General features: G+C 54.2%; 51 protein-coding genes, 1 tRNA gene and 3 rRNA genes (2 of these 55 only partly in view). 18 read left to right on the top strand and 37 right to left on the bottom strand.

Annotation, left to right across the window (positions count from 1 at the left end):
* Together AC0XWG_RS05350 and AC0XWG_RS05345 are read right to left on the bottom strand one after the other, a co-directional pair.
* Positions 1-176 carry the 5' portion of a YjcB family protein gene (locus tag AC0XWG_RS05350; protein WP_028017927.1) on the bottom strand. The gene continues 106 nt to the left of window position 1, outside the view, so 176 of the gene's 282 nt are visible here — the first part of the coding sequence; its start codon is at positions 174-176; the stop codon falls past the left edge of the window.
* A 274-nt stretch (positions 177-450) separates the two neighbouring features.
* Entirely contained in the window at positions 451-747 is a 297-nt protein-coding gene (locus AC0XWG_RS05345) for a hypothetical protein (RefSeq protein ID WP_164989116.1), read from the bottom strand.
* Here AC0XWG_RS05345 and AC0XWG_RS05340 point away from each other — a divergent pair.
* A complete protein-coding gene (locus tag AC0XWG_RS05340) occupies positions 667-2070 on the top strand; it encodes a sensor domain-containing diguanylate cyclase (protein ID WP_108089415.1) in 1404 nt (467 codons plus the stop codon). The genes AC0XWG_RS05345 and AC0XWG_RS05340 overlap by 81 nt on opposite strands.
* A gap of 340 nt (positions 2071-2410) precedes the next feature.
* Entirely contained in the window at positions 2411-3976 is a 1566-nt protein-coding gene (locus tag AC0XWG_RS05335; RefSeq protein WP_028017925.1) for an EAL domain-containing protein, read from the top strand.
* A gap of 6 nt (positions 3977-3982) precedes the next feature.
* On the opposite strand, the gene soxS is transcribed toward AC0XWG_RS05335, so the two are convergent.
* A complete protein-coding gene (gene soxS, locus AC0XWG_RS05330) occupies positions 3983-4309 on the bottom strand; it encodes a superoxide response transcriptional regulator SoxS (protein WP_013095071.1) in 327 nt (108 codons plus the stop codon).
* 98 nt (positions 4310-4407) lie between these two features.
* Between soxS and soxR the strand changes: the two genes are divergently transcribed.
* The 4 genes from soxR to AC0XWG_RS05310 all read left to right on the top strand — a co-directional run bounded on the left by soxR (position 4408) and on the right by AC0XWG_RS05310 (position 9245).
* The gene (gene soxR, locus AC0XWG_RS05325) at positions 4408-4866 is read left to right on the top strand and encodes a redox-sensitive transcriptional activator SoxR (RefSeq protein WP_023331806.1); all 459 of its coding nucleotides are present in this window, start codon (positions 4408-4410) and stop codon (positions 4864-4866) included.
* Between the two features lie 266 nt (positions 4867-5132).
* Positions 5133-5804: a glutathione S-transferase family protein gene (locus AC0XWG_RS05320; protein ID WP_108089408.1), complete on the top strand. Its 672-nt coding sequence runs from the start codon at positions 5133-5135 to the stop codon at positions 5802-5804.
* A 294-nt stretch (positions 5805-6098) separates the two neighbouring features.
* Complete coding sequence (ghxP, locus tag AC0XWG_RS05315) at positions 6099-7448, top strand: guanine/hypoxanthine transporter GhxP (protein WP_028017923.1); 1350 nt, start codon at positions 6099-6101, stop codon at positions 7446-7448.
* 150 nt (positions 7449-7598) lie between these two features.
* A complete protein-coding gene (locus tag AC0XWG_RS05310; protein WP_028017922.1) occupies positions 7599-9245 on the top strand; it encodes a Na+/H+ antiporter in 1647 nt (548 codons plus the stop codon).
* 74 nt (positions 9246-9319) lie between these two features.
* Here AC0XWG_RS05310 and AC0XWG_RS05305 read toward each other — a convergent pair whose 3' ends face one another.
* The gene (locus AC0XWG_RS05305) at positions 9320-10207 is read right to left on the bottom strand and encodes a LysR family transcriptional regulator (protein ID WP_128348321.1); all 888 of its coding nucleotides are present in this window, start codon (positions 10205-10207) and stop codon (positions 9320-9322) included.
* A gap of 101 nt (positions 10208-10308) precedes the next feature.
* On the opposite strand from AC0XWG_RS05305, the gene AC0XWG_RS05300 reads away from it, so the two are divergent.
* Positions 10309-10719 (top strand): CidA/LrgA family protein, encoded by a 411-nt coding sequence (locus AC0XWG_RS05300; protein WP_128348320.1) that lies wholly within the window; start codon positions 10309-10311, stop codon positions 10717-10719.
* Positions 10712-11401 carry an LrgB family protein gene (locus AC0XWG_RS05295; protein WP_014830302.1) on the top strand — a complete coding sequence of 230 codons (690 nt, stop codon included), beginning with the start codon at positions 10712-10714 and terminating at the stop codon, positions 11399-11401. Before AC0XWG_RS05300 ends, AC0XWG_RS05295 begins: the two co-directional genes overlap by 8 nt.
* 33 nt (positions 11402-11434) lie before the next feature.
* Here the strand turns inward: AC0XWG_RS05295 and actP are convergent, their stop codons facing one another.
* The 3 genes from actP to acs form a co-directional block, all read right to left on the bottom strand.
* Positions 11435-13084, bottom strand: a complete 1650-nt coding sequence (gene actP / locus AC0XWG_RS05290; RefSeq protein WP_028017919.1) for a cation/acetate symporter ActP — start codon at positions 13082-13084, stop codon at positions 11435-11437.
* Positions 13081-13395: a DUF485 domain-containing protein gene (locus AC0XWG_RS05285; protein WP_128348319.1), complete on the bottom strand. Its 315-nt coding sequence runs from the start codon at positions 13393-13395 to the stop codon at positions 13081-13083. Before AC0XWG_RS05285 ends, actP begins: the two co-directional genes overlap by 4 nt.
* 78 nt (positions 13396-13473) lie before the next feature.
* Positions 13474-15432: an acetate--CoA ligase gene (gene acs / locus AC0XWG_RS05280; protein WP_028017917.1), complete on the bottom strand. Its 1959-nt coding sequence runs from the start codon at positions 15430-15432 to the stop codon at positions 13474-13476.
* Between the two features lie 423 nt (positions 15433-15855).
* Here acs and gltP point away from each other — a divergent pair, with 423 nt between their 5' ends.
* Entirely contained in the window at positions 15856-17169 is a 1314-nt protein-coding gene (gene gltP / locus AC0XWG_RS05275) for a glutamate/aspartate:proton symporter GltP (RefSeq protein ID WP_014830305.1), read from the top strand.
* Between the two features lie 37 nt (positions 17170-17206).
* Here the strand turns inward: gltP and AC0XWG_RS05270 are convergent, their stop codons facing one another.
* The 4 genes from AC0XWG_RS05270 to fdhF form a co-directional block, all read right to left on the bottom strand.
* Positions 17207-17881, bottom strand: a complete 675-nt coding sequence (locus tag AC0XWG_RS05270; RefSeq protein ID WP_028017916.1) for a tetratricopeptide repeat protein — start codon at positions 17879-17881, stop codon at positions 17207-17209.
* Between the two features lie 121 nt (positions 17882-18002).
* Positions 18003-18155 carry a Hok/Gef family protein gene (locus AC0XWG_RS05265; RefSeq protein WP_028017915.1) on the bottom strand — a complete coding sequence of 51 codons (153 nt, stop codon included), beginning with the start codon at positions 18153-18155 and terminating at the stop codon, positions 18003-18005.
* 100 nt (positions 18156-18255) lie between these two features.
* Positions 18256-19625 (bottom strand): IS3-like element ISKpn8 family transposase gene (locus tag AC0XWG_RS05260; protein WP_085949440.1). Its coding sequence is split into 2 segments (ribosomal slippage): positions 18256-19145 and positions 19145-19625, totalling 1371 coding nucleotides; the frame shifts between segments, so codons are not numbered across the junction.
* Positions 19626-19922: 297 nt separating this feature from the next.
* Complete coding sequence (gene fdhF, locus AC0XWG_RS05255; protein WP_080351377.1) at positions 19923-22070, bottom strand: formate dehydrogenase subunit alpha; 2148 nt, start codon at positions 22068-22070, stop codon at positions 19923-19925.
* 256 nt (positions 22071-22326) lie between these two features.
* Between fdhF and AC0XWG_RS05250 the strand changes: the two genes are divergently transcribed.
* Positions 22327-23058 carry a response regulator gene (locus AC0XWG_RS05250; protein ID WP_028017912.1) on the top strand — a complete coding sequence of 244 codons (732 nt, stop codon included), beginning with the start codon at positions 22327-22329 and terminating at the stop codon, positions 23056-23058.
* On the opposite strand, the gene AC0XWG_RS05245 is transcribed toward AC0XWG_RS05250, so the two are convergent.
* The 6 genes from AC0XWG_RS05245 to AC0XWG_RS05220 are packed head-to-tail and all read right to left on the bottom strand — an operon-like array spanning position 23055 to position 29150.
* Positions 23055-24059, bottom strand: a complete 1005-nt coding sequence (locus AC0XWG_RS05245) for a carbohydrate kinase family protein (protein ID WP_028017911.1) — start codon at positions 24057-24059, stop codon at positions 23055-23057. The genes AC0XWG_RS05250 and AC0XWG_RS05245 overlap by 4 nt on opposite strands.
* Positions 24059-24919, bottom strand: a complete 861-nt coding sequence (locus AC0XWG_RS05240) for a ketose 1,6-bisphosphate aldolase (RefSeq protein ID WP_128348316.1) — start codon at positions 24917-24919, stop codon at positions 24059-24061. The genes AC0XWG_RS05245 and AC0XWG_RS05240 overlap by 1 nt, the downstream gene beginning before the upstream one ends.
* 10 nt (positions 24920-24929) lie before the next feature.
* Entirely contained in the window at positions 24930-25616 is a 687-nt protein-coding gene (locus AC0XWG_RS05235) for a D-lyxose/D-mannose isomerase (protein WP_108089419.1), read from the bottom strand.
* A 49-nt stretch (positions 25617-25665) separates the two neighbouring features.
* Positions 25666-26607, bottom strand: coding sequence for an ABC transporter substrate-binding protein (locus AC0XWG_RS05230; RefSeq protein WP_049007723.1), 942 nt, complete (start codon positions 26605-26607; stop codon positions 25666-25668).
* Positions 26608-26637: 30 nt separating this feature from the next.
* On the bottom strand, positions 26638-27633 hold the full coding sequence (locus tag AC0XWG_RS05225; protein ID WP_049007722.1) for an ABC transporter permease subunit: 996 nt from the start codon (positions 27631-27633) through the stop codon (positions 26638-26640).
* Positions 27630-29150: a sugar ABC transporter ATP-binding protein gene (locus AC0XWG_RS05220; RefSeq protein WP_475680437.1), complete on the bottom strand. Its 1521-nt coding sequence runs from the start codon at positions 29148-29150 to the stop codon at positions 27630-27632. The genes AC0XWG_RS05225 and AC0XWG_RS05220 overlap by 4 nt, the downstream gene beginning before the upstream one ends.
* A gap of 125 nt (positions 29151-29275) precedes the next feature.
* Between AC0XWG_RS05220 and AC0XWG_RS05215 the strand changes: the two genes are divergently transcribed.
* Positions 29276-31558 (top strand): hybrid sensor histidine kinase/response regulator, encoded by a 2283-nt coding sequence (locus tag AC0XWG_RS05215; protein WP_128348314.1) that lies wholly within the window; start codon positions 29276-29278, stop codon positions 31556-31558.
* 69 nt (positions 31559-31627) lie between these two features.
* A complete protein-coding gene (gene yjdP, locus AC0XWG_RS05210) occupies positions 31628-31951 on the top strand; it encodes a DDRRRQL repeat protein YjdP (RefSeq protein WP_028017904.1) in 324 nt (107 codons plus the stop codon).
* A gap of 45 nt (positions 31952-31996) precedes the next feature.
* On the opposite strand, the gene phnP is transcribed toward yjdP, so the two are convergent.
* From phnP to AC0XWG_RS05130, 16 genes are all read right to left on the bottom strand, one after another.
* A complete protein-coding gene (phnP, locus tag AC0XWG_RS05205) occupies positions 31997-32755 on the bottom strand; it encodes a phosphonate metabolism protein PhnP (RefSeq protein WP_049007718.1) in 759 nt (252 codons plus the stop codon).
* A 9-nt stretch (positions 32756-32764) separates the two neighbouring features.
* A complete protein-coding gene (gene phnO / locus AC0XWG_RS05200) occupies positions 32765-33199 on the bottom strand; it encodes an aminoalkylphosphonate N-acetyltransferase (protein WP_049007717.1) in 435 nt (144 codons plus the stop codon).
* Positions 33192-33743: a ribose 1,5-bisphosphokinase gene (gene phnN, locus AC0XWG_RS05195; protein WP_028017901.1), complete on the bottom strand. Its 552-nt coding sequence runs from the start codon at positions 33741-33743 to the stop codon at positions 33192-33194. The genes phnO and phnN overlap by 8 nt, the downstream gene beginning before the upstream one ends.
* On the bottom strand, positions 33740-34876 hold the full coding sequence (gene phnM, locus AC0XWG_RS05190; protein WP_028017900.1) for an alpha-D-ribose 1-methylphosphonate 5-triphosphate diphosphatase: 1137 nt from the start codon (positions 34874-34876) through the stop codon (positions 33740-33742). The genes phnN and phnM overlap by 4 nt, the downstream gene beginning before the upstream one ends.
* Positions 34873-35553 carry a phosphonate C-P lyase system protein PhnL gene (phnL, locus tag AC0XWG_RS05185; protein ID WP_049007715.1) on the bottom strand — a complete coding sequence of 227 codons (681 nt, stop codon included), beginning with the start codon at positions 35551-35553 and terminating at the stop codon, positions 34873-34875. Before phnL ends, phnM begins: the two co-directional genes overlap by 4 nt.
* A gap of 107 nt (positions 35554-35660) precedes the next feature.
* Positions 35661-36416 carry a phosphonate C-P lyase system protein PhnK gene (phnK, locus tag AC0XWG_RS05180; protein WP_006177354.1) on the bottom strand — a complete coding sequence of 252 codons (756 nt, stop codon included), beginning with the start codon at positions 36414-36416 and terminating at the stop codon, positions 35661-35663.
* Positions 36413-37258 (bottom strand): alpha-D-ribose 1-methylphosphonate 5-phosphate C-P-lyase PhnJ, encoded by an 846-nt coding sequence (gene phnJ / locus AC0XWG_RS05175; protein ID WP_128348313.1) that lies wholly within the window; start codon positions 37256-37258, stop codon positions 36413-36415. Before phnJ ends, phnK begins: the two co-directional genes overlap by 4 nt.
* The gene (locus AC0XWG_RS05170; RefSeq protein WP_028017897.1) at positions 37251-38315 is read right to left on the bottom strand and encodes a carbon-phosphorus lyase complex subunit; all 1065 of its coding nucleotides are present in this window, start codon (positions 38313-38315) and stop codon (positions 37251-37253) included. Before AC0XWG_RS05170 ends, phnJ begins: the two co-directional genes overlap by 8 nt.
* The gene (gene phnH / locus AC0XWG_RS05165; protein ID WP_128348312.1) at positions 38315-38899 is read right to left on the bottom strand and encodes a phosphonate C-P lyase system protein PhnH; all 585 of its coding nucleotides are present in this window, start codon (positions 38897-38899) and stop codon (positions 38315-38317) included. The genes AC0XWG_RS05170 and phnH overlap by 1 nt, the downstream gene beginning before the upstream one ends.
* On the bottom strand, positions 38896-39348 hold the full coding sequence (gene phnG / locus AC0XWG_RS05160) for a phosphonate C-P lyase system protein PhnG (RefSeq protein ID WP_108089425.1): 453 nt from the start codon (positions 39346-39348) through the stop codon (positions 38896-38898). The genes phnH and phnG overlap by 4 nt, the downstream gene beginning before the upstream one ends.
* Positions 39349-40074 (bottom strand): phosphonate metabolism transcriptional regulator PhnF, encoded by a 726-nt coding sequence (gene phnF / locus AC0XWG_RS05155; protein ID WP_049007709.1) that lies wholly within the window; start codon positions 40072-40074, stop codon positions 39349-39351.
* Positions 40075-40094: 20 nt separating this feature from the next.
* Positions 40095-40874 (bottom strand): phosphonate ABC transporter, permease protein PhnE, encoded by a 780-nt coding sequence (phnE, locus tag AC0XWG_RS05150; RefSeq protein WP_028017893.1) that lies wholly within the window; start codon positions 40872-40874, stop codon positions 40095-40097.
* A 53-nt stretch (positions 40875-40927) separates the two neighbouring features.
* On the bottom strand, positions 40928-41944 hold the full coding sequence (phnD, locus tag AC0XWG_RS05145; RefSeq protein WP_108089427.1) for a phosphonate ABC transporter substrate-binding protein: 1017 nt from the start codon (positions 41942-41944) through the stop codon (positions 40928-40930).
* Positions 41945-41968: 24 nt separating this feature from the next.
* Positions 41969-42757, bottom strand: coding sequence for a phosphonate ABC transporter ATP-binding protein (gene phnC / locus AC0XWG_RS05140; protein WP_128348311.1), 789 nt, complete (start codon positions 42755-42757; stop codon positions 41969-41971).
* 136 nt (positions 42758-42893) lie between these two features.
* Positions 42894-43331 (bottom strand): VOC family metalloprotein YjdN, encoded by a 438-nt coding sequence (gene yjdN, locus AC0XWG_RS05135; RefSeq protein ID WP_049007707.1) that lies wholly within the window; start codon positions 43329-43331, stop codon positions 42894-42896.
* Positions 43332-43411: 80 nt separating this feature from the next.
* Entirely contained in the window at positions 43412-43747 is a 336-nt protein-coding gene (locus AC0XWG_RS05130) for a zinc ribbon domain-containing protein YjdM (RefSeq protein WP_028017889.1), read from the bottom strand.
* 595 nt (positions 43748-44342) lie between these two features.
* Between AC0XWG_RS05130 and crfC the strand changes: the two genes are divergently transcribed.
* The gene (gene crfC / locus AC0XWG_RS05125; RefSeq protein ID WP_128348310.1) at positions 44343-46697 is read left to right on the top strand and encodes a clamp-binding protein CrfC; all 2355 of its coding nucleotides are present in this window, start codon (positions 44343-44345) and stop codon (positions 46695-46697) included.
* On the top strand, positions 46694-47569 hold the full coding sequence (locus AC0XWG_RS05120) for a diguanylate cyclase regulator RdcB family protein (RefSeq protein ID WP_028017887.1): 876 nt from the start codon (positions 46694-46696) through the stop codon (positions 47567-47569). Before crfC ends, AC0XWG_RS05120 begins: the two co-directional genes overlap by 4 nt.
* Before the next feature lie 58 nt (positions 47570-47627).
* Here AC0XWG_RS05120 and kdgT read toward each other — a convergent pair whose 3' ends face one another.
* Positions 47628-48620 carry a 2-keto-3-deoxygluconate transporter gene (gene kdgT, locus AC0XWG_RS05115; protein WP_049007705.1) on the bottom strand — a complete coding sequence of 331 codons (993 nt, stop codon included), beginning with the start codon at positions 48618-48620 and terminating at the stop codon, positions 47628-47630.
* 649 nt (positions 48621-49269) lie between these two features.
* On the opposite strand from kdgT, the gene proP reads away from it, so the two are divergent.
* Complete coding sequence (proP, locus tag AC0XWG_RS05110; protein WP_028017885.1) at positions 49270-50772, top strand: glycine betaine/L-proline transporter ProP; 1503 nt, start codon at positions 49270-49272, stop codon at positions 50770-50772.
* Positions 50773-50806: 34 nt separating this feature from the next.
* Here proP and AC0XWG_RS05105 read toward each other — a convergent pair whose 3' ends face one another.
* On the bottom strand, positions 50807-51760 hold the full coding sequence (locus AC0XWG_RS05105) for a nickel/cobalt transporter (protein WP_128348308.1): 954 nt from the start codon (positions 51758-51760) through the stop codon (positions 50807-50809).
* 498 nt (positions 51761-52258) lie between these two features.
* Here AC0XWG_RS05105 and AC0XWG_RS05100 point away from each other — a divergent pair.
* From AC0XWG_RS05100 to rrf, 3 genes are all read left to right on the top strand, one after another.
* Positions 52259-53798: ribosomal RNA gene (locus tag AC0XWG_RS05100) — 16S ribosomal RNA — on the top strand.
* 208 nt (positions 53799-54006) lie between these two features.
* Positions 54007-56911, top strand: a 23S ribosomal RNA gene (locus AC0XWG_RS05095).
* Between the two features lie 70 nt (positions 56912-56981).
* A 5S ribosomal RNA gene (rrf, locus tag AC0XWG_RS05090) occupies positions 56982-57097 on the top strand.
* The 16S, 23S and 5S rRNA genes sit together here, the layout of an rRNA operon.
* 223 nt (positions 57098-57320) lie before the next feature.
* Here the strand turns inward: rrf and AC0XWG_RS05085 are convergent.
* Together AC0XWG_RS05085 and AC0XWG_RS05080 are read right to left on the bottom strand one after the other, a co-directional pair.
* A tRNA-Phe gene (locus AC0XWG_RS05085) sits at positions 57321-57396 on the bottom strand.
* 127 nt (positions 57397-57523) lie between these two features.
* Positions 57524-57671, bottom strand: partial view of a transcriptional regulator gene (locus tag AC0XWG_RS05080; RefSeq protein WP_028016412.1) — the 3' end only. Its footprint extends 428 nt past the window's final position; the window shows 148 of its 576 coding nt (coding positions 429-576); the start codon falls outside the window, past its right edge; the stop codon is at positions 57524-57526.

The raw sequence follows: 57671 nt of genomic DNA, 5'->3' as shown, positions 1-57671 counted from the left end.
AGCAGGCCCGTTGCAAACCAGCAGGCAGCACCCAGCCCAAGCAGGGTGCTGATGATAGCAAGGCCAGCGTAATCAGACTTACGAAACTGAATGTTCAGCGTACTGGCTAAAAACATCAATACCGCACTCAACAACGGCCAGCGTAAGAGAACCATGCTGGTAGTAATGGTTGCCATAAAACCCATCCTCTACAAAACAGACTCACTGAATGAAACAGTGTTTTTAATTACATAAGATATGTGAACTATATCACGTTTGATGATTTATTCGCCAGTGTCAGGATGATGAAAATTGAAGGATTCATAGCTGTATGAAATGGATAGGTATCAGATAGAAAATATATCTTTGCTGGCTAAGAAACCCTTTTCCCCTACTCTTCATAATGAATTCATCGAGATAGCAAAACCTCTGCAAGACGGCGCCTGTTGTACAACGTTTACAGCAATAAACCTATAGATTATGCTTGAGTGGACATATTAATTTACTCGCAGCTAACCTTTCAGGTTTTTGAATTTTATTATTATTTTTATTTCTTTGTCCGTTTTTAATTACACACAACAGTCGTTTCATTTCGTTGTGCTGATTTTCAGCCTCCAGCTCTGGCTGACCGGTTTTTGAACCTGAAGACAGTTGCGTCCGGTTTATCGCGTGATAATCGGCAAAAAGATGAAAAAAAAACGATGTGAGATTGTTAATGACAGCATGCAGGCTTTGCATGCGCTGGCTAAGTTGATGCCCCAGCTTCACACTCAGTGCTCACTGGCAGAAATGCTGGAGACGATCAATCGCTCGCTTGGGGCGAGCCTGGCCTGGGTAAGCGTTAATGATAATGACGGGCTGCACCGTGTCGTCTGCGCGGGTGAGGTGGCCTGCCACTCTTTTGAAGCCGCCGATTTTCTGGCAGGTACCCTGCTCCAGCGGCATCACCGATCATGGCGGGTGATCTACTGGAAAGAGAATATTGGCCGCGCCTTATTTCCTCCGCAGCACCCAGGCTATACGCAATTGCAAAGCGGGGTGTTATGCAAACTTTCAACCCATGACTGGCATTGCAGGGGATATTTTTTTTTAGCATTCGATGAGAAATTGTATTCTCTGCCGATCCTGAAAAATATCGTCGTGGTGCTGGTCGAAAAATTAAAAGACTATTTTGAGGAAATTATTGCCCGCGAGAAAACTGCACAGGAAATGCAGCGTGTCGTGACACAATATAAGACTCTGTTTGAACGGGCGCCGGTTTTAATGAACTCTTTCGACAAATTTAACCGCTGCGTATTGTGGAATGCCGAGTGCGAAAAAGTATTTGGCTGGACGATGGCGGAGATCGGGGCTCATGCCGATCCACTCTCGCTGTTTTATCCAGACCCTGAAGAGCGGCGTCGGGTAAGAGAGTCGGTAAATGTCTCTCCACTCAAGGACATGTATGAGTGGCATCCGCTACGTAAAGACGGTACGAAGTTGACCGTATTGTGGTCAAACATTCTGTTGCCAGACAACTCTATCCTGAATATTGGGCTCGACATTACCGAGCGGAAGAAAGCAGAACAGCAGCTGGAAGTGAAAGCCACTATCGACGATCTCACCGGCTGTTTTAACCGTTCGGCGATTTTGCAGCAGCTGGAACTCGCGCAATCCGCAAATGCCAGGCGGGAGCCTAACAGCCATTTTTCTGTTCTGATGTTTGACCTGGATTTTTTCAAACAAATCAATGATGAGTGGGGACACCAGGTAGGTGATGCGGCGCTTCTTCACTTTTGTGATTGTATCCGTGAGTTAGCCCCTTCAGATTCTGCATTAGGGCGCGTGGGAGGGGAGGAGTTTTTGCTTCTGCTGGCGCAAACTCATTGTCATGACGCGGCGCAACTGTCCGCCAGGCTGCATACCACGCTGAAAACCAAACCGCTGAGGGTTGGAGAGAAAAAACTGGAGCTGTCGTTTAGTGCAGGAGTCGTGGAGGTGTGCGGGGATCAGTTCGATACATCGGCATTGCTGACACGAGCGGATAAAGCATTATATGACGCCAAGCGTACGGGACGGGGAAAAACGGTAGTGGCAGCTGGCTATTTATAAATCAGCGAACAAAATACACCCGAAAAAATAGCATGAAATTTCATTAAGAAGTTGTGCTTTTTTCATGCTGTCCAAAGTTTGGCTTAATCAACGATCCTCTGTTGTGTTATCTTCGCACCATCCCTTACGGGATGGGTAAATATTTTCCTTAATTGAAACGGAACGAATACTTACAGTTTAGCTTACGGGAAAATATTATCGTCATAACGAAATTTAAGATTTTTAATACTAAAAGTCAGTTGCTAACTTCGCATGATTCATGCAACGTAATCACCTGTTTAGCAAAGCATCCGGCCTTCATTACTACAGGCGTACAACATGCAGGGATATAGGGCGGGAAATGAATCGTAGCGCGCGGCGCAAGATGCTCAGGGTGGTAGGGATCATCATGGTAGTTATGCTACCGGTGATGCTTGCGCTATGGTTTGCCCAGCTAAGAGCCGTATCGGAAACAAGTGCTCAGCTACGTACCTTTGCAGAACTGGCTTTAGACAAAACAGAACTGGTTATTCAACAGGTTGAACTGGCCCGGGACGAGGCGGTAAAATACCAGGGCGAACTTTGTACGCCGGGACATCGTCAATATATGCTGAACGTTGTTCGTGGCCGTCTGTTTGTCGCCGATTTAATTTATGCCGAAGGTCAGAATTTTCTTTGTTCGACCGTTTTTACACCGGAACACCCCTACTCAATTTCCGTCGCCAATTACACGCGTAAACCGGATGTCGCTATCTATTATTATCGCGATACCCCATTTTATACTGGCTATAAAATGACATATATGCAGCGTGGGAATTATGTGGTGGTGGTCAATCCGCTTTCGTACAGCGAAGTGATGTCAAACGATCATTCCCTTTCATGGGGAGTGTACGACACGATAACCAATGCATTCTTTTCCGTTAGCCAAAAAGCCAATGTTTCTTTATTAAATTCGATGATTCGGGATAAGGAATCGGTATTTCAAAAAGATAACCGTTTTTATACCGTCGTAAAATCGCCAAAAAGACCGATTGCGGCTATTGTGTCAACATCGAATAAACGCTTTTATGAAACGCTTTATCATCAGGCGACATTGACGCTGCCACTGGGGATGATCTGCAGCATTATTATTTTGCTGGTATGGTCGCGTACCCATCGTGAACTCAATTCCCCTGGGCGCTTGCTGCAACGGGCGCTGAACAAACGCCAGCTTTGCCTGCACTATCAGCCGATCATTGATATCAAGAACAATCAGTGTGTGGGGGCTGAGGCGTTGTTACGCTGGCCTGGTTTTAACGGACAGGTAATGAGCCCGGCAGAGTTTATTCCGCTGGCTGAAAAAGAGGGAATGAGCGAGCGGATAACGGATTATGTTGTTGAGGAGGTGTTCAGCGATCTGGGCCATTTTCTGGCCGCACATCCGCACCTCTATATCTCGATTAACCTGTCGGCCACGGATTTCCACTCCTCGCGGCTGATCGCCATGATTTCTGACAAGGCCCGCCACTATGACGTGCGTGCCCAGCAAATCAAGATTGAGGTGACGGAACGCGGGTTTATTGATGTGCCAAAAACCACACCGGTGATTCAGGCTTTCCGTCAGGCAGGTTATGAAGTCGCAATTGATGATTTCGGGACGGGTTACTCTAACCTGCATAACCTCTATTCGCTGAACGTTGATATCCTCAAAATCGACAAATCCTTTATCGACACCTTAACGACCAACAGCACCAGTCACTTGATCGCCGAGCATATTATTGAGATGGCACAAAGCCTGCGCCTGAAAACCATTGCGGAAGGGGTAGAGACGGCAGAGCAGGTCGGTTGGTTGTTGAAGCGCGGTGTTCAGTTCTGTCAGGGATGGCACTTCGCGAAAGCGATGCCGCCCCAGGAGTTTATGACCTGGCAGCAGCAACCTTTGCATTGATAGTGATTAATTCAACTGGTGGCGATAATCGCTCGGCGTACGGTCAAATTCGCGACGGAACACGCGGGAAAAGGTTTGTTGCGACACATAACCAAGATCCATCGCGATATCAAAAATGGGCCGCTGCGTTGAGCGTAGCGCCTGGGCTGCCAGCAGCAGTCTGCGCTGACGAATGTACTCACCCAACGTCTGATGCATAACCGTCCGGAACATCCTCTGTAAATACCATTTCGAATAGCCCGATTTTTTAGCGACCACATCAATGTTCAACGGTTGGTCGATATGTTCATCAATCCATTCAATAAGTGTCTGAATAATCTGCTGATGTGACATACGGTTGCCCCTCTGTAGATACAACTTTCCTGGTTGATTCGTCGTTTTCTCTGCGGGGGAGTATAATTCCTCAAGTTAACTTGAGGTAAAGAGGTTTTATGGAAAAGAGACTGCCGCGAATTAAAGCGCTGTTAACTCCAGGTGAAGTGGCAAAGCGAAGCGGTGTTGCAGTATCGGCGCTCCACTTCTATGAAAGCAAAGGGTTAATCAAGAGTATCCGTAACGGTGGAAACCAGCGCCGCTATACCCGCGACGTGCTTCGCTATGTGGCGATTATCAAAATTGCGCAGAGAATCGGAATTCCCCTGGCCACTATTGGCGAGGCATTTGGCGTGCTGCCGGAAGGTCACACGCTGAGCCCGAAAGAGTGGAAGGAGCTTTCGTCCCAGTGGCGTGAAGAGCTGGACAGGCGTATCCATACGCTGGTCGCGCTGCGTGACGAGCTGGATGGCTGCATTGGTTGCGGCTGTTTGTCCCGGAGCGATTGTCCGTTGCGTAACCCGGGCGACAGGCTGGGTGAACAGGGAACGGGGGCGCGGTTGCTGGAAGAGGATTAATAAAGAACTAAAGCGCCACATAAGGGCGCTTTAGTTTTTCCCGGTCTTTGTCTTTCTCTCTATCCCGCTGGTTCACGGGAGGGTTTCCCCCGACATCAGCACCCCTCATGTCGAGCTGGTTGGGGAGGTTCCGGATTGTGCTGACACTTTAATTCTATGCAAGCCCCGTCATTTCGCCAGCCACGTCGGTTGTTTTTTAGCCGAATTTTTTTCGCGGTGTTGTTCGATTTTCTATAGTTAAAAAGTATGAATAACAGGAGACAACCATGCTTACGGTACATCACCTTAACCAGTCGCGCTCACATCGTGTGATCTGGGCGCTGGAAGAACTCGCCCTGCCTTATGAGATCATTCACTACCAGCGCGAAAAGAACATGCTGGCTCCTGAGTCCCTCAAAAAAGTGCACCCGTTGGGCAAATCGCCGGTCGTCGAAGATAATGGCCTGATTCTGGCGGAGTCAGGCGCCATTCTGGAGTATTTGCAGGAAACGTACGATCCCGGCTCTCGGTTGAAACCCTTGGATCCCGCTCATAAGGTGCAATACCGCTTCTGGCTGCATTATGCCGAAGGGTCGCTGATGCCGCTGTTACTCATGAGGCTGGTGTTTAACAGCCTCGGTAAACCCCCTGTGCCGTTTGGTATCCGAACGCTGGGCAAAGCGCTGGGACAGGGAGTGCAAAAAGCCTATCTTAACCGCCAGCTGGAAACCCATGCGCGCTTTATTGAGTCGCATCTTGCTAAAAACAGCTGGTTTGCCGGGGATTCGCTCAGCATGGCCGACATCCAGATGAGTTTCCCGATTTTTGCCCTGCTGGCGCGCGGTGGCATCAATAATCTGCCGCATATTCAGGCATGGAAGAAAAAGGTTGAGAACAGCCCCGGGTGGAAAAGAACGCTGGAACAAGGTGGGCCGTTATCTATCCCGGGGGACGATTGAAATGTAAACAAATTGCGCATAAACGATAACGTTTGCGCATCCTCTGTTTATTTCTTCAGCGTCATAAGTGAATTTTAGCGAAAAACGACAAAGTTCAGTTGAAAAGGGCGGTGATTAGGCTAGATAATCGTTTGCCTTAATTTGACCACCCGTTTGTAAGCGCGGAGCTAAACGTTTGCTTTTTATGTGACGCCCTTTCGTCACCAACGCAACTCAAGGATTTGACGTTTAGCTGGCAGTGGCGTCTCCACCACGCTTACGGACTTTCTAAAAAACTCTCAGGGGATGTTTTCTATGTCTACGCCATCTGCGCGTACTGGCGGTTCACTTGACGCCATGTTTAAAATTTCGGCTCGCGGCAGCACCGTGCGCCAGGAAGTCGTTGCCGGTCTGACAACGTTCCTGGCGATGGTTTACTCCGTCATTGTTGTGCCGGGCATGCTGGGCAAAGCGGGCTTCCCGCCTGCAGCTGTCTTTGTTGCTACCTGCCTTGTGGCCGGTGTGGGCTCCATCGTGATGGGCCTGTGGGCGAACCTGCCGCTGGCAATTGGTTGCGCTATCTCTCTGACGGCGTTTACCGCATTCAGTCTGGTGCTGGGTCAACACATCAGCGTACCGGTTGCGTTGGGTGCCGTGTTCCTGATGGGTGTGCTGTTTACCGTTATTTCAGCGACCGGCATCCGTAGCTGGATTTTGCGCAACCTGCCGCACGGCGTAGCGCACGGTACGGGTATCGGTATCGGCCTGTTCCTGCTGCTGATTGCCGCCAACGGCGTCGGTCTGGTCATCAAGAACCCGCTGGACGGTCTGCCGGTTGCGCTCGGCCACTTCGCGAGCTTCCCGGTGATTATGTCTTTGATTGGCCTGGCGGTGATTATCGGTCTGGAAAAACTGAAAGTCCCGGGCGGTATTCTGCTGACCATTATCGGGGTTTCTATTGTCGGCCTGATTTTCGATCCTAACGTCCACTTCTCCGGGATTTTCGCCATGCCGTCGCTGAGCGATGACAAAGGCAACTCCCTGATTGGTAGCCTGGATATCGTCGGCGCGCTGAACCCGGTGATCCTGCCAAGCGTGCTGGCGCTGGTGATGACTGCCGTATTTGATGCAACCGGTACTATCCGCGCGGTAGCGGGACAAGCGAATCTGCTGGATAAAGACGGTCAGATTATTGATGGTGGAAAAGCGCTGACGACCGACTCCCTGAGCAGCGTCTTCTCTGGTCTGGTGGGTGCGGCGCCGGCTGCAGTATACATCGAGTCCGCAGCGGGTACGGCGGCAGGCGGTAAAACCGGCCTGACGGCGATCACCGTCGGCGTGCTGTTCCTGCTGATCCTGTTCCTTTCTCCGCTCTCTTATCTGGTTCCGGCGTATGCGACCGCACCAGCGCTGATGTACGTTGGTTTGCTGATGCTGAGCAACGTGGCAAAAATCGACTTTGCTGACTTTGTGGATGCGATGTCCGGCCTCATCACCGCAGTATTTATCGTACTGACCTGTAACATCGTGACCGGCATTATGATCGGTTTTGCATCGCTGGTGATTGGTCGTCTGGTCTCTGGCGAGTGGCGCAAACTGAACATCGGCACGGTGGTGATCGCCGTTGCGCTGGTGGCGTTCTACGCGGGCGGTTGGGCAATCTAAGTTGTCCTTTGATGCGAAAACGGGTGGCTCAGGCCGCCCGTTTTTATTTTCAGGACTCATCCTGTTGCCTTTTGCGTTACTCTGGGGAAGATAGAATAAAAGGCACGACGCCTTCCGGAGTACATAAGCAACACAGCAAACAGGGAACGCATGGAAATCTTCTTCACAATACTCATCATGACCCTTGTGGTCTCGCTATCTGGGGTAGTTACACGCGTACTGCCCTTTCAGGTCCCTCTTCCATTAATGCAAATTGCCATCGGCGCGCTGCTGGCGTGGCCGACGTTTGGCCTGCACGTGGAGTTCGATCCCGAACTGTTCCTCGTGCTGTTTATCCCACCACTGCTGTTTGCAGATGGGTGGAAAACCCCCACGCGCGAATTCCTTGAGCACGGGCGAGAGATTTTCGGTCTGGCGCTGGCGCTGGTGGTGGTCACCGTGGTTGGGATTGGTTTTCTGATTTACTGGGCGGTGCCGGGTATCCCGTTAATTCCCGCTTTTGCGCTGGCCGCCGTCCTGTCACCAACCGATGCTGTGGCACTTTCTGGCATTGTGGGTGAGGGCCGAATTCCGAAGAAAATTATGGGCATTCTACAGGGTGAGGCGCTGATGAATGACGCCTCCGGCCTGGTCGCCCTGAAGTTTGCGGTGGCGGTTGCGATGGGCACGATGGTCTTTACCGTCGGCGGTGCGACGCTGGAATTCTTCAAGGTGGCGATTGGCGGTATTCTCGCAGGCTTCGTGGTGAGCTGGCTGTACGGACGTTCGCTGCGATTCCTCAGCCGTTGGGGCGGCGATGAGCCCGCAACGCAAATCGTGCTGCTGTTCCTTCTGCCTTTTGCCTCTTATCTGATTGCCGAACATATCGGCGTGTCAGGCATTCTGGCGGCGGTGGCGGCAGGCATGACCATCACCCGTTCCGGCGTGATGCGTCGCGCACCGTTGGCTATGCGTCTGCGTGCGAACAGCACCTGGGCAATGCTGGAATTTGTCTTTAACGGCATGGTGTTCCTGCTCCTGGGCCTGCAATTGCCAGGCATTATGGAGTCCTCGCTGGTGGCGGCCGAGGCCGATCCGAACGTTGAAGTCTGGATGCTGTTTACCGATATCGTGCTGATCTACCTGGCGTTGATGCTGGTGCGTTTCGGTTGGCTGTGGACGATGAAAAAGTTCAGCGTGCGTTTCCTGACGAAAAAACCGATGGAGTTCGGCTCGTGGACCACGCGTGAACTGCTGATTGCCTCCTTCGCAGGGGTACGCGGGGCGATTACCCTCGCCGGTGTGCTCTCTATTCCATTGCTGCTACCGACGGGCGATGTCTTCCCGGCGCGCTATGAGCTGGTGTTCCTGGCGGCAGGTGTGATTCTGTTCTCGCTGTTTGTTGGCGTGGTGATGTTGCCTATTTTGCTGCAGCACATTGACGCCGGTGACTCGACCCAGCAGCACAAGGAAGAGCGCATTGCCCGTGCGGCGACTGCCGAAGTGGCGATTGTGGCAATCCAGAAAATGGAAGAACGTCTGGCTGCCGATGCAGAAGAGAACATCGACAATCAGCTGCTGACGGAAGTCAGTTCCCGCGTGATTGGTAACCTGCGTCGCCGTGCCGATGGGCGTAACGATGTGGAAAGTTCGCTGCAGGAGGAGAACCTCGAACGCCGGTTCCGTCTGGCGGCGCTGCGTTCAGAGCGTGCTGAATTGTACCATCTGCGCGCCACGCGCCAGATCAGTAACGAAACGCTGCAAAAGCTGCTGCACGATCTGGATCTGCTGGAAGCGCTGTTGATAGAGAATCAGTAACGCGCTTTTGCCCGGTGGCGCTACGCTTACCGGGCCTACGTGCTCGATCGGTTCCCTCTCCCTGTGGGAGAGGGTTAGGGTGAGGGGATCCAAAACCCCTCACAGCACTCCAGCCACGCCTGGGCGCTGTGCGACAAATACACCCCTTCGCGCCAGATCATCCCCAGCTGCCAGTGTAGGTTGCTCTCCAGCGGGATCCAGCGCAGCGTATTTTTATCCAGACGCTCGCAAATCGGTTGTGGCAGGATGGCAATCCCCACGCCTGCCTGCACCATCGCGGCCAGGAAATCCCACTGACCACTGCGAACCGCAATGCGCGGCTTCACGTTGTGTTGATTAAATAACGTCATCAACTGGCGGCTGAGCGCAAAGTCTTCGTTGTAAATCAGCAGCGGATGTTCGCCGAGAAGCTCGGGTTTCACCGAGTCTCTCTTCAGCCAGTCGCCGGAGCGGGGAACCAGTACGCACAGTGGATGGCTGAAGAGTGGCAGTGTCGCCAGGCCACTCTCTTCCTCAACGGGGAGGGCGGTCATCGCCACGTCCAGCTCGCCGTTGATAACCGCCTGCTGGACGGTTAACCCGCCAAACTCTGAAATCTTTAGCTCTACGCCGGGATAGCGCTGACGAAAAAGGCTAATCGGCCCGGCCATCATCATCCCTACCATCGGCGGAATGCCGAGACGAAGCACACCTTTCGTCATATGATTGATATCGTCCAGCTCCGCTTCCAGCTGGCGGAACTCCGCCAGGATTGCCAGCCCACGCTCAAAGACGACGCGCCCGGTATCGGTCAGTAACAGCTTGCGCCCGTCGCGGATCAGCAAAGTGCAGTTCAGTTCATCTTCGAGGTTTTTCAGCATCTTGCTGATTGTGGGTTGGGTAACAAACAACTTCTCCGCTGCGCGGGTAAAACTTTGCTGACGAACCACTTCGACAAAATAGCGCAGCGTTCTTATGTCCATGATTATTCCTCGAAACTATACCTTTGATGATTTTAATTCATTTCTGTCCATACCGTGCGCTCACTATACTGGCGCCTCGTCTCATTTTTGAGGAAACCCCCATGGCCATGGCGTTAAGCCGTGTTACGCCTGCCGTTGTGCAACGACTCCAGGTACCGGTTCAGGTACTGCTCTACGCGGGACTGTTTGTTTTTGCCGAATATCTTGTCGGCTGGTTGCATCTGCCGTTGCCAGCCAACCTGGTGGGGATGATGCTGATGCTTACGCTCATCCTTTGTCGCGTCATTCCCCTCAATTGGGTACGGGCTGGTGCGCGCTGGCTGCTGGCGGAGATGCTGCTGTTCTTTGTCCCTGCCGTGGTGGCGGTGGTGAACTATGCGCAACTGCTGATGGTGGATGGCTGGCGCATCTTTGCGGTCATCGCGCTGAGTACGCTGATGGTGCTGGGGGCGACCGCCTGGGTGGTGGATAAAGTGTATCGCTTTGAAATCAGCAGGCACAAACATGACTAACTTTCAGATAAGCGTCTTGTGCCTGATTGCGACGCTGGTGATCTACTTTGCTAACAAGCGGCTGTATCGCCGTTTTCACGCCCTGCCGCTGATGCCGCTGGTTTTCACGCCGATCCTGCTGGTGTTGATGCTGGTCTTCGGTCATATCTCCTGGCAGAACTACATTGGCGAATCCCACTGGCTACTGTGGCTGCTGGGGCCGGCGACTATCGCCTTTGCCGTCCCGGTGTATGACAACCTGGCGATTATCAAACGCCACTGGATGTCACTCAGTGCAGGCGTGATCACCGCCACGGTGGTGGCGGTCTGTAGCTCGGTCTGGCTGGCGCGGCTGTTTACGCTGCCCGATGAAATTCAGCGCAGCCTGGCGGTACGTTCGGTGACGACACCATTTGCGCTGGCCGCGGCCAAACCGCTTGGCGGACAGCCGGATCTGGTGGCGCTGTTTGTTGTTGTCACTGGCGTCTTCGGCATGGCGGTGGGCGATATGCTGTTTCTGCGGCTGTCTATTCGGGAAGGGATGGCGAAAGGCGCGGGCTTTGGCGCGGCGTCGCACGGTGCGGGCACGGCACGTTCCTATGAGTTGGGTCAGCAGGAGGGCGTGGTGGCGAGCCTGGTGATGATGCTCTCAGGTGTGGTTATGGTACTGATTGCGCCGCTGGTGGCGTGGGTGATGTTTTAAATTCCCCGGCCAGAGTGACCGGGGAGGAAAGGCTTAGTGCGCGCGACCCTGCTCAACGCCAAGACCGGTTTGCGAACGAATAAACTGGGCGCGGAATTTCTCGCGTTCCAGGTTACCCTCCGGCGAATTGTCGGTGGCCGAGAAGAACCAGATACCGATAAACGCCACGGCAATAGAGAACAGCGCCGGGTATTCATACGGGAAGATAGCTTTCTCGTGACCGAGTATCTGCACCCAAATGGTTGGGCCCAGAATCATCAGGATCACCGCCGTCAGCAGTCCCAGCCAACCACCAATCATCGCCCCACGGGTGGTCAGTTTTGACCAGTACATGGAGAGCAGGATGATAGGGAAATTGCAGCTTGCCGCGATCGAAAAGGCCAGCCCCACCATAAAGGCGATGTTCTGCTTCTCAAAGAGAATACCCAGCAGAATAGCGACCACACCCAGCACCAGCACGGTGATCTTGGAAACCTTCAGCTCATCACGTTCGCTCGCGCCTTTACGGAAGACGTTGGCGTAGAGGTCGTGTGACACTGCAGATGCACCTGCCAGCGTTAAGCCTGCAACCACCGCAAGAATGGTGGCGAAGGCCACGGCGGAGATAAAGCCGAGGAACAGATTACCGCCCACCGCGTCGGCCAGATGCACCGCCGCCATGTTGTTACCACCAATCAGCGCACCTGCCGCATCTTTAAACACCGGGTTTGCCCCCACCAGCATGATGGCACCAAAGCCGATGATAAAGGTCAGGATATAGAAGTAACCCATGAAACCGGTGGCGTAGAAAACGCTCTTACGTGCTTCGCGTGCATCGCTCACGGTGAAGAAACGCATCAGGATGTGCGGCAACCCTGCAGTACCGAACATCAGACCCAGACCGAGCGAAAGGGCTGAAATCGGGTCTTTCACCAGACCGCCCGGGCTCATGATGGCTTCACCTTTCGGGTGGACCGCCATCGCTTCGGTAAACAGGTTATTGAAGCTGAACCCAACGTGTTTCATCACCATGAAGGCCATAAAGCTGGCGCCGAACAGCAGCAGTACGGCTTTGATGATCTGCACCCAGGTCGTTGCCAGCATGCCGCCGAACAGGACGTACATCACCATCAGGACGCCAACCAGCACCACTGCGACGTGGTAGTTCAGGCCGAACAGGAGTTCGATCAACTTACCCGCGCCGACCATCTGCGCAATCAGGTACAGCGCAACCACCACCAGCGAGCCACAGGCTGAGAGGGTGCGAATCGGCCCCTGTTTCAGGCGATAAGATGCAACGTCTGCAAAGGTGTAGCGTCCCAGGTTACGCAGGCGTTCAGCGATCAGGAACAGAATGATTGGCCAGCCGACCAGGAAGCCGAGCGAGTAGATCAGGCCGTCATAGCCGGAGGTATACACCAGCGCGGAGATCCCGAGGAACGAGGCCGCAGACATAAAGTCGCCGGCAATTGCCAGCCCATTCTGGAAACCGGTAATGTTGCCGCCCGCTGTGTAGTAATCGTTACGGGAGCGCACGCGTTTCGACGCCCAGTACGTGATGTACAGCGTCAGCAGGACGAAAATCAGGAACATCACAATCGCCTGCCAGTTGGTTGGCTGGCGCTGTACCTCACCGGTAATGGCATCCGCCGCGTGGGCGGCAATGGGAAGTGTGGCGGCTAGCGCCGTCAGGACTCGCTTCATGATGCTTTTACCTCTTGCAGTACCGCTTTATTAAGACGATCGAATTCACCGTTCGCGCGCCAGACGTACACGCCTGTCAGCACAAATGAAATCACAATCACGCCAATGCCAATGGGGATCCCGCGCGTGACGCTGGTCCCCTCGTGTAGCGGGGTGCCGAGCCAGTGTGGGGCAAAGGCGATAAGCAGAATAAAGCCGACGTAGATAATCAGCATGATGATGGAAAGGAAGAAGGCAAACCGTTGCCGTTTATCGACGAGCTCCCTGTAGTGCGCACTATTCTCTATCTGCTGACAAATATCGTTATTCATCACAGAGTCTCCAGAAGTATTGGTAGGGGAGGTTTTATTGTTCCCTCTCCCTTGCGGGAGAGGGTTAGGGTGAGGGGGTTACGAAGGCATTGCGATGGCCTGCTTCTCTTCGAGCAGTTTGTCCACCACGCCAGGATCCGCGAGCGTTGAGGTATCACCGAGATTGCTGGTGTCCCCGGCCGCGATTTTGCGCAGAATACGGCGCATAATTTTGCCTGAACGGGTTTTCGGCAGCGAGTCGGTCCAGTGCAGAACATCCGGTGTGGCAAGCGGGCCAATCTCTTTACGTACCCAGTTGCGCACTTCGGCATACAGCTCTGGCGACGGCTCTTCACCGTGGTTCAGGGTGACATAGGCGTAAATCGCCTGGCCTTTGATGTTATGCGGGATACCTACCACGGCGGCTTCAGCAATCTTCGGATGAGACACCAGTGCAGATTCAATCTCGGCGGTGCCCAGACGGTGGCCGGAGACGTTCAGCACATCGTCCACGCGCCCGGTTATCCAGTAGTAACCATCTTCATCGCGACGCGCGCCATCGCCACTGAAATACATGTTTTTAAAGGTGGAGAAATAGGTCTGCTCGAAGCGTTCGTGATCGCCGAATAACGTGCGCGCCTGACCTGGCCAGGAGTCAGTGATCACCAGGTTGCCTTCGGTTGCCCCTTCAAGCGGATGACCTTCGTTATCCACCAGTGCAGGCTGTACACCGAAGAATGGGTTCGTTGCAGAACCCGCTTTCAGTTGGGTCGCACCCGGCATTGGGGTGATCATAAAGCCGCCGGTCTCGGTCTGCCACCAGGTGTCCATCACCGGGCATTTCTCGTTACCGATCTTCTTCCAGTACCACTCCCAGGCTTCCGGGTTGATAGGCTCACCCACAGAACCAAGAATACGCAGGGAAGAGCGGTCAGTACCTTCGATGGCTTTATCGCCTTCTGCCATCAGCGCACGGATCGCCGTTGGCGCAGTATAGAGAATGTTGACCTTGTGTTTGTCGACCACCTGACACATACGCGCTGGCGTCGGCCAGTTTGGTACACCTTCAAACATCAGCGTAGTGGCACCGCAGGCCAGTGGGCCGTACAACAGGTAGCTGTGTCCGGTGACCCAACCCACATCAGCAGTACACCAGTAAATGTCACCCGGGTGATAGTCGAAGACGTATTTGAAAGTGGTGGCCGCATAGACCAGATAGCCGCCAGTGGTGTGCAGCACACCTTTCGGCTTGCCGGTCGAACCGGAGGTGTAAAGGATGAACAGCGGATCTTCCGCATTCATCTCTTGCGGCTGATGCTGGTCGCTCGCTTTTTCAATCAAATCGCTCCACCACAGGTCGCGACCTTCTTTCCAGTCGATCTTACCGCCGGTACGCTTGAGCACCACAACGTTGCTGACGCTTTTCACGTTCGGGTTTTTCAACGCTTCGTCGACGTTTTTCTTCAGCGGAATACTGCGACCAGCGCGCACGCCTTCATCGGCGGTGATCACCAGTTTAGAATTTGAATCGACAATACGACCGGCAACCGCTTCTGGCGAGAAGCCGCCGAAGATGACGGAGTGGATCGCACCGATGCGCGCGCATGCCAGCATGGCAACCGCCGCTTCGGGTACCATCGGCATATAAATAGCCACGACATCGCCTTTTTTAATGCCCTTTTCCAGCAGGACGTTGGCGAAACGGCACACGTCGCGGTGCAGTTCTTTGTACGTAATGTGTTTGCTCTGTGAGGCATCATCGCCTTCCCAGATGATTGCCGTCTCGTTCCCGCGCTCGGCAAGGTGACGGTCAAGGCAGTTCGCCGCCAGGTTCAGCGTGCCATCTTCATACCATTTTATGGAGACGTTGCCTGGCGCAAAGGAGGTGTTTTTCACCTTCTGATAAGGTTTGATCCAGTCAAGGATATGACCCTGTTCACCCCAGAAGATGTCCGGGCTGTTGATAGATTGCTGATATTTCTCGTGGTACTGCTCCGGGGTGATCAGGCAACGGTCCGCAATGTTTGCGGGAATGTCATGTTTGTGTATTTGGCTCATGGCTTTTTTTCTCCTTGTAAGATGTTAATAATATGTCGCAAAAACGTTAATTGTAGGGGCTTTACAAGCTTTGTTTATTATTTGGGCGGCAGATCACGCATTGTTTGAATAGTATGAAAAATGAGCGAATGAAACTTTGAAGAAAAATAATTTAGCGAGCCGATTATTCACAAATTAACATAAAAAAGCGTTTTTATAACAAAAGGTTATTTATCGGGATTGTCACAAACTCGCGTCATAGCAACTTTTTGTAGTGAAACGCATCGTTCTTTAAGGCTTGCGCAACATACCGTGCAAATGATACTCATACGCCGCGTTAAAAAATCCCATAAACCAACGCAACACAATTCATACCCTTTCAGTATGGCTCCATATTCATGCAGTTTGAGTGATCAGGGAGCTTCATTGAGGAAGTCAGTTTCTATGAAAAACGTTAAAGTCAGCCTGGCCTGGCAAATTTTGCTAGCCCTTGTGCTGGGCATCTTGCTGGGCAGTTACCTCCATTATCACAGTGACAGTCGCGAATGGCTGATTGCGAACCTGCTCTCGCCAGCAGGTGATATCTTTATTCATCTGATCAAGATGATTGTGGTACCGATTGTGATTTCGACGCTGGTGGTCGGTATTGCGGGCGTCGGCGATGCGAAACAGTTAGGCCGTATCGGGGCGAAAACCATTATCTATTTCGAAGTGATCACGACGATTGCCATTATCCTGGGCATTACGATGGCGAATGTGTTCCAGCCAGGCTCCGGGATTGATATGTCGCAACTCGCGACGGTGGATATTTCGAAATACCAAAGCACAACTGCTGATGTGCAGAGCCATGCGCATGGCCTGATGGGCACAATCCTGTCGCTGGTTCCGACCAACATCGTGGCGTCTATGGCGAAGGGTGAGATGCTGCCTATCATCTTCTTCTCGGTGCTGTTTGGTCTGGGTCTCTCTTCCCTGCCTGCGACACACCGTGAACCATTGGTGACGGTGTTCCGCTCAATCTCTGAAACCATGTTCAAAGTGACTCACATGGTGATGCGCTATGCGCCGGTTGGGGTGTTTGCACTTATTGCTGTGACCGTAGCGAATTTCGGTTTCGCCTCCCTGTGGCCGCTGGCGAAGCTGGTGATTCTGGTGCACTTCGCCATCCTGTTCTTTGCGCTGGTGGTGCTGGGCATCGTGGCGCGTCTGTGCGGGCTGAGCATCTGGATCCTGATTCGTATCCTGAAAGATGAGCTGATTCTGGCCTACTCCACGGCAAGCTCTGAGAGCGTGCTGCCGCGTATTATTGAGAAGATGGAAGCCTACGGCGCACCGGCGTCGATCACCAGCTTCGTGGTGCCAACCGGCTACTCCTTTAACCTGGATGGCTCTACGCTGTATCAGAGTATTGCGGCGATCTTCATCGCTCAGCTGTACGGGATTGACCTGTCGCTGTGGCAGGAAATCGTGCTGGTGCTGACCCTGATGGTGACTTCAAAAGGTATCGCAGGCGTACCGGGCGTTTCGTTCGTGGTGCTGCTGGCAACGCTGGGTAGCGTCGGGATCCCGCTGGAAGGCCTGGCATTCATCGCCGGTGTTGACCGTATCCTCGACATGGCGCGTACGGCGCTGAATGTGGTGGGTAATGCGCTGGCGGTGCTGGTGATTGCCAAGTGGGAACACAAATTCGACCGTAAAAAAGCGCTGGCGTATGAACGCGAGGTGCTGGGTCGTTTTGATAAGACGGCTGACCAATAATGTAAAAAGCCGGGTGGCCTGCGCCACCCGGCAATGTTTACTCCCCGCTCAACGCGTCAAACTCTTCGCATCCCGTATCAAACCCTTCAGTACAACTCAGGTTCAACCAGTACAGCGCTTTCTGTTTATTGGGGATGATAAAGCCTTTCTCACCCTGTCTGAACAACATTCCAGCCCAGTACTCGGCGTAGCCCGTACGTGAAAGTGCTGAACTGCGTTTAAACCATGATGCCGCCTGAACATCGTCCTGAGCCACTTCTACACCGTTGGCATAAATCAAACCCAGCAGCAGTTGCGCATCTACCGCCGAGTCATTGTCGATATCTTCGGTTGCCGTTTGCAGCAGTTTGATGGCCTGTGGATAGTCGGTTTTGCCTGCCTGGGTATTGACCAGCACGCGTGCCAGCATGATCGCACCCCGTTTACTGCCCGCAATGTTCGCCTGCTGCGCCAGCGCTTTAGCCTGCGCGTAATCGCCCTGCGTAAACTGGATTTGTGACAGCAGCGCCATCGCATCAACGTCGCCCCCTTTTGCCGCTTTCTCTGCCCACAGCGCCGCCTGTTTGCTGTCGCCAGAGCTGAAGTACGTATCGGCAAGATAATACTGGGCGCGGGCATCACCCGCTTCAGCTTGCTTTTTATACTGGCTGCCAATCTCATCGGCACGGGCAAGCGACGTAAAAACTAACAACAACAGGAAAATGTGTTTCATGGATTCTTATCATCTTGGTACATGCCGCGCAGTATAATCGCGGTGACAGAAGAAAAAAATGGGTGCATTAAGACCTCAGCATCCGACAAGCCGGGCGGAACCGTCGCTCCGCCCGAAGAGGTTAGCCTGCGTTGCAGGCTAATTTCGCCGCCACCTCCTGATGTTCACTCTTTATTGTGAGTTCGCATAACTTACCGCGATTAATAAAGGTAAATATCACTATCGTCAGGCAAATAATAAAGACAATGCCTAACGCAGTTTTTAATGGCGTCATGCCTTTTACTCCTTGTGAAAACTAGAATAAGAGGCTACTCTCAACCTGTTGGGGGTTGAGGGGTAGCCTCGGGTTGTACTGACCCCAAAAAGTTGGACAGTTAAACACGAGGCACATAGGTCTGGGTTCGATATTCAATTGGACTCAGACCTTTTAATTTCAGGCTAATTCTTCTGCTGTTGTAGTAGTCAATATATTCCGTAACAGCATCCTTCAGTTCGCTTATATTACTGAACTCGTCAAGATAAAAACACTCCGACTTTAAGGTTCCAAAGAAACATTCCACGACTGCATTATCCAGACAATTGCCTTTTCTGGACATGCTCTGTGTAATGCCTTGTTCTTTAAGGATGTTTTGATACCTTCTCATACGATACTGCCATCCCTGGTCAGAGTGCAGAATAGGATGCTCGTGAGGCTTAAGCTTTTTGAATGCCTGATCGAGCATATTCTCGACCATGTTCATCACAGGTCTTTCCGACAGGCTGTAAGAAATAACTTCGTTGTTGAAGAGATCTATTACTGGAGACAAATACAGCTTTCGCCCATTGACTGCAAATTCAGTAACGTCGGTAACCCACTTCTCGTTTGGCCGTGTAGCCTTGAAATCCCTTTGGAGAACATTGGGGGCGGTTTGCCCTACCTCTCCTCTGTAGGAGCTGTATCGCTTGACCTTAATCGCTGCCTTAAGCGAGAGGGTTCCCATCAGGCGCTGAACGGCTTTATGGTTAATCCGTTCCCCGTCTCGATGGAGAGACAACGTTACCCTACGGTATCCGTAACGACCTTTATTCTCGTGATAAATCTCACCAATACGCTTTTTAACATCCGCATACTTATCAGGCTTGCTGAGAGCCTTTAGATGGTAATAAAACGTACTGCGCGGTATCTCCGCTGCCTTGAGAAGCTCATCAAGAGGGTAAAACTGCCTTAGCTCGTTGAGTACTTTCACTTTTTCGCGGGATGAGCTAAGGCTTTCAGCTTTTTTAGATACGTAAGCCGCATTTCAAGGAATCGAACTTGTCTTTCAAGATCCTCAATACGTCGGTCTTTCGACAGCTCCAATGCTAACGCCGCTTTTTCTGGATCAACTGACATTGTAATGTTTCTTTTGGTGCCGATCTTGAGTGCGCGTAAACCAGCTTCTCCGTGCTCCTCATAGACTTTCAGCCACTTGGCTACAGAACCACTACCAGCAAGCATAAAGTGAGCAGCAGCCTGATTGAGGGACATCTGCTGCTCGGTCACGGCTTTCACGACCTTAATGCGCAACTCTGGATCAGCACTAACGCCTTTAGGTTTGGGAATTAAACCTTTTTCTCCATGTTTTTCATAGAGGGCAACCCACGTCCTGACCTGTGTTCGAGGCACACCAAAACGTGCAGAGATGATCCTGTAACCATCATCAGTTGTGAAGTAGTGATTCACGACTTCAAGGCGCTTTTCGAAGGGGTATTTTGGCTTTGACATATCAGGGACTATTCCATTTCATCGTCCAACAAAATGGGTGCAGTACAGGTAAATGACGATTTCCCGGGGCTTTCCACTTTCTGTCCCTCAACAATGCTCAAGACAGAAAGTCTTAAGCACCCGCCGCACATCTTATCCCTCTGAATTAAAATGCAAAGATGTAATTCTTGTTTGCGTAAATTACATTATTTCTGCGAGCGGCTTTCCAGAATAATAATTGATATTTCGAATGCTTTAAGCGGAAATAAAAAGGGAGTGAATATCTCACTCCCTTTATTCACTGATGAATTAACAGCTTCAACCCATTGCGCTTTCGCGCAGTCGGGCTTTCAGCTTGTTATATTCGTCGATGACATACTGTTCCGCAGCGTGCTGATCCGCAATTGGCTCCACGTTGACGGCGCAGTATTTATACTCCGGCGTTTTAGTTATCGGGCTTAAGTTCTCCGTCACCAGCTCGTTACAGGCACCAATCCACCACTGGTAGGTCATATAGACCGCACCTTTGTTAGGACGGTCGCTGACCTGCGCACGAGTAATGATTCGGCCTTTACGAGAGTTCACCCACACCAGCGCTTCATCCTCAATACCGAGACGGTCAGCGTCGGCGGTGTTGATCTGCGCATAGCCTGGTTCATCCGCCAGTGCCGCCAGCGCGGCACAGTTGCCCGTCATGGAACGACAGGAGTAGTGGCCAACTTCACGCACGGTGGAAAGCACCATCGGATACTCATCGGTGAGTTTGTCGATAGGGGCGACCCAGTCACACGTGAAGAATTGTGCCAGTCCGTTCGGGGTGTCGAATTTCTCTTTGAAGAGATACGACGTGCCCTGATCAGCCTCTGACTCATCCCGGCACGGCCACTGGATATACCCCAGTTCACCCATTTTTTCGTAAGTGGCACCAAAGAAATCCGGGCACAGATGACGCAGCTCGTCCCAGATCTCCTGAGTGTTGTTGTAGTGCATTGGGTAGCCCATGCGTGTGGCGATTTCGCTGATGATCTGCCAGTCCGTTTTCAGATCCCACTTCGGCTCTACCGCTTTAAAGAAGCGCTGGAAGCCACGGTCTGCTGCCGTATAGACACCTTCATGCTCACCCCAGGACGTTGACGGTAGAATCACATCCGCCGCTGCCGCGGTTTTGGTCATAAAGATATCCTGGACAATCACCAGCTCCAGGTCCTCAAACCCTTTGCGCACCGCAGACAGCTCGGCGTCGGTCTGGAGCGGATCTTCGCCCATGATGTAGGCCGCACGCACTTCGCCGTGCGCCGCGCGGTGCGGCAGCTCGCTGATGCGATACCCGGTGTGTTCCGGCAGACTTTCCACCCCCCAGGCCTTCGCGAACTTGGCGCGGTTCTCCGGGAATTTCACGTACTGATAGCCCGGATAAGTATCCGGCAGTGCACCCATATCACACGCGCCCTGCACGTTATTCTGACCACGTACCGGGTTGACGCCAACGTGCGCCTTACCCAGATTCCCCGTCAGCATGGCGAGGCTGGTCAGAGAACGCACGGTTTCCACCCCCTGGTAGAACTGGGTCACGCCCATGCCCCACAGGATCGCGGCGGTTTTCGCCCCGGCATACATCCGTGCCGCCTGGCGGATCTCCTGCGCGCTAACGCCGGTTATCGCTTCTACCGACTCTGGCGTATAGCCTTCGACAATTTTCCGGTACTCGTCAAAGCCTTCCGTACGGGTGGCGACAAACGCCTGGTCGTACAGGTTCTCCTCAATAATGACGTGCCCCATTGCGTTCAACAGCGCGATGTTCGAACCGTTTTTCAATGCAATGTGCATATCGGCAATGCGCGCGGTTTCAATTTTGCGCGGATCGCAGACGATGATCTTCGCCCCATTCTGTTTGGCGCGAATAACATGGTTCGCGACGATAGGGTGAGAATCCGCAGGGTTATAGCCGAAAATAAACACGAGATCGGTATTATCTATCTCGTTGATCGCATTACTCATTGCGCCGTTACCGACCGACTGGTGCAGACCTGCAACCGATGGGCCGTGTCAGACGCGAGCGCAGCAGTCGACGTTATTGGTACCAATAACGGCGCGCGCGAATTTCTGCATTACATAGTTCGTTTCATTTCCCGTCCCACGTGAGGAACCGGTGGTCTGAATGGCATCAGGGCCGTATTTGGCCTTAATGGCACTCAGGCGTGAGGCGACGTAATCCAGCGCCTCATTCCAGGAGACGGCTTCCAGCTTGCCACCGCGCTCGCGGCGGATCATAGGGGTTTTCAGGCGCGGGGTGAGGATTTGAGTATCGTTAATAAAATCCCAGCCGTAGTAACCTTTCAGGCACAGCGTGCCCTGATTGGTTTTCCCCTGCGCGGCCTCCGCCCGGACGATTTTGCCGTTATCGACCACCAGGTGAATTTTGCAACCTGAGGCACAATAAGGGCAAACCGTGACGACTTTTTTCATCAGTCTGCTCCAGTTAATCGAATCTTTCGCACCCACTATGCAGCTTCTATGCCATGTTTTTTATATGGGTATACCCAGACTTTACGGCCCATTTGCAGTGAAAACCCTGACGAAAAGCAGCCAATCGTCAAAATTGACGTGTCGACAGGGCAGCGGATGTGACATGGGTTGAATTTTCGTGACTGAAAAAACTATTTGACTGGAGCCGACGGCAGAATGGTTCAGACTTAAAATAATCCCCTGACGGAAGCATGCGATGAAACCGGCGATTCTGGTGGTTGATGACGATATTGCAGTCTGCGAACTGCTTCAGGATGTGCTGAGTGAGCACGTCTTTAGTGTGCTGGTCTGCCATAACGGCCAGGATGCCCTGAACCGTGTTCATCAGGAGCCGAATATTGCCCTGGTTCTGCTGGATATGATGCTGCCGGATATCAACGGTCTGCAGGTTTTGCTGCAGCTGCAAAAGCAGCGTCCGGCGCTACCGGTGGTCATGTTAACCGGGCTGGGCAGTGAGTCAGACGTGGTGGTGGGGCTGGAGATGGGGGCCGACGATTATATTGGCAAGCCGTTTAACCCGCGTGTTGTGGTCGCCCGCGTTAAAGCCGTGCTGCGTCGAACGGGCGTGCTGGCCGCAGACGTTCCCGTGCCGAGTGTAGAGGGGATTACCTTTAACGGCTGGACGCTGGATACCGCGCGCTGTGAACTGAGCGATCCTAACCGTAACACCGTGCCCTTAACGCAGGGCGAGTACGGCTTGCTGCTGGCACTTACGCAAAATGCTCGCCGGGTACTGAGCCGTGATCAATTGCTTGAGTTGACCCACAGCGAAAGCGCCGAGGTCTTTGACCGCACTATTGATGTGTTAATCATGCGCCTGCGACGGAAAATCGAGGCCAATCCGCACCAGCCTGCACTCATTAAAACCATCCGTGGACTGGGCTACGTTTTTGCCACCGACGTCTCTCACAGCGAAAAAGCGGCCTAGGTATTCTCTTTAATAAACAGCTGCAACTCGGCCAGCGTTTTCGCGCCGTCAATCGCATTGGCGGCCAGCAGGCTTGCCCGCGCGCAGGCGTGTGCCAGATAAATACTGTCCGTTAGCGACAACGATTCATGGCAGCCGTATAAAAAGCCCGCACAAAAGGCATCTCCCGCGCCAACGCTGCCGATGATCTGTTCCTGTTCCAGCAACCATGACGGGATCCAGCGGCCTTGCTCACCCGGCGCTTCACCCCATGCGCCTTCCGGGCAGTGGATCACCACGCGCTGACGAACGCCAGATGCCAGCAGTTGAGAAGCGGCCTGGGCAATATGGGTAATGTGCAGTGCATCATGCTCGTCACGCATCTCCAGCCCGCTAAACTCTCCGGCTTCCAGCTCGTTAATCACCAGATAATCGAGATGGCGAAGGGCAGGGAGCACCAGTGGCTGGTAGCGCGGGTCGCCCTTGCGGGACACCAGATCGAGCGACGTTTCATACCCCTGCTCGCGCATTTGCGCCAGCAGCCGCGCGCTACGGGTGCCAAACTCGTCATCGGGCATATCCAGGCTGTCGAGCAACAGCAAATAACCGAGATGGAAGATCTTCATCGATCCGTCTAAACGATCGAAGGCGGGAAGATCCAGCAGACGGTTTGCCCCTGGCGAGTGGAAAAAGGTGCGCTGTCCGCTGGGATCGGTCATGACCTGCGACATGGAGGTCGGTGCAAAGGTGGTGCGCTGTACGCGCTGACGGTTGACGTGGTACTGGTCGAGCATTGCCAGAATGTAGTCCCCGTCGCTATCTTCACCAATCAGTCCCACGGCCTGCAGCGGCAGGCCAACGTGCATTTTCGCCAGCGTCAGAAGGACGTTGAGCGGCGCGCCGCCGGTGGAACGTTCGCTGTGGGTAATTTCTGCCAGCCAGCCGCGTTCTGGCCACTGCACGATCTGGTGGACGTGATCCACCAGCATATTGCCCGCAGCGATAATCCCTTTGCGTTCCATTATGCCTGCCCCGCGCTGCCAAAGATGCGCATCTGTTCTGCGACCGTATCGGAAATCGCCTCTTCTATACCCAGCAACAGTTCGGCAAACTCGTCATAAAGTGGCTGGCGTTTTGCCATACGCTGCTCAACGGCGGACAGAGCCGCTTGCGACATCCCGGTGTAGAAATTGATTTTATGAATGCCCAGTTCGATGGCGCGACGAAAATCGGCATCGCTAATCCCGGAGCCTCCGTGCAGCACCAGCGGCAGACCCGTCTGCTGGCGAATCGCATCCAGGCGTGGGAAGTCGAGTTTCGGCTCGCCTTTGTATTTGCCGTGCGCATTACCAATGGCGACGGCCAGGGCATCAATACCCGTCAGATCGACAAATTCACGTGCCAGTTGCGGATCAGTATAAAAGGCTTCATCCGCATGCCCATACAACGCGCCGCCTTCGTCACCGCCAACCGCGCCCAACTCAGCCTCCACCGACACACCCACCGCGTGGCACATCTTCACGACTTCCCGCGTCTGGCGAATGTTTTCCTCGTAACTCAACGTGGAACCATCGAACATCACCGAACTGAACCCTAAACGCAGGGCGCGCACCACTGCCTCGAAGTGCAGACCGTGGTCGAGGTTGAGGACCACGGGAATATCGTGGCGAGCGGCCTCGAACTTAACCGCTTCGACAAGCGAATCCAGCGACACATACTTAAAATGCACTTCGGCGATGTTGATGATAAACGGCGATCGTTCCTGCCTGGCGGCGGCAAATAACGCACGCAGGAAATGGGAGTCGAGTACGTTAAACGCACCCAGTGCGTAGCGGTGCTCTCTGGCGTGCTCAAGACCGTTGGCAAGAGAAATCAATGGCATCATTCACTCCTTAAATCCGAAACAGGCTGTACTCGTTGCACAACACCAGTACCGCCGGTTCGTCTTCTTCAATACTGTTGTAGCGCGCGATGGGCTGCAGAAAATGGTTATCGTGTTCGTCATCGTTCACGGATGACACTTCGCCCACCAGAACGTCGCCAAACCCGCGTTCGCCCCAGAAACTGTGGTACAGGCCGGGCGTGAGACAGATGCTTTCCCCTGGTGTGAGGCGCAACTGGCTACCGGGCGCGTGGGTCTGTCGACAGCCGTCGACGCTGACCGTCACATCGGTATTTTCGGTCTCTTCATGCCCTCCGGCATTCCACAACTCTATGATCAGATTTCCGCCGCCCCGGTTGATGATGTCTTCCCGCTTGCGCCAGTGGAAATGCATCGGCGTGACCTGGCCGTCTCGCACGTGCATGATTTTTTCTGCGTAGCATTTTTCATACGGTACCCCGTTGGGGGAGCCATTGCGCAGAGTAAACAGCGTCAGGCCCTGGGCGGCAAAATTGTTGCCACCGAATGCCGTCACGTCCCAGCCGAGCCTGAGGTCGAACACTTCCTGCCATGCGGCCTGGTCAAGCTGCTGCCATTTTGTTGGCGGAAAGCTGGCAAAAGGGGGGAGGTGCACATCGTGCATGGAGAAAAACTGCCGCGTGTGGCCGAGGATTTCGTTGATGTCGGAGCGTTTCATGGGGACTCCTTGAAAACAGTCCCCTCTCCCGGTGGGAGAGGGGAAAGGGTTACTTAACCGTCCATCCCTTATAGGTTCCGACATTCTTTTTATCGATCATCGTCACCGGGATCAGCACAGGCGCTTTCGGTGCAGGCTTGCCCTGTAATATGTCATAGCCGATCTCCACCGCTTTTGCCGCCATCACCTGCGGATCTTGCGCTGGGGTCGCCACAAACAGGGAGTTTTCCCGCTTCAGCGCTTCTTCACCGTCCGGGCTACCATCCACGCCAACGATAAAGAACTCGCTGCGTTGTGCCTGTTTGGCTGCCAGATCGGCACCGATCGCGGTGGGATCGTTAATCGCGAACACGCCGTCGATCTTCGGATTGGCGGCCAGTAAGGAGGTCATCACTTCCAGCCCACCCTCACGGCTGCCTTTGGCGTTCTGGTTATCTGAGAGCACCTTGATATCCGGATGTTTTTTGAATTCTGTCTGACAACCTTCCACGCGGTTCTGTACCGCTGACACCGGTGGCCCGTTGATGATCACCACATTGCCTTTACCTTTCAGGCGGTCGGTTATGTACTTACAGGCCATTTCGCCTGCCTGGGTGTTATCGGAGGTGATGGTGGCATCTGCCCCTTCCGCTGCCACGTCAACCGCGACCACCACGATCCCGGCGTCCTTCGCGCGTTTTACCGCCGGGCCGATACCTTTGGAGTCCGCCGCGTTAAGGATGATCATGTCCACTTTAGCGGCAATAAAGTTGTCGATCTGCGCCACCTGCTGACCCAGATCGTAACCGCTGGAGACCAGCGTGACTTTAACGTTATCCCCCGCCAGTTTGCGCGCTTCCAGCTCGGCACCTTTGGTGATCTGCACGAAGAACGGGTTAGCCAGGTCACCCACCGTCACACCGATGGACTTCAAATCTTTCGCCTGCGCAAACGGCGTTGCGGCAAGCAGTGCGCCAGCACAGAGCGCGGTCACTAACGGTTTCAAACGCATCTTTTCTTCCTCGCTTGTAGGGTATTGTTGTTATGCACTTTGATGGTGTCGGGTACGGTATTTGTCGATCAGCACCGCAATGATGATCACCGCCCCTTTGATCACCAGTTGCCAGAAGTAGGAGACGCCCATTAGCGTCATGCCGTTGTTGAGGGTGGCGATGATCAGCGCACCTACCAGCGTGCCGGTGATCGTGCCGATCCCGCCGACAAAGCTGGTACCACCGAGGATCACTGCTGCGATTGCATCCAGCTCGTAACCCATGCCCAGATTGCCGTTGGCGCTGTAAAGTCGCGATGCGCTCATGATCCCGCCGAGGCCAGAGAGCAGACCGCTCATGCCGTATACAAACAGCAGCACCATCCAGACTTTAATACCGGTCAGTCGTGCCGCCTGCATGTTGCCGCCGACCGCATAGATGTGAACCCCAAGCGTGGTGCGGCGCAGGATAAACCAGCACACCGCAATCACTGCCAGGGCGATCACCACCAGCCAGGGAATGGGGCCGAGATAGTTATTACCGATCCACTCAAAATTGATGTTTGAGTTAATGACCGTTGTGCCGTCGGCCAGAAGATAGGCCGCGCCGCGCAGCGCGGTATAGGTCCCGAGCGTGACGATAAAGGGCGGCAACCCGGCAAAGGCCACCAGCGCACCGTTGAACAGGCCCAGCACCATGCCGAGCATCAGCGCGGCCGGAATGGAGAGCATCGCAAATTCAGGGATAAGCGAGACCACCATCGCCGCTACCGCCGTGGTACCCAGAATCGAGCCTACGGAGAGGTCAATACCGCCGGTTAAGATGATGAATGTCATCCCTGCCGCCAGCACGATGTTGATTGAGGCCTGACGGGTAATGTTGAGCAGATTGCTCTCGGTGAAGAAGTTAGGGGCGATAAAACCAAATACCGCCACAATCAGGATTAAAATCGGCAAAATACCGACCGTTTGCATCAGATCGCTCATCAGCATTTTTTTGGCGGAGGCGGATTTCGCCACCTGCTGCGGATGGGTAGGAGTTGTCATGATTGCACCGCCTGATGATGAGTGTCGTTCACGCCGGTTGCCAGCGTCATAATGTTTTCCTGAGAGATGTCATGCCCGTGGAGTTCACCCGCAATGCTGCCTTCACGCATGACGTACACCCGGTCACTCATGCCCACCACTTCCGGCAGTTCGCTGGAGATCATCAAAATCGCCACGCCCTTGCGCGCCATCTGGTTCATGATGCGGTAGATCTCGCTTTTCGCGCCGACGTCCACGCCGCGTGTTGGTTCGTCCAGAATCAGAATGCGCGGGCCGATTGCTACCCAGCGGGAGATCAGCAGTTTTTGCTGGTTACCGCCTGATAGCCCACCTGCGCGCACCTGAGAATGGGGCACGCGGATGTTAAGCAGGGCGATGGCGTCATCGGAAATGGACTGTGCTTTTTTGCGGTTAAGCATGCCGAAGGTTGCGTCGCGCTCCAGCGTGGCCATGGTGATGTTCTCCTGCGCCGCCAGCTCCAGGAACAACCCCTGTTCCTTGCGGTTTTCAGTGAGAAAACCGATCCCGTTTTCAATTGCCGCACGCGGGGAGTGGATCACTACCGGCTCGCCATCAACTTCAATCATGCCGCCTGTGGCTTTGCGCGCGCCGAAGATCAGTTGCGCCAGCTCGGAGCGGCCAGCCCCCACCAGGCCTGCCAGACCGACAATCTCCCCTGAACGTACCTGCAGGCTGCAAGGCTGTACTTTTTTACCGTCGGTGAGGTGGTGAACGTTGAGACGCGGGCTGCCGAGTGGAATATCCCGTTCTTTGTTAAACAGATCGCTTAAGGGGCGACCGACCATCATCTTCACCAGCTCAGAGGCGTTCAGTTTGTCGCGGGTCAGGCTGCCGACGTACTGCCCGTCACGCAGAACGCTGACGCGGTCTGAAAGTTCGTACACTTCCGCCATCCGATGGCTGATATAGATGATGGCCATTCCTTCATCGCGCAGGCGCAAAATCAGCTCAAACAGGCGATGGGTTTCTCGTGAGGAGAGGGCCGCGGTGGGTTCATCCATCACCAGAATGCGGCTGTTGCGGTGCAGTGCGCGGGCTATTTCCACCTGCTGCTGCTCGGCAATGGTCAGCTTCATCACCAGGTCGGTGGCGTTAAAATGTGCGCCAAGGCGCTCAATCACTGCCTGCGCCTGGGCAGCCATCTCTTTACGCTGTACTAGCCCGCCCCGAGACAGCTCGCTGCCGAGGAAGATGTTTTCGGCAACGCTCAGATTGGGCGCCAGCTGCATCTCCTGATAAATCAGGGTAATGCCTGCGGCCAGCGCATCTTTTGGCCCCTTGATGTGAAACGGCTGACCGTCGATCAGGATCTCACCGCTGGTGGCGGTATAGGCTCCCGCGAGGATCTTCATCAGCGTGCTTTTTCCCGCGCCGTTTTCACCCATCAGCGCGTGGATCTCACCGGGGAAGACCGTCAAATCCACACCCTTGAGCGCGTGGAAATTGCCAAACGTCTTGGCAATGTGACGCATCTCTAATACCGGGGTTCTGCTCATGGCGGATCTCCTGTGAATGTCGATATCTGCACTTCATCACAGGTGCGTAAATGCAAAATGTCAGAAGCCGTTCATATTTGTCATAGTTATGAATAGCTAATGTCGATCACAGTTACGGAGCTAACATGTCATCACACCGCCCCCCGTTTTTTGCCAGCGCCCGTGGTCGCCTGCTGATTTTCAATCTGCTGGTGGTCGCCGTGACGCTCATGGTCAGCGGTGTGGCGGTGCTCGGCTTCCGTCACGCCAGCCAGATCCAGGAGCAGGTTCAACAGCAAACGCTGGATGACATGACCGGCAGTATGAATCTCGCACGGGATACCGCCAGCGTGGCAACGGCGGCGGTTAGGCTTTCGCAAGTCGTAGGGGCGCTGGAATATAAAGGCGAAGCTGACCGGTTGAAGCAGACGCAAATGGCACTGCGTCACTCGCTGGAACAGCTTGCTGATGCGCCACTGGCGCAGCAGGAGCCGGCGCTGGTGGCGCGAATTATTCAGAGAAGCAATGAATTACAGCAGAGCGTGACGGAGATGCTTGAACGCGGGCAGCGACGCCATCTGGAACGTAATGCGCTGCTGAGCTCGCTGTATCAGAGTCAGAGCTACTTACGGCATTTGCAGGATATCAATCGTCGTTACGACAGCAATGTCCCGGATGCACAGCAGCTAATGGAGATGGACAGGCTGATTATCGCCGCTATCGACACCCCCTCGCCGCGCGCCACGGTGCAGCAGCTGGATGCGGTGACGGCAACGCTGCCACGGAGTGCGGCGCAGCCGGTGGTGAATGGTGTCCTGCCCGATTTTAACGACGAACTGCGTAAGCTCGCGCCGCTGTCGAAGCAACTGGAAGAAAGCGATCTGGCGATAAGCTGGTATATGTTCCACATCAAGGCGCTGGTAGCGATCCTCAACAGTGATATTAATCAGTACGTCGAACAGGTGGCGCAAGCTTCCCGGCTTCGCACGGCCCAGAGCCATCACGAATTGCAATCTATCAGCGTATTTATCAGCATTTTCGCCGTGCTGGCGCTGATCATCACCGGATGCGCCTGCTGGTATATCTATCGCAATCTGGCCTCAAACCTGACGGCCATTTCCCGGGCGATGTCGCGTCTCGCCCATGGCGAACAGGATGTTTCTGTCCCTGCGCTGCAACGGCGTGATGAGCTGGGTGAGCTGGCGCGTGCGTTTAACGTTTTTGCCCGCAACACCGCCTCACTTGAGCACACCACGCGTCTGCTGAAAGAGAAAACCACGCAGATGGAGATCGACCGCATTGAGCGTCAGGGGCTGGAAGAGGCACTGCTGCACAGCCAGAAGATGAAAGCCGTTGGACAACTGACGGGTGGGCTGGCGCATGATTTTAATAACCTGCTGGCGGTGATCATCGGCAGTCTTGAGCTTACCGATCCGGAATCAAAAGATGCGCCGCGTATCACCCGGGCACTGAAGGCTGCCGAACGCGGTGCACTCCTCACTCAGCGCCTGCTGGCGTTTTCCCGTAAGCAATCCCTGACGCCGCACGCGGTCGAGATGAAACCGCTGCTGGAAAACCTCAGGGAACTCATGCTCCACTCCTTGCCTGCGACCCTGACGCTGGAGATTGAAGCGCAATCCCCCGCCTGGCCCGCATGGATAGACGTCAGCCAGCTGGAGAACGCCATCATCAATCTGGTGATGAATGCCCGAGATGCGATGGAAGGGCAAAGCGGGGTGATTAAGATCCGTACCTGGAATCAGCGCGTCACCCGTAGCGACGGGCGCAGGCAGGATATGGTGGCGCTGGAGGTGATTGACCGCGGCAGCGGTATGTCGCAGGAGGTGAAATCCAGGGTCTTTGAACCGTTCTTCACCACCAAGCAGACCGGAAGCGGGAGTGGGTTAGGTCTGTCGATGGTCTACGGCTTTGTCCGCCAGTCAGGTGGTCGCGTGGAGATTGAAAGCGCGCCGGGGCAGGGGACGACCGTTCGGCTTCACCTCCCGCGCTCGATGCTGCCCGTTATGTCTGAGGATGAAGTGCTCTCTGCCACCGCCGCCAGTGATAGCGAGCGGCTGGTGCTGGTGCTGGAAGATGAGGCGGATGTTCGTCAGACCCTGTGCGAGCAGCTGCACCAGCTTGGCTATCTGACGCTGGAGGCGGAGAACGGTGAGCAGGCGTTGAGAATGCTGGAAGTTTCACCAGATATTGGCATGCTTATCAGCGACTTAATGCTGCCAGGCAACCTGAGCGGTGCCGAAGTGATCGGCCATGTGCGCAGCCACTTCCCTCAGTTGCCGGTGTTGCTGATTAGCGGCCAGGATTTACGTCCGGCGCACAATCCACAGCTGCCGGACGTGGCGTTACTGCGCAAGCCATTTACGCGGGTGCAGCTGGCGCAGGCGCTGCGGAAGGTGATGGCAATTTGAGATTCCTCCGCTACCTCTCTCGTTTGCCGTTTATTACTGTAAAGCCAGCCCACCTGCGAGACTGGCCTTATGAAACGTTACTCAACTGCTCTGTTATTTGGTCTGCTGTCACTCACCAGCCAACTGGCTCACGCCGATATTGTTGATGATGCCATTGGCAATATTCAGCAGGCGATCAATGACGCCTATAACCCCAGCAGTAGCCGAAGCAGCGATGACGACGAACGTTATGACCGCAGCCGTCAGATCGACAGTCGACAGTACGACGACCGTCGTCGGCAGCTTGAAGACAGACGCCGCCGTTTAGACGAGCGTCAGCGTCAGTTGGATGACGATCGCCGTCGGTTAGAAGAGGATGAGCGCAGGTTAGAAGACGATTACGACCGAGGGTAAGTGCGGCCTGTTGCCCTCACCCTCTCCACGGGAGAAAGTGAAAAACTAATCCAGCGCCAACACCATGCCGTCATACCCCGCTTCAAACCCTTCCGGAAGCGGATTATTCATCATCCACACGTCAAACTGATGGCTGATGTGCGTCAGGATCACTTGCGGGCAGCCAATCGTCTCGTTTAATGCAATTACGGTATTTAAGTCGCAATGGTTTCGCGGCGTTTCATCGCGCGGTTCGTGGCTGCAGTCGATAATCATCGCCTGCGGCCGGTTGTTAAGCAGGAACTTCACCGTTTTTTCCGACAATCCGGCGGTATCCGATAGCCAGGCCACGCGGCTGTGTGCCGATTCCAGCAAATACCCGAAGGTCAGTTTCGAGTGGTTGAGCGGCAACGGTGTGACCCGCAGCCCTTGTAGCTCAAACATCACAAACGGTTCCACTGTATGGCTGAAGTCCAGGAGCCCCGGGTGCCTGAACAGGTCGTCACAGCCCACGTCGTCCGGCGGACCATAGACAGGAATGGTCGCCCCCACTCCCCAGCGCAGCGGGAATAACCCCTGAACGTGATCCATATGGTAATGGGTGAGCAAAAACTGCTGGAAGCTGCCTGCCGGCCAGTCGTCCATCAGGTGCGGAATACCGGCATCCAGCAAGGTTATGGCTTCATTGAATTTGACCACCGCGCTGCACGGACGACGGCGATAGCTATCCTGCAAACGCGCCCGGCGACACGCCGCGCAGTCGCAGCCAAATACCGGAACCAGCTGGGCACCGCCGGTGCCGGTTAACGTGATCGTCAGACTCATCGCATACCTCTACAGCGGTTTGGTGAATCGAAAATGACTCTGTGTGTAACCTTCACGGACATAAAAACGGTGGGCATCCACGCGTTTTACGCTGGTGGAAAGCTCGGTTAACTCCGCTCCCGCCTGACGTGCGACGTCTTCTGCCCAGGCCAGGAGTTGGCTCCCCACTTTGTGACCACGCGCCTGCGGCATCACCACCAGCTCCTGGATTTCGCCAATCCAGCGTGCGTGATGCAGGTGAAACTGCATATGTAGGCCAATCATGCCGACGATCTGCCCGTCCAGCTCGGCAAGCTGATAACGCATATTGTGGTCTTGCAGATTAGCAAGATAACCGGTGTGAAAGGCCATATGATCGAACTCAGCCTGTTTTAGCTCGCAGATAAGAGCGTAAACCATCGCCGCATCGTCGGCGGTGGCGGGGCGAAGCTGGCAGTCAGGCATGCTGTTTCTCCTTCTGACGGATCAGCGATAAAAAGGTATCGACAGACTGTAGCAAACTTCCGTCATTATTGAGGATATGACATTCCGACGGGGTATAACGCGCCGCGCGCTCAAGCCGCTGGTCTATCTCACGGGCTGATTCGCGCCCCCGGCTCTGCAACCGGCTGCGCAGGACATCGGGTGAAACCTGCAGACAGACCGGCAGCAGGGCGGCTTCATATCGGGCGCGCGCTTGTTGAAGGTGTGCACGCGAACCGTTGACCAGCACGTCGAAACCCGCGTGTAGCCACAGGTCTATCTCGATACCAACCCCGTAGTAATAACCGTTAGCGTGCCAGCTGAGCGCCAGCAGGTTTTGCCCAGCGCGGGTGAAAAACTCCTGCTCACTCAGGGCAATATGATTTTCACTTCCGGCATTCGCCGCGCGGGTAATATAGCGGTGTGCGACCAGCAGTTGCGGGTGTTCCCGCTGCCTTAACGCGGACAGCAGGCTGTCCTTACCGGAGCCGGACGGCCCCATTAGCCAGATTAGTCTTCCCATCAGAATACCCGTTTTCCCTGACGCCAGACGTGGTCGATATGGATATGCTCACCTTTACGGTGGGCCAGTACCAGATCCGCCCGTTTACCTTCGGCAATCTCTCCACGATCCTGAAGATTCAGCGCCGATGCCGGGTTTTTCGTCACCAGACGAATGGCCTGCGGCAGCGTGAATCTGTTGCCCTCGTCGTCCGCCACCCGGAATGCCGCATCCAGCAGGCTGGCGGGGTAGTAATCGGAGGAGAGGATATCGAGTAGATCAAGTGAGGCGAGCTTGCTTGCCGCCACGTTGCCGGAATGCGAGCCGCCGCGCACAATGTTCGGCGCGCCCATTAGCACGTTCATGCCGTGCTTACGGGAGGCTTCAGCTGCTTCAAATGTGGTGGGAAATTCGGCGATCACGCTACCAAGCTGATGAGATTCGAGTACATGTTCATGGGTGGCGTCATCATGGCTGGCCAGCGCGATGTTGCGGTCCCGGCACATCGCAGCAATGGAGAGGCGATTCGGCTGCGACCACTGTGCTGCCAGCGCCAGCTGCTCATCTTCGTAGCGGGCCATCTCAGCATCGGTGAGAGAGTACTTGCCCTGGTAGTATTCGCGATATTTCTCAATATTGGCGAACTGGCGCTGCCCTGGGGAGTGGTCCATCAGTGACACCAGCGAGACCGGCTCACGACCGACCAGCTTTTCAAACAGCGGCAGGGTGGTGTGATGCGGCAGTTCGCAGCGTAGATGCAGGCGGTGCTCGGCGCGGTTGAGACCACGTTTTTGCGTCTCTTCCACGGCGTTAATCATCTTCTCCAGATTTTCCAGACGATCGCCCCCGTCGCGCACGTCACCAATCGCTACCGCATCCAGTACGGTGGTGATGCCGCTGGCGACCATCAGCGCGTCGTGGCTGCTCATCGCCGAATGGGCGGGCCAGTCCACTTTCGGGCGCGGGGTGAAGAACTTATCCAGATTATCGGTATGCAGCTCGATCAGCCCCGGCAGCAGCCAGCCGCCTTCGCCGTCCATGGCTTCTGGGGAGCGACTCAGGGTTTCGGCGAACGCGCGGATCACCCCGTCCTGGATCTCAATGGAGCCGCCAACCACTTCATTTTCCAGCACCAGCTTGACGTTATTGATAATCATGCGTGGGTCCCCATTGGATGCAGTCTGTCTGCCACGCGCGAACGCACGGTTTCGTCGTGGAAGATCCCGACGATCGCCGCGCCGCGCGCTTTAGCCTGTTCGATCAGCTCCACCACCGCCGCGCTGTTTTTGCTGTCGAGCGAGGCGGTGGGTTCATCGAGCAGTAAAATCGGGTAATCGACGATAAACCCGCGCGCAATGTTCACGCGCTGTTGCTCGCCGCCGGAAAAGGTCGATGGCGCAAGGTGCCACAAGCGCTCAGGGACGTTCAGGCGCGTCAGCAGGCTGGCGGCTTTGGCGGCGCAAGTTTCGCGCGGCACACCGAGATCCAGCAGCGGCTGCATCACCACGTCCAGGGCGGAGATCCGCGGGATCACCCGCAGAAACTGGCTCACCCAGCCGATCGTTGAGCGGCGGACTTCCAGCACTTTCCGTGCGGGTGCCTGAACCAGATCGACCCACTCATCGCCGTGGCGGATGTGAATATGGCCTTCGTCCGGCAGATAGTTGGCATACAGGGAGCGCAGCAGGGTGGATTTTCCGCTGCCGGAATGGCCGTGCAGGACCACACATTCGCCCTTGCTGACCTCAAGTGAAGCATTTTGCAGCACCGGCAGGCGTACGCCGTTTTGCTGGTGGAGTACAAAGGTTTTACTGACATTTTCAACGTGAATCATTTTAGCCTCGCGATTCGTCTTGCCGGGTGGCGGCTACGCCTTACCCGGCCTACAAGGTGCGCGGTTCGTAGGCCGGGTAAGCGCAGCGCCACCCGGCAACAGCGCCCTCAGTTCTGCAATACCGACGACACCAGCAGCTGGGTGTACGGATGATGGGGATCGTCGAGTACCCGGTCGGTTAACCCACTTTCCACCACCTGACCTTGTTTCATTACCAGCAAACGGTCCGCCAGCAGGCGCGCCACCCCCAGATCGTGGGTCACAATCACCACCGCGAGGTTCAGCTCTACCACCAGGCCGCGCAGCAGATCGAGTAGTCTCGCCTGCACGGAGACGTCCAGCCCGCCGGTGGGTTCATCCATAAACACCAGCTTCGGATGGGTGACCAGGTTGCGGGCGATTTGCAGACGTTGCTGCATGCCGCCGGAAAATGTTGTCGGCAGGTCGTCGATACGCGAGGCAGGGATTTCAACTTCTTCCAGCCAGTGTTGCGCCGTGGCGCGGATATTGCCGTAATGGCGCGCGCCGGTTGCCATCAAGCGTTCGCCGATGTTGCCTCCCGCAGAGACCTGACGGCGCAGACCGTCCATCGGGTGCTGATGCACCACACCCCACTCGGTGCGCAGCAGGCGGCGGCGCTCGGCTTCACTCATGCCGTACAGGGATGCTCCTTCATACAAAATGTCGCCATTCTGCGGCGTCAGGCGCGCAGAGATGGATTTAAGCAGCGTCGTTTTGCCTGAGCCGGACTCCCCGACGATCCCCAGCACTTCCCCCGGCCACAGCTCAAACGAGACGTCGCTGAAGCCTTTGCCCGGCGCATAAAGGTGGGTCAGGTTGTTAACCGAAAGCAGCGGTTTCATAGGCTGTTCGCCTCGCTCCGTTGGCGGCAGTAATCGGTGTCGGAGCAGACAAACATCCGTTTGCCCGTGTCATCCAGCACCACTTCGTCCAGATAGCTGTGTTTCGAACCGCAAATGGCGCACGGCTCGTCCCACTCCTGCACCGTAAACGGGTGGTCATCGAAGTCGAGACTCTCCACACGGGTGTAGGGCGGCACGGCGTAGATGCGCTTTTCACGCCCGGCACCGAACAGTTGCAGCGCAGGCATCATGTCCATCTTCGGGTTATCGAATTTCGGGATTGGCGACGGGTCCATCACGTAGCGACCGTTCACCTTCACCGGGTAGGCATAGGTGGTGGCGATATGGCCGAAGCGGGCGATATCTTCATACAGCTTCACCTGCATGATGCCGTACTCTTCCAGGGCGTGCATGGTGCGGGTTTCGGTTTCACGCGGCTCAATAAAGCGCAGCGGCTCAGGGATAGGGACCTGAAAAATCAGGATTTGATCTTCGGTGAGTGGCGTTTCTGGAATGCGGTGACGGGTCTGGATCAGCGTGGCATCTTCGGTTTTTTCGGTGGTGTTAACACCCGTCACGCGCCTGAAGAAGTTACGAATCGACACGGCGTTGGTGGTGTCGTCCGCCCCCTGGTCGATGACCTTCAGTACATCCGCTTCCCCAATCACGCTGGCGGTAAGCTGAATACCGCCGGTGCCCCAGCCGTAGGGCATCGGCATTTCGCGGCCGCCGAACGGTACCTGATAGCCCGGGATTGCCACCGCTTTCAGGATAGCGCGGCGGATCATACGTTTGGTTTGCTCATCCAGATAAGCAAAATTGTAGCCGCTTAAGTTAGCCATTTTCGCGCTCCCGTTGCAGGCGTTTCAGTAGTTCCAGTTCGGCCTGGAAATCAACGTAGTGCGGCAGCTTGAGGTGCGAGACAAAGCCTGCGGCCTCAACGTTATCCGCGTGGGCCAGCACGAACTCTTCGTCCTGTGCCGGGCCGGAGATGTGTTCACCGTAGTCCGGGGCCTGCAGCGCGCGGTCGACCAGCGCCATTGCCATCGCTTTACGTTCACTCATACCGAACGCCAGCCCGTAACCCCGGGTAAAGTGTGGCGCTTCGTCTTCCGGAGCGACAAAGCCGTTGACCATTTCGCATTCCGTGAGCAGCAGTTCCCCGATGTTCACGGCAAAACCCAGCTCTTCAGGCACAATTTCAACGTCAATGAAGCCGCTACGAATTTCTGCTGCAAACGGGTGGTTACGCCCGTAACCGCGCTGTGTCGAGTAGGCCAGCGCCAGCAGATAACCTTCGTCGCCGCGCATCAACTGCTGAAGGCGCGACGAGCGTGAGCACGGATAAACCGGCGGTGTGCGGGTAATGTCGTCTGGCGTGCTGCCGGTGTCTTCTTCGGCTTTTGCCAGCCCCTGATGCGCCAGCAGGCTAAAGACGTGCGGGGAGGCATCTTGCTGCGGCTCGGCCGTGCTCAGGGAAGGCGTTTCACCGTTTGCCAGCAGCGTGAAATCCAGCAGGCGATGGGTGTAGTCGTAGGTGGGGCCGAGCAGTTGACCGCCAGGGATGTCTTTATAAACGGCCGAAATGCGGCGTTCCAGGCGCATCTCAGCGGTGTTAACGGGCTCACTCACCGCCAGTCTGGCAAGCGTGGTGCGATACGCGCGTAACAGAAAGATGGCTTCGACGTTGTCACCGCTGGCCTGTTTTAACGCCAGCGCCGCCAGCTCGCGGTCAGCGATGCCGCCTTCGGTCATGACACGGTCGACGGCGAGGTTTAACTGCTGCTCTATCTGGGCAACGCTCAGCTCAGGAAGCTGCTCATCACCCCGTCGTCTGTGCGCCTGCAGCGCATGGGCGGCGGCGATGGCTTTTTCGCCCCCTTTGACGGCAACGTACATCAGCATACCTCCACGTGAGTGGTTCGCGGTATTGCCAGCAGGCGTTCACCGCAGGTCAGGATCAGGTCGATACCCAGCGGAAACGGGTGGGGACGTTCGGTCAGCTCATGAATGATGCAATCCGGCAGCTGTGGCGCGACCATCCGTTCGTCAGCGATGCCAGCACCGGTCAGGCGCAGCATGCGACCGCCGCTCAGGCTGGAGACCTGCAAAATCAGCGTGGCGCTGGTTTCCGGAGCGACGGCACTGCCTTCGCTCAGGGCGTTGAGCTGTTCGTGGCTGATTTGCTCATCGGCCACGGCAAACACGGCTTGTCGGGGCTGTTCAATCAGCGGAGCGTTGGTGTGAAAACGCAGGTTCTGGCTGGCGATATCATTCGAAAGCGCGCCGGAGAGCCACACCGGAGTATCGTTGTCGGCTAGGGTCAGCAGTACGCTGGTGGTCGCCAGGTTTAGCGGCAGCCAGCCTTGTGAAAGCTGGTGCAGCGAGACAATCACGCCCGGCTCGCTCATGGCTTTCAGCAGGCGACGAAAACTCTGTTGGGCATCCTGGACAGCAAGGGTAAAAGCGGGTTGAAGCGTCATGCGTTATCTCCGCGAACGAGCGTAAAGAAGTCGACCCGGCTGGTGTTCACTTCGGCCTGACGTGCGGCAAGGCGTGCGGCGCGGTCGGCTTCCAGAGGGGCGATAAGGGTTTCCATTAACGTCTGGAAATAAGGTTGTTCCTGCAAAAGCGCGTCTATCACTGCGCAATGTTCGGCATGCTGTTTATCGCGACCGAGCACGTAGCCGTAGCCCAGCGTGCCGCTGTTCAGGCGGATCACGGCACGGGTAAGGGTGGCATCACCAGCGAAGAAGCGCTCACCGGTACCTCCCATGCGCGCCTGGATCTGTACCAGGCCGATTTCCGGCGGGCGAATAGTGTCGTAGTCCGGCGTCAGGCCGAGCGCGTTCATACGGCTGTGCAGCGCAGCAGGCTGACAGTGGGCCAGCACGCGCATCCAGCGTTGACGGGTGGCGGTATCGAAGTGCATTCAGTGCTCCATGGTGAATTCGATCATGTCGGCGCGGGTCAGACTGACGGAGTATTCCGTCGCGTCGACTTCACCGTCACGGTGGTTAAGGGTGCGCACGCAGAGCAGCGGGGCCATGTTGGGGATTTCCAGCACCTTGCTCTCTTTTGCCTGCGCGCGGCGGGCACTGATGCGCGTTTGGGTACGCCTGAGTGCAATACCGGTGGCATCACGCAGGAAGTCATGCAGTGAACCGCTGGTGAAATGTTGCAGCACAGGCCAGAGGCTCATGTCACTGAAGTAGTGATCTATCTGGCAAACGGCCACGCCATTGACCCGGCGCAGGGTGCGCAGATGGACGACGTTGTCGCCCTCCTGAATGCCCAGCGCATCGGCTACATGGCTCGACGCCGGGCGCAGCACGGAGAGCAGCTTTTCGCTGGTGGGGTGACTGCCCTGATCGAGCAGGTTCTGGCTAAAGCGCGCCTGCGCATTGAGCGGGTAGTCGAACGGGCGCATCAGTACCAGTACGCCAATCCCCTGACGGCGCTGGACCCAGCCGCGCTCGACCAGCTGGTCAATGGCGCGGCGCAGGGTGTGTCGGTTCACTTCGTAGCGATCGGCAAGCTGTTGTTCGGCGGGCAGGTAGTCTCCGCAACGGTAGTGCGTGCGCAGTTCCACTTCGAGCTTTGCCGCAATTTCTTGCCAGCGGGTAGGGTAGCTGGTCGGATGTCTGGATAAGTGCATATAAATCAAAGCCTCGTTTCTCAGATGAAGTGCTTACGCAAACGTTGAGAGAGGAAATCCAGCAGGCTCACCGTGATGATGATAAGCACCATCAGGGCGCAGGTTTGCTGGAACTGGAAACCGCGAATCGCTTCCCACAGGGTGACACCAATCCCGCCTGCGCCCACCATACCCACGACGGTGGCGGAACGGACGTTGGACTCGAAGCGGTACAGCGAGTAAGAGATCAGCAGCGGCATGACCTGGGGCAACACGCCGTAGAGAATTTCTTCGATTTTATTGGCCCCGGTTGCGCGGATACCTTCCACCGGGCCCGGTTCAATGGCTTCAACAGCTTCAGAGAGCAGTTTGGAGAGCACGCCGGTGGTATGAATGAACAGCGCCATTACCCCGGCAAACGGGCCAAGTCCAACAGCCACCACGAACAGCATGGCGAAGACCATTTCGTTAATAGCGCGGCAGGCGTCCATCAGGCGACGCACCGGCTGATAAACCCACCACGGTACGATGTTTTCGGCACTCATCAGGCCAAATGGAATGGAGAGAATGACGGCAAGGGCGGTACCCCAGACGGCGATTTGCAGGGTGATCGCCATTTCGCCGAGATAATCCTGCCACTGGCTGAAATCCGGCGGGAAGAAGTCGGCGGCGAAGGTCGCCATGTTGCCCGCGTCTTTGAAGAGCAGGAGCGGATCCATCTCCGCGCCCTTCCAGGAGATAACCAGCACCGCCAGCAGGATGGCCCAGCTTATCAGCGAGAACCAGCTGCGCTTCGGCGGCGGGAGGGTGATGGTTTGCATGTTGGCTCCTTTGGGTTTAGTCCCCTCTCCCTTGAGGGAGAGGGAGAAAAGCGTTACTGAACCGCTTTATTTACGCTGGTCATGGCGCCAAGTGCGGCGGTCAGACGGTCGAGATCGTCCAGTTGCGACTGAATCGCGGCGACTTTGCTGGTCTTCTCTTCGTCCTTCAGACCCTTGTTGTCCTTCACACCCTGCATCTCTTTAAACAGCGCCAGCTGGCGAATCGGCACCAGCTGCAGGTCGCTGGATGCGCGGAACGGCGCCCAGCCAAGTTTCGCCAGAACTGCCTTCTCTTCCGGCGTTTTGCCGTAGTTCATAAAGAAGTCGTAGACCTTGTCCTTGGTGCTCTCAGAGAGATTTTTGCGCCATACAATCGGGTCGCCCGGGATCAGCGGTGATTTCCAGATGACCTTCAGCTCTTTGAGTTTGTCCGGTGCGGAGGTCTTCAGCTTGTCGAGGTTTTCGGTGTTGTTGGTGGCAACATCCACCTGCTTGTTGGCCACGGCCAGGGCATTTGTTTCGTGGCTGGCGTTGACGGTGCGTTTGAAGTCACTGGCAGACGCGTTGTTTTTGGCGAAGACGTAGTAGCCAGGGACCAGGAAACCAGAGGTGGAATTCGGGTCGCCGTTACCAAAGGTCAGATCTTTGCGTTTGGCGAGCATGTCGTTGAGGTTATTGATTGGGCTGTCTTTATTAACGATCAACACGCTCCAGTAACCCGGGGAGCCATCTGCCGCAACGGTCTGGGCAAAGACCTGGCCGTTCGCGCGATCGACTGCTTCCATCGCAGAGAGGTTGCCGTACCAGGCGATGTCCACTTTGTTAAAGCGCATCCCCTGGATGATGCCGGCGTAATCCGGCGCGAAGAAGGCGTTCACCTTGATCCCCAGTTTGGTTTCCATATCTTTCAGGAACGGTTCCCACTGAGGTTTGAGATTCTGCTGTGATTCCGTCGAAATAATGCCGAAGTTCAGCGCTTTTTCCTGTTCTTCCGCGTACGCAGGGCTTAACAGGGTGCTGATGCTGAACATACTGGTAAAGGCCAGTGCGGCAACGGCTTTGTAGCTCATGTACTTTCCTCGGATCGGGTTGGGTTATGCAGCCTGCGCGTTCTCGTCGACGCGGTTAATGCTGCGGTAGAGATGGTCAAAACGGTCGTTATCAAACTGATGGCTTGCGCCATCAAAGAACACGTGCCCCTGACGCAGCGCGACAATGCGCTCGCAGTAGCGCAGGGCGTAATCCACCTGATGCAGCGTCACCACCACGGTGATGCCGTCGTTCTGGTTAATGTCTCTCAGGGTTTCCATCACGATGCGCGCGGATTCCGGGTCGAGCGAGGCAATCGGCTCATCGGCCAGGATCACTTTGGCTTTTTGCATCAGCGCACGGGCAATCGCCACGCGCTGCTGCTGACCACCGGACAGGGTGGAGACACGCTGGTGGGCGAAATGCGCCATGCCAACGCGAGTCAGCGCCTGCAACGCCTGTTGTTTCTGAGAAGGGGAAAACCAGCGCAGACAGGTGCGCCAGAACGGCGTGCTGCCGAGTGCGCCAATCAGGACGTTCTCCAGCACCGTCAGGCGGTTCACCAGGTTGAACTGCTGGAAGATATAGCCTGTTTGCGCGCGGGTTTTACGGATATCACTCGCCAGACGGCCCGCGCGCTGCACGGTGTTACCCAGCAGTTCGACGTGACTTTCCGGTGCTTTATCGCAGGTAATAAGGCCGCTCAGGTGGCGCAGAAGGGTGGACTTACCTGAACCAGATGGCCCCAGCAGTGCCACCATTTCGCCCTGCTGGACGGTCAGATCAACGGCATGCAGAGCCTTGTTATGATGAAAGGTCTTGCTCAGTTTCTCGACGCGGATGACAGTTTGCATATGCTGGGCCTCACGATAAATGTGGCCTCATGCTGGCGCATCAATATGACATTTGGGTTAAGTCTGGGTTGCGGGAATTTGAAGAGTTGAGCGGAGTTTGATGACAGGCGGAGGCAGACCGCCCACCGCCCGAAAATTAGTGCTGCTGCTTAACGACGTTAATCATCCACGGCACGCCGTATTTATCGATGACTTTACCGAAACCATGTGCCCAGAAGGTTTCCTGCCAGGCCATTTCGATATTCCCACCCACGGCGAGATTGTCGAACCAGCGTTTGCCTTCATTGACGTCCTGGGTGTCGAGAACCAGCGTGAAGCCTGCATACTGAGCGTTGCTGCCTGGCGGCATCCCGTCGCTCATCATGATATCGCTGCCCGCAATGCGGACGTTAGAATGAGCGATCGCCGAATCCGGGAATTGCATACCGGACGGACAGCCTTCTTCGCTGTTATCGCTTTTTGGCATTTCGCCGAAGGTGATTTTATAGAGGAGCTCAGCACCGACGGCTTGCTGATAGAAGGCGGTGGCCTCTGCGCAGTTACCGGCGAATGAGATGTAGGGACTTAACGGCATAATCTTTACCTCACGTAAGAAAAGCTCGTTAAGTGTAGTTCCTGAATGCCCGGTATGCGAAGCGCCACCGGGCAGGTCAATCAGTTCTTTTTCACGAATTCAGATTTCAGTTTCATCGGACCAAAGCCGTCAATTTTGCAGTCGATATTATGATCGCCTTCAACCAGACGAATATTCTTCACTTTGGTACCAATCTTCAGCATGGAAGAGCTGCCTTTCACTTTCAGATCTTTAATCACGGTGACGCTGTCGCCATCCGCCAGCAGATTGCCGTTCGCATCTTTTACGACAAGTGCATCAGCATCGTGTGATGGCTCGGCATCATTCCATTCATGGGCGCATTCCGGGCAGATAAACATGCCATTATCTTCATAGGTGTATTCAGAATTGCATTTTGGGCAGTGTGGGAGTTGCATATCGGTATCCTCAAAAAGTGTTAACGCGCTGGAAAGTGCCAGCTAAATGACGGCAGTGCGCCGAAAAAGGCGGCAAGTATAGCGCAAATCCACACGGTTGTCGGTGACATTGTTGATTAAAAAAATGCAAAAAGTGTATAGCGAGTGACATTTCCTGTCAGTCAGTTAAGCGATGCTTATGCCATTAACACGGTGGGAAGAAATGGCGTTAAATATATCGAATATTTTATTGCAGCAAATTGCTACGCTCCTTCATTTCGGATAAGGTGAAGCAACTCATTGTTATTTATCTCCGGACTTCCCCGCCATTCATATCTTATGGTGGTGACGCATTACCTCTCTTTTTAGGTGGGTAAATAACGATGATATATCCTGAAGCTTCTTAAAAATGGGCTACGCTTTTTTCTTTTGGCCGTCAGGCCAGGAGGAGAGCTTCACACGCCATGCAAGGATAGTGAATTATTTCTGATTAGCATCAATCAGTTATATTTCGGCGAACATGTTTTCCACACGTGATCATATAAGCCTGAACAACATAATAAAAACCAGTGGCTTAATAAAAGTAATAAATTTGCGTTAAGGAAAGGCTTTTATCATGCACACACAGACCATTTTTGAATTAAGCCAGGAAGCAGAGCGTTTGTTACAGCTTGCCCTGCAAAATCTCGATACGCTGAAATCAGTGCCGACGGCGATGCTGGAGAGCACCACGGCGGCGATTACGGGTGAAAAGAACAACGTCTTGCCTTTGCATTTTAGTGCGCGCGGTGTCGAAGCACAGCAGGCAATGTTGAATAATGAATTACGGAAAATAACGCGTCTGGAAATGGTTCTGGCTATTGTTGGTACCATGAAAGCGGGGAAATCGACCACTATTAATGCGATTGTGGGCACGGAAGTGTTGCCGAACCGCAATCGTCCGATGACAGCGCTACCGACATTGATCCGTCATACACCGGGTCAGAAGGAGCCTGTACTGCATTTCTCTCATGTCTCGCCGATTGATGATTTGATCCGACTGCTACAGAAAAAGCTCTGCGATAACGATCGTGGGAAACTGGCTCAGCGTCTGGAAATTGATAAAGATATGAATATGCTGCTGGAGCGAATTGAAAAAGGGGAAGCTTTTGAGAAGCATCACCTGGGCGCGCAGCCGATATTTCATTGTCTGAAAAGCCTCAATGACCTCGTCAGACTCTCCCTGGCGCTGGGTGTCGAATTTCCCTTCTCTGAGTACGCGGCTATCGAACACATTCCGGTGATCGAAGTAGAGTTCGTACATCTTGCGGGTCTGGATGCCCACCTCGGTCAGCTGACGCTGCTCGATACCCCAGGGCCTAATGAGGCCGGGCAACCGCATCTGCAAAAAATGCTTAGCGAGCAGTTGTCCCGTGCATCGGCAGTGCTGGCAGTGATGGATTACACCCAGCTTAAATCTATTTCTGATGAAGAGGTCCGCCAGGCTATTTCGGTCGCGGGAAAATCAGTGCCGTTGTATGCCCTGGTCAATAAATTCGATCAGAAAGATCGTAATAGCGACGATGAAGAACAGATCAGGGCGATGATCTCTGGCACGCTCATGAAAGGCAATATTTCGCCCGGGCAGATCTATCCTGTTTCATCAATGTGGGCGTATCTGGCGAACCGCGCCCGCTACGAGATGATTACCCACGGACAACTGCCGGATCACCAGGAGCAGCCCTGGGTTCAGGATTTTGCAGAAGCTGCCCTTGGGCGTCGTTGGCGTACAGCGGATTTGGATGATATCGACCATATTCGTCATGCCGCCGATCTGTTGTGGGAAGACTCGTTATTTGATCAACCGATACGCAAACTGATTTACGCCGCCTATGCCAATGCGTCGTTATTTGCGCTGCGTTCGGCGTCGCATAAGCTTCTAAACTACGCGCAAAATGCCCGGGAGTATCTCGATTTTCGTTATCAGGGGCTGACTGTGGCCTTTGAGGAACTCGAACTTAACATTACGCGAATTGAAGAGGATATGGCGCAGCTGCAGACGCGTCAGCAGGTGGTCAGCGATGAAGTGAAACATGAAGTCGAGGAGGCGCTGAATGCAACGGATGACTTTATGGCGTTGCAGAAAAGTGCGCTTCAGCAGGCGATTGGTCATGTTTTTAGCCGTCCCAATATTCTTGATTTGGCCGGGAATGATCCGCTGAATCTTCGTCGCGATGAACCGGAAGCGCTTAAACAGCTTACGCTGGAAGATGAGGGACAGGCGCAGATTGTGCTGAGTAAAATCCGTTCCTCCTGCGAGCTGGTCATGCTGGATGCGCAGACGAAGATCTGTCGGGAGTTGGCGTTACGTTTTGATCAGCTGGAGTCTACGCTTGCGCGTTCACTGAATGAAGCGATGCGGCCTATTGAAACGCGTATTAAAGAACATCTGAGCCATGCCGGTTTTCGCGCACGAATTAGCTTCCCGGCGTTTCAGGCTAACCAGCTTAACTTCAACACGCGGGCGCTGTTTAACGATGCAATTGCGCAGGATAACACTCCGGCAGGCCAATCATCTGGCGGGAGTAGCATGCGTGAAACGGTCTCTCGCTGGCTCAATAACCCCGGCTGGGGTTGGGATGATTACGTCGAAACGCGCACGCGTTATGTTATCGATATTGCACAGCTACATGACAAATTTAAGCAACATATTGAGCAGTTTTGTGAACAAATCCGTAAAGCTTTATCCGCGCAGGTCGATGTCTCTGTTACGGCAGGAATGGCAACGTTCTTTGCAGAATTTTCGTTATGCCTGACCGGGTTACAGGAAAGCTTGCGTGATAGCCTCGCAGTGCGTCAACAAAATGAGCATTCAACCCGAGCGCTCTGCCAGTTGTTGAAGCAAAGTATTACTACTGCGACGTGGATTCAGGAAGATACCCGACTGTTACGCGATGACATTCAAACTCTATTCGCGGCAGAGCAACCATGACAACACAACTACTGGACGGTCCCGGGAGAACGCTGGAGTGTATTAATCCAAAATTTATGGTCGATCTGGTGCAGGGTGTCGATGCGCCGCGTCATCCCCACCAGGGACCACAACAGCTGCAGTTTCGTGAGCGTTTGACTCAGGAGATCATGACGCATACCCGGCTACGGCCCTGGGCAATGGCTGGAATGCTCAATGAAAATGCGGCGTTACGCCTTGGGCTGGCAGAAAAACTGGCCGGTATGCTTGACCCCGGTCATCTCGCGCTGACGCTGATGGCCGATAAACTGATGGCGCTGCGTCAGCAGACTCACCCGCGGGCTCCGCAATCACCGGGCCTGATGCAGCAGTACGCTGAACTCTCCTCTCATTTTACCCAACGTGCAGCCTATAAAGAAAAGGCGCTGACCCAACGCGGATTAACGGTGCAGGCGGGTGAGCACAGTGAGCAAATTTTTACCCGCTGGCGAGCCGGGCTCTATGATGGCTGGTCTCTGGCCGGGCGCTGCTTTGTCGTCCTGGAAGAACTGCGCTGGGGGGCATTTGGCGACGCATGTCGCCTGGCCAATGAAGATGTGTCGGCAATGCTCAAGGATAACTTACGCAGCATGGCGGCGAACTATCTGGCGCAAGGCATCAATGCCTCTCCCTCTACCCGCCATTTTTATCACCAGTGGTTAACGACGCCTGCTTCTCCTGGATTGATCGATCATAAAGATATGCTGGGCTGGTTGGGTGACTGGTGCCAGGCGGATAAGCATCCTGTGAGCTGGTCAGTGACGCAAAACTGGCAAACCGTCGCGCTGGGTATGCCGAGGCTCTGTTCGGCAAAACGGTTGGTGGATGGGATGATGGAAGAGATTTTTGGGTGAATCCCTTACACATCTGCCCCCTTTCCCCACGGGGAAAAGGGGGGACAGATGTGATGTGTTAATGATTCATTTCTATTGGTTTCGGTTCAGGCTGGGACTCTTGCCTATTTCCGTAACGTTTTGCATACAGCGCCGTGATGATGGGCACCAGGATCGCGGTAACAATCACGCTGGCAGCAACCAGTGCCGTCGCTGACGCGGCCACCGGTTCGAAGGCCGGATTTATTTGGGCAATGATCACCGGGTTTGCTACCGCCGCACCTGCGGCTGAAGAGGCGGCGACACCCGCCGTTCCGTTTCCTCCTCCAATCACGCGGTCGGCAATAATCAGCGGAATACCGGTGATGATGATGACAGCCACGCCCAGCACAATACCCAGCAGGCCTGTATCGAGAATGACATTCAGATTGATGGTGTTACCCAACGCGAAACCAAAGAACGGGATCAGTACTGGAGTGGCTTTGCTAAAGAAGTCACGCAAGTCGTGATCCAGGTTACCCAGGGCGAAACCGATCAGGAATGGCAGGATCGCGCCGACAAAGTGGTGGGGTTCAAATGATGCCAGGCCAGCAGACCCCAGAATCAGCATCGTCATCAGCGGGCCGGATTCCAGAGACATCAGTACAAATGCCCCGGACTCTTCTTTCGTTCCATACTGGTTCATCAGGCTGGCATACAATCCACCGTTGGTCATATCCATCGCAGAGACAATTGCCAGAACTGATAAACCAGCGAAGAACCCGGTCTGAATTCCATTCTCCGGAATGAACATTGCACATATCATTGCCACAGCCCAGGCCACTGCTATTTTGGTTATCACCAGCGTACCGGATTTACGTAATACGGTACCCGTTGCCCGCAAATTAATGGATGCTCCAATACAAAAGAACCAGACTGCCAGAATGGGAACGGTGCCGGTTATCATTCCTTTTGTGAAACCACCAAAATAGGCTCCGGTATCAGGAGCCAGGGTATTCAGGATGGCACCCAGTACCAGCGGAACCAGCATCATGCCGCCAGGTATGCGTTCTATCGTGGCCTTAATCTTCATATATAACCCTCACATCTGATCCCGCGAAACGGGTGATAATCGCTAAAAATAATTCAATAAATTCAATCAATTGAATTTTTTTTTTCGTAAATTTATTTCGATGGCCATGCAGCAAAAAATAAACGTGTGTTCTCGTTTAGCCATGTTTGAAAACACATGTAACGTTGTATTTGAATTTATCATGCGATCAATGGAATGTTGATTCAACAAAAACAAAACAATGTTTTAGTTATCTTTGTCACATATTCAATGTAAATTTTCGTATGGGTTCTTGATGGGGGGGTTATGTAAATCTGATGTGAATTAATGCGGTTTGTTTTTCCGTTACAAAAGAAATAATGACGCGCGTGAGGATATTCTTGTAGGGGGAATGAGGAAGGTCTTATTGGCGCTAATTGACAAAAACTTAACTCAGTTGACCTTATGCGCAAATTAGTGTGAAGTTGATCACAAATATAAACGCTGGTAGGGTAAAAAGGTCATTAACTGCCCAGACAGGCGTCAACAGGTTCGGTTGTATCGACGTAAAACGTCAATGTAAGTAAACCTGCTACGCTTGAATAAGGCGATTCGCATGGAGCGGATCCCATGGTTCACAGAACGCAAACTGGACTGTGAAACAGACAGGGCCGAGTCTACGAGGATAGTTATGCTGAGAAGGAAAAAGATTAAACCCATCACACTTCGCGACGTCACCATCATTGATGACGCAAAATTGCGTAAAGCCATTACCGCAGCTTCGCTCGGTAATGCGATGGAGTGGTTCGATTTTGGTGTCTACGGCTTTGTGGCCTATGCGTTAGGTAAAGTGTTCTTCCCCGGGGCTGACCCCAGCCTGCAGATGATTGCCGCACTGGGTACGTTTTCCGTTCCCTTCCTGATTCGCCCGCTGGGCGGCCTGTTCTTCGGTATGCTCGGCGATAAATATGGTCGCCAGAAGATCCTTGCCATCACCATCGTCATTATGTCGATCAGTACGTTTTGTATCGGCCTGATCCCGTCGTATGCCACGATCGGGATCTGGGCGCCGATTCTGCTGCTGATATGTAAGATGGCCCAGGGCTTCTCCGTGGGTGGGGAGTATACCGGTGCCTCGATCTTCGTCGCAGAGTATTCCCCGGACCGTAAGCGTGGCTTTATGGGGAGTTGGCTGGACTTTGGCTCGATTGCCGGATTTGTCATGGGCGCGGGCGTAGTAGTACTGATTTCAACTGTGGTAGGGGAAGATAATTTCCTCGACTGGGGCTGGCGTATCCCGTTCTTCCTGGCCTTGCCGCTGGGGATCATTGGCCTGTACCTGCGTCATGCGCTTGAAGAGACCCCAGCATTCCAGCAGCACGTCGAAAAACTGGAACAGGGTGACCGTGAAGGGCTGCAGGAAGGTCCGAAGGTGTCGTTCAAAGAGATTGCCACTAAGCACTGGCGCAGCCTGCTGACCTGTATTGGTCTGGTTATTTCTACCAACGTCACCTACTACATGCTGTTGACTTACATGCCGAGCTATTTGTCGCATAACCTGCATTACTCGGAAGATCACGGTGTGCTGATTATTATCGCCATTATGGTCGGTATGCTGTTTGTGCAACCGATTATGGGTCTGTTAAGTGACCGCTTTGGCCGTCGACCGTTTATTATCCTGGGGAGTGTTGGTCTGTTTGCCCTGGCAATCCCGGCATTTATTCTGATTAACAGTAATGTACTGGGGCTGATTTTCGCGGGTCTGCTGATGCTGGCAGTGATCCTCAACTGCTTTATTGGGGTGATGGCCTCCACATTACCCGCGATGTTCCCGACACACATTCGTTATAGTGCGCTGGCCGCAGCTTTTAACATTTCGGTGCTGATTGCCGGTCTGACCCCGACCCTTGCCGCCTCGCTGGTGGAGAGTACGCAGAACCTGATGATGCCTGCTTATTACCTGATGGTGATTGCGGTGATTGGTTTGATTACCGGTATTGCTATGAAGGAGACGGCAAATCGTCCATTGAAAGGGGCGACGCCTGCCGCATCCGATATTCAGGAAGCGAAAGAGATCCTGCGTGAGCACTACGATAATGTAGAGCAGAAGATTGAGGATATTGACGCAGAGATTGAAGAACTGCAGAAAAAACGCTCCCGACTCGTGGATCAGCATCCACGCATCAACGAGTAATAAATGAAACCCGCCAACGGCGGGTTTTCTTTTATTAGCATCCGGCAGCGATGTAGTCGCCATTGGCGCTGATGGGGATCACTGTCAGGAACAGGATCGTCGCGAACAGGATAAGAACTATCCCTCCGGCTATTTTGACTACCGGTACCAGCCATTTTAGTGAGGAGCTTCCTCCAAACCAGGCCACGGTACGCTCACGGGCGTAACGTACTGCCAGTGAAAGTCCCATAATAGAGAGTGCCGTTCCCAGAGACATGGTCATTACTGCGGCCATCCCCCAGGTGACTATGCCCAGCGCGTTCGAGAACATCAGGATCATGATTGCCCCGCTACACGGGCGCGCGCCAATTGCCAGAATCACACCCAGGCGGGTTTTCCAGTCACCTTGTGTCAGATTCGCTCCCACACCATGGTGGCTACAGCCACAGTGTTCGTCATGCTGATGGAGGGGCTTGATGGTTGAAATAGTCATCCTGTGCGGACGCAGGCTCTTAAGCGACTGGTAAATGATAAATGCACCAAATGCGCCAATGAGTACTGCGCTTATCTTCTCAACATACCAGCGGCTGGTACTGATATCCCCTGACGCGAGGTTAAACCCGACTGCCAGAATAAAGACAAAAAGAATGGCGCTGACGCCTTGCATCAGGCTGCCAAGGAAAGGGACAACCCGGGCGGCCAGCTCGCTTTCCTTATTTGTAGTCAGGTAGGTCGTCACGATGAACTTTCCGTGTCCGGGGCCAATGGCGTGGAGAACGCCATAAAGGAAAGCCCCCGTTAATAGCCATAATCCGCCGCTGTACTGGTGGTTATTAAGCTGCAGCAAATACATCACCAGATAACGGTGCAGCGTAATTTGCGTGGCCAGGCACCACTGGATAAAGGCATTCCAGTGCGTATGCAGGGTAAAGCCGGCAAAGAGGATCGCCAGCAAAATCAGTCCTGCTGTGGGGATACGCCAGTCACGGGTGAGGCGTTGTGTGGTCATGAAGGTGGCCTGCGGAGGAGAATATTTGCCGCTAGTATAGTTGATCTTCCTCCTCGGTTCGCAGGATCACGCCAGGATCTATGAGCAATTGTGGATAACTCTGTGTGTAAAAAGGTATAAAGCGGGGTTTTGCTGGGGAATGCAGCAGTCAGTCATTTTTTTGCAACTTTTCGGTTGCGGCCTGCGGAGAACTCCCTATAATGCGCCTCCATCGACACGGCAGATGTGAATCACTTCACAAACAACCCGGTCGGTTGAAGAGAAAAAATCCTGAAATAACGGGTTGACTCTGAAAGAGGAAAGCGTAATATACGCCGCCTCGCAACGGTGAGCTGAAAGCCGCGTTGCAACTGCTCTTTAACAATTTATCAGACAATCTGTGTGGGCACTCAAAGTGACATGGATTCTTAACGTCCTCGGACGAAAAATGAATACCAAGTCTCAACGAGTGAACACGTAATTCATTACGAAGTTTAATTCATTGAGCATCAAACTTTTAAATTGAAGAGTTTGATCATGGCTCAGATTGAACGCTGGCGGCAGGCCTAACACATGCAAGTCGAGCGGTAGCACAGAGAGCTTGCTCTCGGGTGACGAGCGGCGGACGGGTGAGTAATGTCTGGGAAACTGCCTGATGGAGGGGGATAACTACTGGAAACGGTAGCTAATACCGCATAATGTCGCAAGACCAAAGAGGGGGACCTTCGGGCCTCTTGCCATCAGATGTGCCCAGATGGGATTAGCTAGTAGGTGGGGTAACGGCTCACCTAGGCGACGATCCCTAGCTGGTCTGAGAGGATGACCAGCCACACTGGAACTGAGACACGGTCCAGACTCCTACGGGAGGCAGCAGTGGGGAATATTGCACAATGGGCGCAAGCCTGATGCAGCCATGCCGCGTGTATGAAGAAGGCCTTCGGGTTGTAAAGTACTTTCAGCGGGGAGGAAGGTGCTGAGGTTAATAACCTCAGCAATTGACGTTACCCGCAGAAGAAGCACCGGCTAACTCCGTGCCAGCAGCCGCGGTAATACGGAGGGTGCAAGCGTTAATCGGAATTACTGGGCGTAAAGCGCACGCAGGCGGTCTGTCAAGTCGGATGTGAAATCCCCGGGCTCAACCTGGGAACTGCATTCGAAACTGGCAGGCTAGAGTCTTGTAGAGGGGGGTAGAATTCCAGGTGTAGCGGTGAAATGCGTAGAGATCTGGAGGAATACCGGTGGCGAAGGCGGCCCCCTGGACAAAGACTGACGCTCAGGTGCGAAAGCGTGGGGAGCAAACAGGATTAGATACCCTGGTAGTCCACGCCGTAAACGATGTCGACTTGGAGGTTGTGCCCTTGAGGCGTGGCTTCCGGAGCTAACGCGTTAAGTCGACCGCCTGGGGAGTACGGCCGCAAGGTTAAAACTCAAATGAATTGACGGGGGCCCGCACAAGCGGTGGAGCATGTGGTTTAATTCGATGCAACGCGAAGAACCTTACCTACTCTTGACATCCAGAGAACTTTCCAGAGATGGATTGGTGCCTTCGGGAACTCTGAGACAGGTGCTGCATGGCTGTCGTCAGCTCGTGTTGTGAAATGTTGGGTTAAGTCCCGCAACGAGCGCAACCCTTATCCTTTGTTGCCAGCGGTCCGGCCGGGAACTCAAAGGAGACTGCCAGTGATAAACTGGAGGAAGGTGGGGATGACGTCAAGTCATCATGGCCCTTACGAGTAGGGCTACACACGTGCTACAATGGCGCATACAAAGAGAAGCGACCTCGCGAGAGCAAGCGGACCTCATAAAGTGCGTCGTAGTCCGGATTGGAGTCTGCAACTCGACTCCATGAAGTCGGAATCGCTAGTAATCGTAGATCAGAATGCTACGGTGAATACGTTCCCGGGCCTTGTACACACCGCCCGTCACACCATGGGAGTGGGTTGCAAAAGAAGTAGGTAGCTTAACCTTCGGGAGGGCGCTTACCACTTTGTGATTCATGACTGGGGTGAAGTCGTAACAAGGTAACCGTAGGGGAACCTGCGGTTGGATCACCTCCTTACCTTAAAGAACCTGCCTTTGCAGTGCTCACACAGATTGTCTGATGAATGATAAATTTCAAAATGTACTGCGAAGTGCATTGTGAAATTTTGCTCTTTAAAAATCTGGATCAAGCTGAAAATTGAAACGACACACAGTTAATGTGTGTTCGAGTCTCTCAAATTTTCGCAAGTCGATGGTGAATCGAAAGAAACATCTTCGGGTTGTGAGGTTAAGCGACTAAGCGTACACGGTGGATGCCCTGGCAGTCAGAGGCGATGAAGGACGTGCTAATCTGCGAAAAGCGCCGGCGAGGTGATATGAACCTTTGACCCGGCGATGTCCGAATGGGGAAACCCAGTGTGATTCGTCACACTATCGTTAACTGAATACATAGGTTAACGAGGCGAACCGGGGGAACTGAAACATCTAAGTACCCCGAGGAAAAGAAATCAACCGAGATTCCCCCAGTAGCGGCGAGCGAACGGGGAGCAGCCCAGAGTCTGAATCAGCTTGTGTGTTAGTGGAACGGTCTGGAAAGTCCGACGGTACAGGGTGATAGTCCCGTACACGAAAATGCACAGGTTGTGAACTCGAAGAGTAGGGCGGGACACGTGGTATCCTGTCTGAATATGGGGGGACCATCCTCCAAGGCTAAATACTCCTGACTGACCGATAGTGAACCAGTACCGTGAGGGAAAGGCGAAAAGAACCCCGGCGAGGGGAGTGAAAAAGAACCTGAAACCGTGTACGTACAAGCAGTGGGAGCACCTTCGTGGTGTGACTGCGTACCTTTTGTATAATGGGTCAGCGACTTATATTCTGTAGCAAGGTTAACCGTATAGGGGAGCCGAAGGGAAACCGAGTCTTAACTGGGCGTTAAGTTGCAGGGTATAGACCCGAAACCCGGTGATCTAGCCATGGGCAGGTTGAAGGTTGGGTAACACTAACTGGAGGACCGAACCGACTAATGTTGAAAAATTAGCGGATGACTTGTGGCTGGGGGTGAAAGGCCAATCAAACCGGGAGATAGCTGGTTCTCCCCGAAAGCTATTTAGGTAGCGCCTCGTGAACTCATCTTCGGGGGTAGAGCACTGTTTCGGCTAGGGGGCCATCCCGGCTTACCAACCCGATGCAAACTACGAATACCGAAGAATGTTATCACGGGAGACACACGGCGGGTGCTAACGTCCGTCGTGAAGAGGGAAACAACCCAGACCGCCAGCTAAGGTCCCAAAGTCATGGTTAAGTGGGAAACGATGTGGGAAGGCACAGACAGCCAGGATGTTGGCTTAGAAGCAGCCATCATTTAAAGAAAGCGTAATAGCTCACTGGTCGAGTCGGCCTGCGCGGAAGATGTAACGGGGCTAAACCATGCACCGAAGCTGCGGCAGCGACACTATGTGTTGTTGGGTAGGGGAGCGTTCTGTAAGCCGTTGAAGGTGTCCTGTGAGGGGTGCTGGAGGTATCAGAAGTGCGAATGCTGACATAAGTAACGATAATGCGGGTGAAAAGCCCGCACGCCGGAAGACCAAGGGTTCCTGTCCAACGTTAATCGGGGCAGGGTGAGTCGACCCCTAAGGCGAGGCCGAAAGGCGTAGTCGATGGGAAACAGGTTAATATTCCTGTACTTGGTGTTACTGCGAAGGGGGGACGGAGAAGGCTATGTTAGCCGGGCGACGGTTGTCCCGGTTTAAGCATGTAGGCGGAGGTTCCAGGTAAATCCGGTACCTTATTAACGCTGAGGTGTGATGACGAGGCACTACGGTGCTGAAGTAACAAATGCCCTGCTTCCAGGAAAAGCCTCTAAGCATCAGGTAACATCAAATCGTACCCCAAACCGACACAGGTGGTCAGGTAGAGAATACCAAGGCGCTTGAGAGAACTCGGGTGAAGGAACTAGGCAAAATGGTGCCGTAACTTCGGGAGAAGGCACGCTGATATGTAGGTGAAGCCCCTGCGGGTGGAGCTGAAATCAGTCGAAGATACCAGCTGGCTGCAACTGTTTATTAAAAACACAGCACTGTGCAAACACGAAAGTGGACGTATACGGTGTGACGCCTGCCCGGTGCCGGAAGGTTAATTGATGGGGTTAGCGGCAACGCGAAGCTCTTGATCGAAGCCCCGGTAAACGGCGGCCGTAACTATAACGGTCCTAAGGTAGCGAAATTCCTTGTCGGGTAAGTTCCGACCTGCACGAATGGCGTAATGATGGCCAGGCTGTCTCCACCCGAGACTCAGTGAAATTGAACTCGCTGTGAAGATGCAGTGTACCCGCGGCAAGACGGAAAGACCCCGTGAACCTTTACTATAGCTTGACACTGAACACTGGTCCTTGATGTGTAGGATAGGTGGGAGGCTTTGAAGCGTGGACGCCAGTCTGCGTGGAGCCGCCCTTGAAATACCACCCTTTAATGGCTGGTGTTCTAACGTAGACCCGTAATCCGGGTTGCGGACAGTGTCTGGTGGGTAGTTTGACTGGGGCGGTCTCCTCCCAAAGAGTAACGGAGGAGCACGAAGGTTAGCTAATCCTGGTCGGACATCAGGAGGTTAGTGCAATGGCATAAGCTAGCTTGACTGCGAGAGTGACGGCTCGAGCAGGTGCGAAAGCAGGTCATAGTGATCCGGTGGTTCTGAATGGAAGGGCCATCGCTCAACGGATAAAAGGTACTCCGGGGATAACAGGCTGATACCGCCCAAGAGTTCATATCGACGGCGGTGTTTGGCACCTCGATGTCGGCTCATCACATCCTGGGGCTGAAGTAGGTCCCAAGGGTATGGCTGTTCGCCATTTAAAGTGGTACGCGAGCTGGGTTTAGAACGTCGTGAGACAGTTCGGTCCCTATCTGCCGTGGGCGCTGGAGAATTGAGGGGGGCTGCTCCTAGTACGAGAGGACCGGAGTGGACGCATCACTGGTGTTCGGGTTGTCATGCCAATGGCATTGCCCGGTAGCTAAATGCGGAAGAGATAAGTGCTGAAAGCATCTAAGCACGAAACTTGCCCCGAGATGAGTTCTCCCTGACCCTTTAAGGGTCCTGAAGGAACGTTGAAGACTACGACGTTGATAGGTCGGGTGTGTAAGCGCAGCGATGCGTTGAGCTAACCGATACTAATGAACCGTGAGGCTTAACCTTACAACGCCGAAGCTGTTTCGGCGAAGAGAGACAGAAGATTTTCAGCTTTGATACAGATTAACAGAATTTGCCTGGCGGCTTTAGCGCGGTGGTCCCACCTGACCCCATGCCGAACTCAGAAGTGAAACGCCGTAGCGCCGATGGTAGTGTGGGGTCTCCCCATGTGAGAGTAGGGAACTGCCAGGCATCAAACAAGAAAAACCCCGTACCGCAAGGTACGGGGTTTTTTGCTTTGTGCGTGAAAAATGTCAGGTAGTGACTTTGCCTTGCCTTCAGTAGCGCCCATAGAACATGGTAAGGCCAGCCACTTGGTTTCTTTGAAAGATGATTTAAGCGGTGGAAACAACATTTGAGGTTTGATAAACGCAGAAAAGCAAAAACCCAGCCATAGGCTGGGTTCTTTAAATAGTGGTGCCCGGACTCGGAATCGAACCAAGGACACGGGGATTTTCAATCCCCTGCTCTACCGACTGAGCTATCCGGGCAACGGAGCGCATTAAACCGCAATCAGGCCTTATCGTCAACCTTATTTCAGGAAAAGCTGTTCAACTGCTTAAGTTTGCGGCAATCTGACGGTTTACGCGCCGAATCAGCCCAATTTAGCCGATTCGTTTACGTCAATGCTCCGCCCATACGACATTGAGCAAAGCGCAGAATGTCTTCAGCCAGGCGATGTGCCGTATCGACATCAGCTTGGCTACGGTTTACCAGCATGCGGCTCAGACAACCCTCCAGCACGAGCTCCATCTGCTTAGCCACC

It is taken from the genome of Enterobacter sp. DVT3837 (assembly GCF_056238685.1).
This window is presented reverse-complemented; position numbering and strand designations above follow the sequence as displayed.

What these genes read in the sequence shown, in the direction of transcription:
- AC0XWG_RS05310 (WP_028017922.1), top strand. Translation starts at nt 7,599, where the DNA reads ATGGAAATCTTCTTCACAATACTCATCATGACCCTTGTGGTCTCGCTA.
- kdgT (WP_049007705.1), bottom strand. Translation starts at nt 48,620, where the DNA reads ATGAAGATTAAGGCCACGATAGAACGCATACCTGGCGGCATGATGCTG.
- soxS (WP_013095071.1), bottom strand. Translation starts at nt 4,309, where the DNA reads ATGTCACATCAGCAGATTATTCAGACACTTATTGAATGGATTGATGAA.
- AC0XWG_RS05295 (WP_014830302.1), top strand. Translation starts at nt 10,712, where the DNA reads ATGACTAACTTTCAGATAAGCGTCTTGTGCCTGATTGCGACGCTGGTG.
- phnH (WP_128348312.1), bottom strand. Translation starts at nt 38,899, where the DNA reads ATGACGCTTCAACCCGCTTTTACCCTTGCTGTCCAGGATGCCCAACAG.
- AC0XWG_RS05240 (WP_128348316.1), bottom strand. Translation starts at nt 24,919, where the DNA reads ATGCCATTGATTTCTCTTGCCAACGGTCTTGAGCACGCCAGAGAGCAC.
- AC0XWG_RS05215 (WP_128348314.1), top strand. Translation starts at nt 29,276, where the DNA reads ATGTCATCACACCGCCCCCCGTTTTTTGCCAGCGCCCGTGGTCGCCTG.
- proP (WP_028017885.1), top strand. Translation starts at nt 49,270, where the DNA reads ATGCTGAGAAGGAAAAAGATTAAACCCATCACACTTCGCGACGTCACC.
- AC0XWG_RS05230 (WP_049007723.1), bottom strand. Translation starts at nt 26,607, where the DNA reads ATGCGTTTGAAACCGTTAGTGACCGCGCTCTGTGCTGGCGCACTGCTT.
- phnF (WP_049007709.1), bottom strand. Translation starts at nt 40,074, where the DNA reads ATGCACTTATCCAGACATCCGACCAGCTACCCTACCCGCTGGCAAGAA.
- ghxP (WP_028017923.1), top strand. Translation starts at nt 6,099, where the DNA reads ATGTCTACGCCATCTGCGCGTACTGGCGGTTCACTTGACGCCATGTTT.
- phnE (WP_028017893.1), bottom strand. Translation starts at nt 40,874, where the DNA reads ATGCAAACCATCACCCTCCCGCCGCCGAAGCGCAGCTGGTTCTCGCTG.
- AC0XWG_RS05270 (WP_028017916.1), bottom strand. Translation starts at nt 17,881, where the DNA reads ATGAAACACATTTTCCTGTTGTTGTTAGTTTTTACGTCGCTTGCCCGT.
- soxR (WP_023331806.1), top strand. Translation starts at nt 4,408, where the DNA reads ATGGAAAAGAGACTGCCGCGAATTAAAGCGCTGTTAACTCCAGGTGAA.
- acs (WP_028017917.1), bottom strand. Translation starts at nt 15,432, where the DNA reads ATGAGCCAAATACACAAACATGACATTCCCGCAAACATTGCGGACCGT.
- AC0XWG_RS05250 (WP_028017912.1), top strand. Translation starts at nt 22,327, where the DNA reads ATGAAACCGGCGATTCTGGTGGTTGATGACGATATTGCAGTCTGCGAA.
- crfC (WP_128348310.1), top strand. Translation starts at nt 44,343, where the DNA reads ATGCACACACAGACCATTTTTGAATTAAGCCAGGAAGCAGAGCGTTTG.
- AC0XWG_RS05130 (WP_028017889.1), bottom strand. Translation starts at nt 43,747, where the DNA reads ATGCAACTCCCACACTGCCCAAAATGCAATTCTGAATACACCTATGAA.
- phnJ (WP_128348313.1), bottom strand. Translation starts at nt 37,258, where the DNA reads ATGGCTAACTTAAGCGGCTACAATTTTGCTTATCTGGATGAGCAAACC.
- yjdP (WP_028017904.1), top strand. Translation starts at nt 31,628, where the DNA reads ATGAAACGTTACTCAACTGCTCTGTTATTTGGTCTGCTGTCACTCACC.
- phnK (WP_006177354.1), bottom strand. Translation starts at nt 36,416, where the DNA reads ATGAAACCGCTGCTTTCGGTTAACAACCTGACCCACCTTTATGCGCCG.
- AC0XWG_RS05265 (WP_028017915.1), bottom strand. Translation starts at nt 18,155, where the DNA reads ATGACGCCATTAAAAACTGCGTTAGGCATTGTCTTTATTATTTGCCTG.
- AC0XWG_RS05340 (WP_108089415.1), top strand. Translation starts at nt 667, where the DNA reads ATGAAAAAAAAACGATGTGAGATTGTTAATGACAGCATGCAGGCTTTG.
- AC0XWG_RS05225 (WP_049007722.1), bottom strand. Translation starts at nt 27,633, where the DNA reads ATGACAACTCCTACCCATCCGCAGCAGGTGGCGAAATCCGCCTCCGCC.
- AC0XWG_RS05220 (WP_475680437.1), bottom strand. Translation starts at nt 29,150, where the DNA reads ATGAGCAGAACCCCGGTATTAGAGATGCGTCACATTGCCAAGACGTTT.
- AC0XWG_RS05120 (WP_028017887.1), top strand. Translation starts at nt 46,694, where the DNA reads ATGACAACACAACTACTGGACGGTCCCGGGAGAACGCTGGAGTGTATT.
- yjdN (WP_049007707.1), bottom strand. Translation starts at nt 43,331, where the DNA reads ATGCCGTTAAGTCCCTACATCTCATTCGCCGGTAACTGCGCAGAGGCC.
- phnM (WP_028017900.1), bottom strand. Translation starts at nt 34,876, where the DNA reads ATGATTATCAATAACGTCAAGCTGGTGCTGGAAAATGAAGTGGTTGGC.
- phnD (WP_108089427.1), bottom strand. Translation starts at nt 41,944, where the DNA reads ATGAGCTACAAAGCCGTTGCCGCACTGGCCTTTACCAGTATGTTCAGC.
- AC0XWG_RS05170 (WP_028017897.1), bottom strand. Translation starts at nt 38,315, where the DNA reads ATGTACGTTGCCGTCAAAGGGGGCGAAAAAGCCATCGCCGCCGCCCAT.
- AC0XWG_RS05245 (WP_028017911.1), bottom strand. Translation starts at nt 24,059, where the DNA reads ATGGAACGCAAAGGGATTATCGCTGCGGGCAATATGCTGGTGGATCAC.
- phnO (WP_049007717.1), bottom strand. Translation starts at nt 33,199, where the DNA reads ATGCCTGACTGCCAGCTTCGCCCCGCCACCGCCGACGATGCGGCGATG.
- phnC (WP_128348311.1), bottom strand. Translation starts at nt 42,757, where the DNA reads ATGCAAACTGTCATCCGCGTCGAGAAACTGAGCAAGACCTTTCATCAT.
- AC0XWG_RS05305 (WP_128348321.1), bottom strand. Translation starts at nt 10,207, where the DNA reads ATGGACATAAGAACGCTGCGCTATTTTGTCGAAGTGGTTCGTCAGCAA.
- AC0XWG_RS05335 (WP_028017925.1), top strand. Translation starts at nt 2,411, where the DNA reads ATGAATCGTAGCGCGCGGCGCAAGATGCTCAGGGTGGTAGGGATCATC.
- AC0XWG_RS05300 (WP_128348320.1), top strand. Translation starts at nt 10,309, where the DNA reads ATGGCCATGGCGTTAAGCCGTGTTACGCCTGCCGTTGTGCAACGACTC.
- phnG (WP_108089425.1), bottom strand. Translation starts at nt 39,348, where the DNA reads ATGCACTTCGATACCGCCACCCGTCAACGCTGGATGCGCGTGCTGGCC.
- AC0XWG_RS05235 (WP_108089419.1), bottom strand. Translation starts at nt 25,616, where the DNA reads ATGAAACGCTCCGACATCAACGAAATCCTCGGCCACACGCGGCAGTTT.
- AC0XWG_RS05285 (WP_128348319.1), bottom strand. Translation starts at nt 13,395, where the DNA reads ATGAATAACGATATTTGTCAGCAGATAGAGAATAGTGCGCACTACAGG.
- gltP (WP_014830305.1), top strand. Translation starts at nt 15,856, where the DNA reads ATGAAAAACGTTAAAGTCAGCCTGGCCTGGCAAATTTTGCTAGCCCTT.
- phnP (WP_049007718.1), bottom strand. Translation starts at nt 32,755, where the DNA reads ATGAGTCTGACGATCACGTTAACCGGCACCGGCGGTGCCCAGCTGGTT.
- phnL (WP_049007715.1), bottom strand. Translation starts at nt 35,553, where the DNA reads ATGATTCACGTTGAAAATGTCAGTAAAACCTTTGTACTCCACCAGCAA.
- actP (WP_028017919.1), bottom strand. Translation starts at nt 13,084, where the DNA reads ATGAAGCGAGTCCTGACGGCGCTAGCCGCCACACTTCCCATTGCCGCC.
- AC0XWG_RS05320 (WP_108089408.1), top strand. Translation starts at nt 5,133, where the DNA reads ATGCTTACGGTACATCACCTTAACCAGTCGCGCTCACATCGTGTGATC.
- AC0XWG_RS05105 (WP_128348308.1), bottom strand. Translation starts at nt 51,760, where the DNA reads ATGACCACACAACGCCTCACCCGTGACTGGCGTATCCCCACAGCAGGA.